The sequence below is a fragment of the Streptomyces spinoverrucosus genome, assembly GCF_006539505.1.
Taxonomy (GTDB): Bacteria; Actinomycetota; Actinomycetes; order Streptomycetales; family Streptomycetaceae; genus Streptomyces; species Streptomyces spinoverrucosus.
In genome coordinates this window covers 1-57,671 of the sequence record NZ_BJND01000045.1, presented here as the reverse complement: position 1 = coordinate 57,671, position 57,671 = coordinate 1, and the positions used below count along the sequence as shown (strand labels likewise).

Sequence of the window (57,671 nt, the reverse complement as noted above, 5' to 3'; positions counted from 1 at the left end):
CGCGACATCGCCCGCGCGCCAGTTCGATGTCACAGAGGCGTTCCAGCACCCTCAGGCGCTCCTCGGTCAGCCGGGGCGCCTCGTCGCGATGGAGCATCTCCGACGAGACGTTCGCCAGCACCGGCCCGTGCCACAGGGCGAGAGCCTCCCTGAGCACGTAGGACTCGGCCTCGGCGTCACCGGCTGAATCCGCCGTGCGGACCAGCTCTCGGAAGCGGACGAGGTCGAGGGTCTCGTGGTCCATCCGCATGCGGTACCCGCCAGGGACCGCCTCGATCGTGTCGTTCGCTATCCCGTACTTCGCAAAGATCCGCCGCAGCCGCAGGACGCAGCTCTGCAGGGCAGCCCTGGCCGTGGCGGGCGGTTCCGTGTCCCAGACGGCCCGCACCAGATAGTCGGTCGACACGGCCGCGCCGGAGTGGATGAGGAGGGCGGCCAGCAGGCTCGTCGGTTTGGACGGCTGCAGGACGGCGGCATGTTCACCATCGGCAATGCTGAGCAGTCCTAACAACTGGAACCGCATTCTGTTCATCGCTCCGTTTTGTCTGGCGCAGGGGGTTGTTTGACGCGCGACGACTCGACAGGAAAGCACGGAAAGGAATCCGCTCTTGCGGCAACGGCCGTCCGGCCCCTTATGGGGTGCCTTTTAAGTGTGTGCCGTCGGACACCTTAGTGACGAGCCGGAGTCAAGTCGATCCCCTGATCGAAAAAATTGAAAACGTGCCGGATTCATGTCTGTATTCCTCGAGTACCCTGCTTCATCCTTCATGTCCAACCTGTCTCCGCTGGCGCGAACTACCGCAGGCAGGAGTGGGGTTGGGGCGTGGTGGGCGGTCGGCCGTCAGTGGACGTCGCGGATCGGCTGGAAGATGAATCCAGCTCTGCTTTCCTTGATTTGCACTCGCGCCGGCCAATGAAGTCGAGTGAATTTTGTGCCGTCACGGCTTCACCTTTCTGAATGAACGAGTCCCGGTGGAGCCGTTAATTCCTGCCGTCGGGCCGGGATCGGGTACGCGAATTGTGTGCTCGTACCGGGACTCGGTATGGCGGGGTATGGGGCCGTGTCGCTTCCGGTCGACCGCTGTGCGAGGCCGAACGCGCGACCGATCCGATCGGTTGCGCAGTGTCAGCATCAGGCGGACTCTGGATCTGATGAATCGGGCCGGTGAGGGCACCATGAGCCATGCGAGGAAGGCGAGCGGGGACATCGACTTCCGAGGCCCGCTGGACGTTCGGAGGGCTGCCACGTTCGTGGTCGACGGCCAGGACATCGTGATCGGCTGGAGTCCCGCGGCGCAGCAGCTCCTCGGTTACGGCCCGACTGAGATCGTCGGGCAGCCCGTCGGCACATTCCTGAGACCCTCGGCGGCAGCCGACTCCCGAACGGCCGAGCCGCTCGTGGCGAGCCCCGCCGAGGCGCCGGCCCCGTCATTCCCGGACCGTGACCTGCACACCGCCGTGCACCGTGACGGTCACCGACTGCAACTCGTCACCGCGGTCTGTCACCTGGCCGGGCAGGCACAGCGCGTCGTCGTGGTGGCCGACAGTGAAGGGCTCGCGGAATGGGACTCCCGGCTGGCCATGTTGGACGGTCTGGCCACCCAGTCGCCTCTGGGTTTCGCCATCTATGACACCGAGCGCCGTCTGGTGTGGTGCAACGCCGCTTCCGAAGAGGAACTCGGGCGGCCGCTCGCCGAAGTCCGGGGCGGCCCGGCCGATGAGCTGTATCCCAGAGGCAGAGTCGTCACACCGGGTTATCCGGAATCGCTGGATGCGGTCATGCGCCATGTGCTGGAGACCGGGGAGCCGATCCTCGATCTGCACTTTCTCGGAGAGCAGCCCAGCGACCCCGGGAGGGTCCATCTTTGGTCCTGTTCCTATTACCGGTTGCAGGATGCGGACGGCCGAACGCTCGGGGTGTGCGAGGACGCGTTCGACATCTCCGACCGTTACGAGGCCCAGCGGCAACTGAATCTGCTGGTCGAGGCCGGCCGCCGCGTCGGCACCACGCTGGACGTGATCGCCACGGCCGACGAGTTGGCCGCGGTGGTGGTGCCCGAGTTCGCCGCCGCCGTCGAGGTCGACCTCGCTGCGGTGGTCCTGGACGGCGAGGTGCCGGACGCTGCGGGTCCGACGGGGGGCGAGCTGATCCGCGCCTCCTCCTGCTCGGCCTCCCATGCGGCCGCGCCCGAGGGCCCGGCGCACTCCTCCGGGGCGCTGAGACATCACCCGCATCCTGTGGAGTACGCGAGCGGCTCGCCCCAGCACCGCAGCCTCGCCTCGGGCGGGCTCGTGCTCGAGGACGACACCCTGGTCGTGCCGTTGCGCGCCAGTGGCACGGCCCTGGGCCTTGTCACCTTCGTACGCCACAGGGGATCGGCAATCTTCGACCGCGCTGCCGTCGCGGTGGCGGACGAGTTGGCCGCCCGGGCCGCGGTCTCCATCGACAACGCCCGCCGCTACACGCGCGAACGCGCCGCCGCCCTGGCTCTCCAGCGGCAGCTCCTGCCGCAGTATCTGCCGCCGAACTCGGCGGTCGAAGTGGCTCATCGCTACCTGCCCACGGACGCTCTCAGCGGCGTCGGCGGCGACTGGTTCGATGTCATCCCGCTGTCCGGAACGCGTGTCGGGCTCGTGGTGGGAGACGTGGTGGGCCATGGTCTCCACGCGGCGGCCACCATGGGTCGGCTGCGTACGACAGTGCGGGCGCTCGCGCCGATGGACATCCCGCCCGACGAGCTCCTCAAGCGGCTCGACGATCTGGTGGGACAGTCGGCGGAGGTCGCTGCGGACCCCTACGGAGCGGCCGCCGGCAGCGATGACGTGGCCACCGGGGCCACCTGCCTCTACGCGGTCTACGACCCCGTCTCGCGGCGCTGCACGATGGCCCGCGCGGGCCACTTGCCGCCCGCGATCATGGAACCGGGCGGACGCGTCAGCTTCCCGGACCTGCCGGCCGGCCCACCCCTGGGTCTCGGCGGACTGCCCTTCGAGTCCCTCGAGGTCGAACTGTCGGCGGGCAGTCTGCTGGCCCTCTTCACTGACGGGCTGGTCGAGTCGCGCGACCGGGACATCGACAAGGGGCTCGACACGCTTGCGAGAGTCCTCGGCGAGGACTCGAACTCCCTGGAGGATCTCTGCGACCGTGTCATTGCCGAGCTCCTTCCCGGCAGTACGACCACCGATGACACAGCTCTCCTGCTGGTCCGTACCCGCGGGCTCGACAGCCGCAGGGTCGCCGCCTGGAGCCTGCCAGCCGAGCCGGTCGCCGCCGGCCAGGCTCGGGAGCTGGTCACCGGCCAACTGAGTGACTGGGGACTGGACGAACTCGCGTTCACCACCGAGCTGATCGTCAGCGAGCTGGTCACCAATGCCGTGAGGCACGCCAAGGGCCCGCTCCGCCTGCGGCTCATCCGCGACAGCACCCTCGTCTGCGAGGTGGCGGACACGGGGCACACTGCCCCCCACCTGCGCCACAGCGCGGACGACGACGAGGGAGGGCGCGGACTGTTCATCGTGGCCCAGCTCGTCCTGCGGTGGGGGACGCGCTACAGCCGGGACGGCAAGTCCATCTGGACGGAGCAGGCCCTGCCCCCGGGCTGACCGCGTCGTGCCGGGGCCCGGGCCCGCAGTCGGCGCGTCGCGTCAAGAGGTCAGATGAGCAGTGAACCGTAGAGAACCGCACCCACAGCGGCGAAGGCCACGTCGGCCCACTGGGGCCATTGAACGGGTGTCCCTTCCCGCCGCGTGGGCGAGGGGCACTGCGGCCATGGCGGGTCACAGAATGCTGAAGGCGGCGGAGCCGGGAGAGAAATGGCCTGACGCGACGGCGGCGACTGCGTAGCCAACGATTGCCCCTGTTGCTGTGGCCGGGAAGCCCGGGCCGAAGGGATTCCAGGCGACGGAAGCTGTCTCGCGCCGGAGGGCGCGGACACAGAGCGCAATGGAAGTGATCACTGCGGCAGCCGCGGCTGCGGTCCACAGGATTACGGGGACGACCAGGAGGGGGCTGGGCGAGTTCATGGGATCTGTCTCGTGAGCAGGCTGTGGTGGTGCCCGGTCGGACGGCCTCGCGGTGCCGAGGACACCGGCGCGAGACGCGCGACTATCGCAGCTGTCGCGCTGATGCCCGCGGCGGAGGACTCGTTGGTGTGAACGTGTGAGTCTCCACGACCAACGGCGGCTCGGGCGGCAAACGTCGGTGACACCAGGAGCGCCGCGTGTGCTGCCACGATCGCGGGCCCCGACGCGTCCGCACCGCTGATCGCGGGCGGTCTTCTGCTGATGCGGACCCGGCGCCGCCAGATGTGGCCGGCGGTGACGGAAACGCGGTGAGCTCAGCCCACCGGTCGCGAACGAAGTAATACTCCGTCAGATGGAGGCGTCCGCCCTCGCCGGGCAGGTCGGCTGGAGGGCGAAGAATGCCGGGGAGACGAAGAGATGGGGCGCAGGGAGTGGCGACCTTGGTGGCCCTCCACCAGCGAGTTCGGCCAAGTGCGCGAGGACGGACGGCTCGGCCCCGCGCCTCGGCGGTGTCAGTCGACCACTACCTTGCCCGGGACGGCTGCCGAATGTGCGGGCCCGAGACCGAAGTTGTCCTCGACCTCTGCCCTCTCGGCGGCGTCGGGGTACGGGTTCGTGCAGGAGACGCCCGCACTGGAACCTGACATGAGGCTGGTGCAGGGACCGGGCTTGCGGTCCGGCAGGCCCAGGATGTGGCCAAGCTCGTGCGCCGAGATCCGGACCGTGTCGTAGCCCTGGCTGACAGCCTGCCGACCGATGTAGACGGTTCCGTTACCGAGCGAGGTGGTCAAGGCCCGGGGCCAGCCATTGTCGGCCAGTATTCGGATGTTGGCGCGCTGCCCGGCTGCGGCCGGGCGCAGCTCGACGCTGTCCACACTCTCGTTCCAGACAGCGGCGCCTCGGTCCACAGCGGTCCTGAACTCCGCCGACGCACTGGCGTCGTACATGACGACGCGTTCCGCGAGGGCCGGCGCATCGGCGTCCGTTGGCGCGGCGTGTGCCTGACCCGCGGTGACGAGGCCCGCTGCGAAGGTGGCAGCGAGGATGGGGGCGAACGTACGTGCGTGCAAGGTCGTCCTCCTGTGGGGGAAGGTGGGCGTGCTCATGCCACGTTCTGGGGCTCCCTGCCCGTGCTCGGCAAACGCCAATCCCTCAATCGACACGCCCGGCGCTGAGTCGCCGCCTCCGCGGACACGTGCACTGTGGGGCTGTCGAGCTGGGGGAGATGGCGCCGATCGGACCGGCTCCTTCAGCGAGGAGTTGGCCACCGAGCGATGGGACGCAGAAGGTGGTGGAGTGCCGGGCCGCGCCGCCAGGGGCGGGTCGCTGAAGACGGTGTCCGCGCAGAAGGCTCCGTCCGCCACAGGTCCCAGGCCGCCGGCGATCGCGGATGTCATGCCCCGGGGTTTCGCGTACGACGGTGCCGCACGCCCTCAGCGGACTCGGCAAGGTCGACCCGCGGACGCGGGAGCGGATCAGACAGGTCGCCGCGCACCGCGCCGTGCTCCGCTCCACTGTTCCGTGCCGCGTCCGTGCCGCCCTGGAGGTGGGGTGCAACCGGCCGACGTTCTCTGGACGTTGGGCCCACTCCGCGCATCCGGGCAGGTTCAGCAACGCCGGAGATCGCCGCTGCTCGCCGGTACATGGGCTCTCCGCACCAGGACCAGCGCACCCCGAACGGCCATGCATCGTGTCGGCGGCGTTGCAGTCGCATTCCGGAGCCTAGGCTCGAGCCATGTTGTTCGAGCATCGCGGCAAGAGCCCCGAGGTTCCGGAGTCCGCCTACGTCGCCCCCTCTGCAGTTCTCTGTGGTGCGGTCGTCCTGGGGGAAAACACACGCGTTCTGCACGGTGCCGTGCTCACCGCCGAGGACGGTGACGTGCGCACGGGGACAAACGTGGTCGTCATGGAGAACGCCCTGATCCGCGGTCGCGGCCGGCACCCGGCAGTGCTGGGTGACGCAGTGCTGATCGGCCCCCACGCGCACATCAACGGGGCGACCGTCGAAGACGAGGTCTTCGTGGCGACCGGTGTGTCGATGTTCCCCGGTGCCGTGGCCGGGGCGGGCTCCGAACTGCGAATCAACAGCGTGCTGCACGTCAACTCACGGCTGCACCCCGGCACCCTCGTACCCATCGGCTGGGTCGCGGTCGGCGATCCGGCCGAGTTGTTCTCCCCCGACCGGCACGCCGAAATCTGGGAGATCCAACGTGCCCTCGACTTCGAGGGCACCGTCTACGGCGTCCCGGGCGACACCCCGATGCGCAGCATCATGGCCCGCCAGGCGGACTACTACGCGGCTCACGTGAATGACCGGCGCCTCGAGGACTAGGCAGTTTCCTTGGGATCACCGGGCGGACCCCAGCCTTGTCGGCCAGGACCGTCCATCGAGACGCCCCGCCAGTTGCCGTACCTCTCCGTCAGTGGCCCGCTGGGTCCCGCCTAGCGGGCGGGGACGGGGAAGAGCATGCAACTGCTCGTGGCGTGAGCGAGCAGGCGATCTGTGGTATCGAACAGTTCGGCTTGCGCCAGCGCGGTGCGGCGCCCTTGGTTGAGAACGGTGCCGACGGCGCGGACCTTGCCGGTGTCGACGGTGATCGGGCGCAGGAATTTCAGATTCAGGTCGAGCGAGGTGTAGCCCATGCCGGCCGGCAGGACGGACTGCACGGCGCAGCCGGCTGCGGAGTCGAGCAGGGTGGCGTAGACGCCGCCGTGGACACTGCCGATGGGGTTGTAGTGCTCCTCTCCCGGTTCCATCGTGAACACGGCGCGGCCTGACTCGACCTCGTCCAGAGTGAAGTTGAGGGTCGCGGCGATGGGCGGGGCGGGCAGGCGCCCGGCCAGCACGTCCCGGAGGAACTCCAGGCCGCTCGCCCGGCCGACCGCAGCCGCGGACACCTGGGGGTCCCCCCACTCGAACGTGCGTGACCTTGCCATAGGGCGTTCCCTCCCGGGCTGACTTCGATACCTGAAGCTAGTCAGTGGCACATCTGGCTGTCAATGTCGAAGCCAGCCTAGGATGAGCACATGACCTGGCTGGAGACCAGTACCGAAAACTGCACGGTGCAGCGCACCCTTGAACTCGTCGGCGAGAAGTGGTCGCTGCTGGTGCTGCGCGACGCCATGAATGGCGTGCGGCGCTTCGACGACTTCCGCCGCCACATGGGGCTGTCCGAGGCGGTGCTGGCGGATCGGCTGCGCAAGCTGGTCAACGCCGGGATCTTGGAGACCGTTCCGTATCGCGAGCCCGGCAGTCGTACCCGGCACGAGTATCGGCTCACCCCCAAGGGCTGGGACCTGTGGCCCGCGATGATCGCCCTCAAACAGTGGGGAGACCGCTACACCGCGGACCCCGAGGGCCCGCCCCTGGAAGTCGGCCACCGCGACTGCGGCGAATCTGTCGAGGCCGTGATCGTTTGCCGAGGAGGCCACGGCGCGCTCACTCCCCGGCAGGCGTTCACCCGCCCCGGAGCCTCAGCCCGCAGTGCGCGCTGACCCCACGGCCCGGCACGGTGGCAGGCAGCTCATACATACCTGAGCACAATGCTCACGGAGCCGTCAGCAGTTGCGGGGTGGACTCGGACTGGGCGGGCGGCCCGCGCCCTGGACGCACGGACCGGCAGAAATCTCTGGACACGCGCCGCCACCACGTCCGGCCCCGCGGACCACATCGCGACCAGCCCGGGCGCGGTGTACCTGTTCGACGCCCGCGAAGGGCACAGCACCGAGGAGTTCGTTCTTCGCGCCGTCACCCCGGCCTCCGGCGCGGGTCCACGTCCGGACGCCGATGGTGAAGGCGAACAAGGTGTGGATCTTCGACAGGCGCTGTGTGATCGCCCGCCACCCCAGGCTGCCCCGCCCAGCCCCGACCCGCCCCGCCCCGCCCCGCCGCGGCGCTCGCGCAGGCCCGTGCGCAGGAGTGTTCACCAAGACGTACGAGGCGTTCTGCTTGGCGGCCAAGGACAGGGCGGGGGAGCGGGAGGGTACTCGGATGCTGATCGACGTGCTGCTCTCGCACCGCCGGTGACGAGGCGGATGTCGACGGCGGGCACGACGAGCAGAAACACGACGAACAGAAAGGTGACACCGCCTATGGAGATGGGGCGGCCGGCGCCAAGGTGATCTCGCTGCGGGCGTGGGAGCTGCCGCCGGACGTGCGCACGGCGCTGCCGGACATGAGCAAGTACGACCGGCTGCTGCAGCCGGTGACGACGAAGGGCACGAGCGCATGACCTCCACCAAGACCGCCGAGCCCACCGAGGAGCGGGTATTGCCGGCGAGGATCCCGCTGTCAGGTGGTCCTGAGGACGTGCTGATCGGCATCGGTGCAGGGGTCGCCGAAGCCGGCCTGACCGTCCGCCACACCACGACCTCGGCCCTGATGAATGAGCTCGCCGAGGCGGACGCGGACGAACGCCTCTCCGGAATGGGCGCCAAGCCGCTGTCCCAGACCTTCACCGACCCCCGTCCGTGCGCGGCGATCGCCGACCGGCTCACCTTCAAAGGCGCGCCGATCCGGACCCGTACCGACTCCCACCGGCCGAAGGCCACCGAGAACGAGTACTGGACCACCAGGTGATCGTGATGGCGGGCGACAAGGGCAAGGGGGCAAGGCAGCCGAGCCGTCCTGACCTGCTGGCGCGTCTGGACGTCGAGCTGGGCCGGATCGACGAGCAGCTGCGCGCCCTGGCCACCGCCAAGGACCGGATTCAGAGCCTGTTGGACGCGGTGGTGGCCATCACCCGGGAGGTGGAGTTGCCCGGTGTGCTGCACCGCATCGTGACCACCGCCATGGACCTGGTCGGCGCCCGCTACGGGGCACTGGGAGTTCTCGACGAGTCCGGCGAGTATTTGAAGCAGTTCGTCGCCGCCGGTCTCTCCGAGCAGGAACGCGCGGCCCTGGCCGAGGTGGGGTTTCCTCGCGGCCTGGGCGTGCTCGGACACCTGATCCGCCACCCCGAACCTCTGCGGGCCGACGACATCCCCTCCCACCCGGCCTCCGCCGGGTTCCCGCCCGGCCACCCACGCCTGCGCACGCTGCTCGGCGTCGCCGTCAGCGTCCGCGGCGAGATCTACGGCGACCTCTACCTCTCCGAGCGACGCGACGGACGACCCTTCGACCTCCACGACGAGAACATCGTCGTCGCCCTCGCCAGTGCCGCCGGCATCGCGATCGAAAACGTCCGCCTCCTCGAACAGGTTCGTGCCGGATCCGAACAGTTCCAGCGGCGTTTGCTGCCGACGCTGCCCGACATGCGGCCCTTCGGCGCCGCCGCCATCTACCAGCCCGCCGCCGAACCCCACCATTTGGGCGGCGACTGGTACGACGCCATCCTGCTGCCCGACGGCGCGGTGGCGGTCGTCATCGGCGACGTGGTCGGCCACGACCTTCACGCCGCCGCCGCCATGGATGCCGCTGCGCGTCCCAAATCACCGTCGGCGCCACGAGTTGCCCGCCTGCGGTGCGCCCACCGTCCGACAGCCTCTCATGTGACGTACCTCACAGGCCCATATCCGTTGGCCTCAGGTCATGGGGCCGCAGCCCTGCCCGGCGCAGCAGGACGAGGATGGGCATGAACGACCAGGACAGGCCGACGCAGCCGCGCGTGGGTGTAGTGGGGCTCGGGGCCATGGGGCTCGGCATGGCGGGCAGCCTGCGCGGAGCGGGCTACGACGTGGGGGTTCACGATCTGCGTCCGGAGGTGGCCGCGGACTTCGCCCGTGACGGTGGGACGGCGTTCGCCTCGCCCGGCGAGCTGGCGGCCACAGTGGATGTGCTGGTCGGGGTGGTGGTCAACGCGGACCAGGTCGAGGCGGTGCTGTACGGCGCCGACGGTGTGGCGGAGCGGCTGCGTCCCGGAGCCGTCTTCGTGATGTGCTCCACCGTCGATCCCGGCTGGTCCGCCGAGCTCGAAGGGCGCCTGGCCGAGCACGGCGTGCTGTACCTGGACGCGCCCATCTCCGGCGGCGCCGCGCGGGCCGCGACCGGCGAGCTGACCATGATGACATCGGGCTCCGCCGCGGCGTACGCGGTCGCCGACCCGGTGCTCGAGGCGATGAGCAGTACCGTCTACCGTCTCGGCGAGCAGGCAGGACTCGGCTCCAAGGTCAAGATCGTGAACCAGCTGCTCGCGGGCGTGCACATCGCCGCCGCGGCCGAGGCGATGGCTCTGGGCATCAAGGCCGGCGTTCCGGCGGAGGCGCTCTACGAGGTCATCACGCACAGCGCCGGCAACTCCTGGATGTTCGAGAACCGCATGGCGCATGTGCTCGCCGGTGACTACACCCCGCTGTCCGCGGTGGACATCTTCGTCAAGGACCTGGGCCTGGTGCTCGACGCCGCTCGGCCGGAGCGCTTCCCGCTGCCCCTCGCCGCCACCGCGCACCAGATGTTCCTCCAGGCGTCGGCCTCGGGCCTGGGGGCGCAGGACGACAGCGCGGTCATCAAGATCTTCCCGGGCGTCGACCTGCCCGAGCCGGTGGAGGGCTGACATGGGAATCCGACTCGGCTGTATCGCCGACGACTTCACCGGCGCCACCGACCTCGCCAACAACCTGGTGCGCGCGGGCATGCGTGTGGTCCAGCTGATCGACGTACCGTCGGCCGGTCCCGAGGAGGCGGTGGACGCGGACGCCGTGGTCATCGCACTCAAGTCGCGGACCGTCCCTGCCGCCGACGCGGTGGACGCCTCGCTTCGGGCGCTTCAGTGGCTGCGGTCGGCGGGGGCCGAGCAGATCTACTTCAAGTACTGCTCCACCTTCGACTCCACGCCCGCCGGCAACATCGGACCGGTCACCGAAGCCCTGATGGACGCGCTGGGCACCGACTTCACCATCGCGACACCCGCGCTCCCCGACAACGGGCGCACGGTGTTCAAGGGGCATCTCTTCGTCGGCGACGTACTGCTCAGCGAGAGCGGCATGCGCCATCATCCGCTCACGCCGATGACCGACTCCAATCTGGTCTCCGTGCTCGCGGCGCAGACCACGCGGGCGGTCGGGCTCATCGATCACACCGTGGTCGCCGAAGGCGCCGAAGCGATCCGGGGCCGTTCCGACGCCCTGCGCCAGGAGGATGTCGCGGTCGCCGTCGTCGACGCCGTGTCCAACGACGACCTCGTGCGGCTGGGCGCGGCGGTCCGGGGGATGCCCCTGGTGACCGCGGGTTCGGGCCTGGCGATCGGCCTGCCCGCGAACTGGGGGTTCAAGCCGTCCCGTGCCGCGGCGCAGCTTCCGCCGGCCGGCGGTCACGCGGCCGTCGTATCGGGATCGGTGTCCGCTGCCACCAACCGGCAGGTGCTCGAATTCCTGCGCAGCGGACGGCCCGCCTTCAGCCTGGATCCCCTGCGGATCGCGGCAGGCGAGGACGTGGCCGGCCAAGCCCTCGCCTTCGCCGAGGCCCACCTGGCCGACGGGCCGGTCCTCGTCTACTCCACCGAGGAACCGGAGGCCGTACGTACCGTCCAGGGACGGCTCGGGGCCGCTCAGGCCGGTGAGCTTGTCGAGCGGACCCTGGCCCGCGTCGCGACGGGCCTCGTGGAACGCGGTGTACGTCGCCTCGCCGTCGCAGGTGGCGAGACCTCGGGGGCGGTCGTGCGGGCGCTCGGCCTGACCGGGCTGCGGATCGGACCCCAGATCGACCCCGGCGTGCCCTGGTGCGCGGCGCCCCTTCCCGACGGCAGCACGCTCCACATCACGCTCAAGTCCGGCAACTTCGGGAGCCCCGACTTCTTCACCTCCTCGTTCGCCCTCCTGGACGAGGAGACCCGATGACCGACCGCCCGGACGCCACCGCCGTCGAGCACGCCCGCCACGAGATCGTCCGCATGGGCACCAGCCTGTTCGCCCGGGGCTACGTCCACGCCAGCGCCGGCAACATCAGCGCCAAGGTCGGCGACAGCCACCTGATCACGCCCACGGACGCCGCTCTCGGCTTCCTCGAACCCGATCGCCTCGCCCTGGTCGACGCGCGGGGCGAGCAGACAGCCGGCGACCGCGCCAGCAAGACCCTGACGCTCCACCGGCGGATCTACGCGGCCGACCCCACGGCCCGGTACGTCGTCCACACCCACTCCACGCACCTGGTGGCACTCACGCTCGCCGGAGTGTGGAGCCCGGACGACGTACTCCCGCCCATCACGCCGTACTACGTGATGAAGGTCGGGCACGTCCCGCTCATCCCCTACCACCGGCCCGGCGACCCGCGCGTGGCCGACCTGGTGACCGACCGGATCGCCGACCGCGCCGCCGACGGCACGCCGATCAGGGCTGTGCTGCTCGACCGACTGGGCCCCGTCGTCTGGGGCCCCGACGCGTCCACCGCCCTCGCCGTCCTCGAAGAACTCGAGGAGACGGCTCGCCTGTGGCTCCTGACCGACCGTCGCCCCGAGCTGCTCCCCGCCCACGCCGTCGACGAACTGAGGTCCGTGTTCGGCGCCGCGTGGTGACCCGCTTCACCCCTGTCTCCGCCCCTGTCGGAGAATCCCCTGAGCCGCACGAAGGATTCCGCTCATGTCCCTGCCCACCACGGCGGCCGGCGTCCCCGATCTCGCTCAAGAGAACGCCGTCTTCCGCAAGGTCGTCCGCCGCATCGTCCCCTTTCTCATCCTCTGCTACGTCGTCTCGTACCTGGACCGGGTCAACGTCGGCTTCGCCAAGCTGCAGATGTCCGACGACCTCGGGTTCAGCGAGGCGGCGTACGGTCTGGGTGCCGGCCTGTTCTTCATCGGCTACTTCTTCTTCGAGGTCCCGTCGAACCTGATGCTCCAGCGAGTCGGGGCCCGCAGGTGGATCGCCCGGATCATGATCAGCTGGGGCCTGGTCTCGGCGTCGTTCATGTTCGTCACCAACGAGGCCACCTTCTACGTAATGCGTTTCCTGCTCGGCGCCGCGGAGGCGGGCTTCTACCCCGGTGTGATCCTGTACTGCACCTACTGGTTCCCCTCGCAGCGCCGGGCCCGGGTGATCGCGATGTTCATGTCGGCCATCCCGGTGGCCGGGATCTTCGGCAACCCGCTCTCCGGCTGGATCATGGACCGCTTCCAGGGTGTGAACGGCTGGCAGGGCTGGCAGTGGATGTTCCTGCTCGAGGCGATCCCCGCGGTCCTCATCGGCGTGGCCACGCTGTTCTACCTCGACGACGGTGTGCGCAGCGCGAAGTGGCTCAGCGACGAGGAGAAGGCCGTCGTCGAGCGGGCGATCGCCGAGGACTCCGCGCACCAGACGGTGCACGGCAGGGTCTGGGACGCGTTCCGCGAGCCCAAGGTGTGGCTGATGTGCCTCATCTACTTCTGCTTCGTGATGGGCCAGTACGCGCTGACCTTCTGGATGCCCACGTTCGTCGAGTCCACCGGCATTGAGGGGCCGCTCGCGATCGGCGTGCTCAGCGCGGTGCCGTATCTGGCCGCCCTGGTGGCGATGAACCTGTTCGGCCGCTCGGCGGACAGGCGCCGCGAACGCCGCTGGCACCTGGTCGTACCGTCTCTCATGGGCGCCGTCGGATTCTCGCTGGCCGCCGGCTGGTCCGGCTCGACCGCACTGTCGCTCCTGGCCCTGTCCTGCGCCGCCGCCGGGGTGCTGACCTGCGCGCCGCTGTTCTGGTCACTCCCGACCGCGTTCCTGGGCGGCACGGCTGCCGCGGTCGGCCTCGCCGCGATCAACTCGGTGGGCAACCTCGCGGGCTTCGTCAGCCCGTACATGATCGGCGCGCTGAAGGATTCGACCGGCTCGACGTCACTGCCGATGTACGTCCTCGCCCTCAGCCTCGTCCTCGGTGCCGCCGCCGTGCTCACCACCGACAAGCAGACCGTCAACCGCTGACGGACCCCCTGAGGGTCCTCACTGAGGAGAGCCGACATGCCGAGGTTCGCCGCGAACCTGTCCATGATGTACACCGAACACGACTTCCTCGACCGCTTCGCCGCGGCCTCGGCGGACGGCTTCGAGGCCGTCGAGTACCTCTTCCCCTACGCCTTCGACGCCGCCGAGTTGCGCCGTCGGCTCGACGATCACGGCCTGCGGCAGGTGCTGTTCAACGCGCCTCCCGGAGACTGGGACTACGGAGAGCGCGGCATGGCGGCACTGCCCGGACGTGAGGCGGAGCTGCGCTCCGGGATCGACCGGGCGCTGGAGTACGCCGCCGCGCTGGGCTGCCTCCGGCTGCATGTGATGGCCGGGCTCGTACGGCCGGACGCGACCGCGGGGGAGCGGGCCAAGCACCGGGACACCTACCAGGCCAACCTCGCCTGGGCGGCGGCACGGGCGGCCGAGGCCGGCATCGACATCCTGATCGAACCGATCAACGGCCGCGACATGCCCGGATACTTCCTGACCACGCAGGGCGAGGCGCACAGCGTGGTCCAGGAGGTGGGGGCCCCGAATCTGAAGGTGCAGCTCGACCTCTACCACTGTCAGATCGTCGAGGGCGACCTCACCACGACGCTGCGCCGTGACGTGCCGACCGGCCGGGTGGGTCATCTGCAGATCGCCGGCGTGCCCGACCGCCACGAACCCGACCGCGGGGAACTCGACATCCACCACCTGTTCGACGTCGTCGACGAGCTGGGCTTCGACGGGTGGATCGGTTGCGAGTACATCCCCGAGGCCGGCACGAGCGAGGGGCTCGGCTGGCTGAACGACTACCGAAGCAACCGAAGGGACCAGGTATGAGGATCGTCATCACGGGCGGCTTCGGCTTTCTGGGGCGGCAGCTTGCCGCCGCACTGCTGGAGGCCCGGACATTCCGGGGCGCGCCGATCGACCGCCTCGTGCTCGCCGACCGCTTCGTCCCCGCCCAGTCGCCGGAGGCGGACGATCCCCTCGTGGACGTCGTACCGGGCGACCTCAACGACAGTCTCGACGACGTGTTCGCCAAGCCGGTGGATGTACTGATCCACCTCGCCTCCGCAGTCTCGGCCGAGTGCGAGGCCGACTTCGACCTCGGCATGAGCGCCAATCTGGACACCACCCGGGCTCTGCTCGAAGCCGCCCGGACGCAGTCGGCCGCGGGCGGGCCTGTGGTGCGGGTGGTGTTCTCCAGCAGCGTCGCGGTCTACGGTTCCGACCCGATGCTGCCGCTGCCGCAGGTCGTCAGCGAGTCGACCCTGCCCACACCACGGTCGAGCTACGGCACCCAGAAACTCGTCTGCGAGCAGCTCATCGCCGACTACACCCGCCGCGGTTTCGTCGACGGACGTGTCGCCCGTCTGATGACCGTGGCGGTGCGCCCGGGCAAGCCGAACGCCGCCGCCTCCGGCTTTCTGTCCGGCATCATCCGCGAGCCCCTCTCCGGCCTCCCGGCCACCTGCCCGGTCGACCCCGACCTGCGGGTGGCCCTGGCCTCGCCGCGGCGCACGGTGGAGGGCATCCTCCGCGTCGCCGAGGTGGCACGCGGAGCCGGGCCGGGTCGGCTGGACGGTGGCATCCCGGTCAACCTCCCCGCGCTGACCGTCTCGGTCGCCGAGATGCTGGCCACGCTGCGGCGGGTGGCCGGCGACGCCGTGGCCGACCTCGTGACGGTCAGGCCCGATCCCGGAGTCGAGGCGATCGTCGGCTCGTGGCCCGCGGTCTTCGACAACGCGCGCGCCGCGGCGCTGGGGCTGGAGCCCGACCCGAGCTTCGCATCGGTACTGCGGCAGTACATCGAGGACCACGCCCAAGCGGTCGTCATGGACGTCGCGGCTCGCTCGGCCCGGTCGGAACGGTCCGTGCCGATAGACTGAAAACCATGTTTTCCAAGGTGAGCGGACCCGTGCGGCTCGCGGACCAGGTCGCCGCGGTGCTCGCGGACGAGATCGAGTCCGGGCGGCTGGCCGTGGGCGACAAGCTGCCGACCGAGGTGGAACTGGTCAAGCAGCTCGGCGTCAGCCGTACGGTCGTACGCGAGGCCGTCTCGCGGCTGCGCAACGCGGGCCTGGTCGAACCGCGGCAGGGCCGCGGCGTGTTCGTTCTGCCCCGCCGCACCAGGCCGCTCGACCTGGAGGCCGAGGCCGCCGACACCAAGGCCAAGGTGCTGCAGATCGTCGAGGTGCGTCGCCCTATCGAGGGCGAGGCGGCGTACCTCGCGGCCACCCGTGCCACCCCGGACGACCTGGCCCGGATGCGTCGGGCCCTCGACGCGATCGACGCGGCCGTGGCGGTCGGCGGTGACGGCGTGGACGAGGACCTCGCCTTCCACCAGTCCATAGCCGAGTCGACGGGCAACGCCGTGATGGTCTCGACCGTCCGTTACCTGGGTGAGGTGCTGCGCGGCGGCATCCGTGTGACCCGCGCGAACGAGGCGCGGCGGGAGGACTTCATCGAAGCGGTCCGCCAGGAACACCACGCCATCTTCGCCGCCGTCGAGGCGCGCGACGCCGAGGCGGCCCGCGCCGCCGCACGACTCCATCTGAAGCACGCCGCGTTGCGGCTCCAGGACGCCGACGACATGTTCTGGAGCGACAGCCCCGACCTCGACGTGGACCTCGACACGGCACCCTGACCGTACGGCACGCCCTGGGGCGGGCGTGCGTCCACGGCCTTGCAGCTCGGTGCCGTCGACCGTGACGTCGTGCGGGACGCCGACGAAGCCGTGCTGCCGCCCGGGCGCCGGTCTCGGGAGCCCCGCGCCGTAGCCCCTTCGAGACGCAAGCGCAACGCTTGGTCACGCAGATTCAGGACCTCGGCTGGGGCGCGGCCGCGGGGGCGGTCGACTACCGGCCTTCGACCGCGAGGGGCCTACAAGCAGCGCAACACGTCGAACGACACCCTCTAGGCGTCCCGGCGTCGGTCCTGGATCTCAGGGAGTTGCTGGAAGCCGGCTGCCTTGTAGGTAGCTACGGCGCCGGCATTGGAGCTCGGGGTGCAGACGATCGCGCTCGACGATCCCAGCTCCCGGAGTGCGGCCGCCGCAGCGACGGTGATCGCTTTGCCGTAGCCGTGACCGCGATGTTCCCGGCGCACGCCCATCGGCTCGAGCAGCCCGGGCTTCCCCGGACCGGCAGACCACACTGTCACCGCCGCCACGGCGTTGCCCCGGTCGTCATACGCCACCAGACACCGGGCGTCGGCGTACGGCAATCCGGCCGCCATCGCCTGCCAGCGCTCGTCCGTGAACGTCGACCCGTCGAACGATGCCCGGTGTACGGCGGTCCGCACGTGCGCCTGCTCCGGACCGATCACCTTGATCCGCACGCCTGGGTCCTTCACCGGCTCCGTGAGGTCGCGGCGCAGCGGCGTCCACGGCTCGTCGGTGTCCCAGCCGTTGTCGAACAGCAGATCTTGGACCAGTGCGCCCATTGGCGCATCGACGTACACCTTCCCCTCCATCAGTACGCCGCGATCCGGCTCGGTCACGTCCTCAACCAGCTGCTGCGCCAGCTCTTCGTCCCGCTGGGCGTCCGGCGCGATCTTCAGCCGCAACAGCTGGGGACCGTCCAGCAGCCCGACGGCGAGAATTTGTCCTTCCCGGCTCCATGTCCGGACCGCCGCGGCCGTCGCCTCTGCACCGAACCGCCAGAACCAGCCGAGGTCCCCCGGATGCAGCTGCATCGGCGCCCCGTCGTACTGCCACTCCCGCAGTACGCCTACAGCCTCGTGCAACCCGTCGACTCCCGGCTTGCCCAACACAATTGGCATACCCCCGATCACACACCACCGCGCCGACGGTCCGCACCCGGTTTCCACGGCCTGGCGTGGTGGGGATTCGGAGCCCACTGTGTGTGGCTTCAGCCGAACGATCGGGCGAGGAACTCGGCGAATGCCTTCGACTGATTCGAGTCCATGTACGCCTGGCGTCCGCGCATGGCCCGTTCCTCCAGCCACTCGACCCAGCCCGCGGTCCGCAGCTCGGCCACGACCACCTGGCCCCGGGTGAACGTCATACGCTCGCCGTCCGCGCGCACGTACCGGAGTGCTCCAGCTCGGCCCCCCCGGCCACCGGAAGAATCACGCTCACTGGCTGGCCGTCCATAGTGAACATCACGCGCTCGCCCGTCTCCTCGACCAGGGCGACCAGACGCCCGAAGTCCTCAATGCTGCCTTCCATTCAAAGCTGCTCTGCCTGGTGGCCGGCCCCCGGACATCAGGACAGTCCTCCCGCGTCGGAGGGGATGGGCCGCCGCTCGTACCGGAGCGCAACACCCGTGACAATCGCGCCGACCCCCTCCCACAGGCCCACCCCGAGGAGGCCGGACGGAGCACGGCCGCCAACCACCGCCAGGATGAAGACCGCGCAGGTCAGCAGGCGGAAGGGGACGGTCCAGCGGAAGAACGCCTTCCAGTCGGAGAGCGAGGCCAGCACGTAGTACACGCCCATGTTGAGCGCCGCCATGGAGGACGCGGTCAGGAAGACCACGGTGTGGTCCCCCTCCGCGCGCCCGGAGCCGCCCACAGGAGCGAAGCCCATGAGCGCGAGCAGGGCGCCCGGGGCGATCAGCCCTACCGCGCCCAAGGCGGCGGCGAAGACGCCGAATACAGCCATTGTCCAGCCGGACAGGGAGCGGGGCAGTAGCTGCACAAAGTCCTCCGCGGATCAGGGGAGTTGCGCGTGTGCGGGACGGCTGGAGTAGGCGCCCCAAGGCCTTACGACGACAACTGGCTGCTCATCGGCGGCACGGTGATACAACTTCTCAGGGCAGCTGTTCCCGTCATGATGGCTGGGCAACCCGTAGGTGTCGTCGTTCGGCCAGCTCCTCCGCGCTGACCATGGTCAGAACCGGGGCCCCCGGCGGCGTGAACATGGTCACCACCAGCTGCGACTGCGTGTCCGCACGGTTGTTGGCGCGCTGGTAGTGGATCACGTCGCCCCCGGGCTCGAAGAGGATCTCGCCCTGGGCACATAGCCGAAGAGCGGCCCGGGCTGCCGGTGCGGTGGCGCGCCGGGGTCACCGAGTACCAGGTTGCTGATCAGCACCGGACGCGTCCGTCTGCCTGCCGCCCCGCTCCTTGTCGCCCTTGAGACATGTCCCACCTGTGCCACGAGAAACCGGTGACACATCCTCCGGCAGCGGCGGATTTCTTTCCAGCACCTACGGCACCGACAGCCGCATGGACAGCAGGGAACTGCGACGCCAACGCGTCGCGTCCATCGTCGGAGGCTCCGGCGCGGCGTCCGGCGGCAGCCGCAAGGGTGTGGCTCCCGGCGCCGACCTGCTGATCGGCAAGGTGCTGGGCGACGACGGTTTCGGCACCCAGTCGCAGGTGATCGCCGGCATGGAGTGGTCCGTCGCGCGGGGCGCCAAGGTCGTCAACATGTCGCTCGGCTCCGAGACGGCCAGCGCCGGCACGGACCCGCTGAGCCAGACCCTGAACGAACTCTCCGCGTCCAGCGGCACGTTGTTCGTCGTCGCGGCGGGCAACTCGGGCCCCGGCCAGGGCACGATCGGTTCCCCCGGCGCCGCCGACGCGGCACTGACCGTAGGCGCGGTGGACCGGGACGACTCCCTCGCCGGGTTCTCCAGCCGCGGTCCCCGGGTCGGCGACGACACGGTCAAGCCCGACGTGACCGCACCCGGTGTGGGCATCGTGGCCGCTCGCGCCTCGGGCCCCACGATGGGGGAGGCGGTCGACGGCTCCTACGTCGCCGCTTCCGGCACTTCGATGGCGACCCCGCACGTGGCGGGAGCGGCCGCGCTGCTGGCACAGCAGCACCCGGACTGGACGGCGAGCAGGCTGAAGGACGCGCTCACCAGCACGGCACGCACCATCGGCGGGCAGAAGGTCACCGAACAGGGCGCAGGACGCATCGACCTCACCGCGGCCACGCGGACCCCGGTCACCGCCACCGGCACCCTGGCCCTCGGCACCTACGAGGCCGACGACAGCGGTACGTCCACCCGCACGGTGCGCTACACCAACCGCTCCGACGCTCCCGTCACCCTCGGGCTGCGCGCCGAGCTGGCGACCAGCAGTGGCCGCAAGGTCGACGACGGTGCCGTGAGCCCCGGTTCGGCGTCCCTCACTGTCCCGGCGGGCGGCACGGCCGAGCTGCCGCTCACCGTGGATCCCTCCCGTGCCGCGCAGGGTGACTACTACGGCTACCTGACGGCGTCCTCCGCGGATGGAATGGTCTCGGTTCACACGACGTTGAGCCTGGTCGTGCGTGGCCCCGTGCACAAGCTCAAGGTCGTGTCCTACGACCTCACCGGCGAGCGCGTCCACTCCCTTCCGACGATCTGGGGCCCCGACGGGTTCGTGGAGTACACCGACCGCGAGAACGCCGTCGCCGAGGTCGAGGAAGGCACGTACCAGATCGTCTCGGGCGGTGTGGAGCAGGAGAACGGCAAGGAGGTGCTGCGGCACATCGTGCTGCCGCAGGTGCGCGTCACCGAGGACACCACCGCCGTCGTCGACCCCCGGAAGACCACCAAGGTCGAGATCCGCACGCCCCGGCCCGCCGAACAGCGCGGCATCCTGAGCTTCCAGACGTACCGGGAGATCGACGGACACGGCTGGATCGACGGAACCATGTACTTCGACCTCGCCGAGGAGCTGTACGTCAGCCCCACCGCCCAGGTCACCGACGGCACCTTCGAGTTCGCCTCCCGCTGGCAGCTGGTCGCACCTCAGCTCGAAGCCGAGGTCGTCGGCGGTCCGCGGGATCTCGGCGCGTTCTACATGCCGCACTCGCCCCTCTTCGACCGGCGCGGTGAGCGGCTGACCGCGGTGGCCGCCGGCTCTGACCGAGCCGGACTTCCGCCGCGTCCGCGGCAAGCTCGCCGTCGTCACCGACGAAACGGGCGAGGGTGGGGCCGAGTTCATGGAGAAGGCGGCCGACCGTCCGGGTCGGAGCCGGCACGGGAGCCGCGCTGCTGAAGCGGATCGCCGAGCGCACCACCACGGTCACCATCAGCGGCACCGCACGGAGCCCGTACCTGTACGACGTCATGCAGGTGTCCGAGCAGCGCATCCCCGAACGCGTCATCCACACGGTGTCCGAGCGCAACAGCGCCGTCGTCCGCTCCGTGTACGCGGACAACGGCGGCGTGCCGTGGGCGGCGGAGCAGCGTTTCGCCCGCCGGCCCTACCAGGACTTCACCTGGCTTCAGTACACCCGGCGCGTGCCGACCGCCTTCGAACGGACCGAGTACGTCACCTCGGGCGACACCGAGTGGTATCAGGTGGTGCTCCACCAGACCGTGGGGGAGGGGGACATCGACAGGCCGCTGACTGTCGGCCTGCGAGAGGCGCCTCGTGCCTACCGGGCGGGCGAACAGGTCCGCCACACGTGGCAGGGCGCGGTCGTCCGCCCCTCGATCCCGCGCGGCGCGGAGCCCAGCACGCGCAACGGGAACATGCTGCGACTGCGGATACCCGAGTTCACCGACTCCGAGGCGGGTCACTGGTCGCGTCAGATCGTACTCGGCGACGGGATCGGCACGGGGGAGTGGACGTCGCTCGACACGGCGAACGCCGAGTTGTTCCGGGACGGCAAGACGGTCCTCGACCTGGCGGACGCGTGGCGGGACGTCGAAGTCCCCGCCGGCAACGCCGAATACCGGCTGCGCCTGGAGACGACCCGGGAGTCCGACGAGTGGGACCACGCCACCGCGACGGACACGTCCTGGTCGTTCCGCTCCGACTCGACGACGGAGGCGACGCGGCTGCCACTGCTCCAGGTCGACTACGACGTCCCGGTCGACGAGCGCAACGCCGTGGGCCCCGGCCGCACGTACTCGCTGGGCCTGAAGGCGCGCAACCAGATCGGCAAGGTGCTCGACCAGGGCGGCTCGGGCCAGGAGTCCCGGATCATCGCGGGCATGGAATGGGCCGCCCGGGACCAACAGGCCAAGATCGTCAGCATGAGCCTCGGGGGAGGCGGCGACGCCACCGACCCGATGAGCCAGGCGGTGGATCGACTCAGCGCCGAGACCGGTGCGCTGTTCGTCGTCGCGGCGGGCAACGGAGGCCCACGATCCGTCAGCAGCCCCGGTGCCGCGGACTCCGCGCTGACCGTCGGCGCCGTCGACTCCGCGGACCGGCTCGCCGACTTCTCCAGTCAGGGTCCGCGTGACGGCGACTTCGGGCTGAAGCCCGAGATCACCGCACCTGGCGTCGACATCCTCGCGGCCCGTTCCCGCTACCAGCGGGGCGGTCAGGGTCACTACACCACGATGAGCGGTACGTCGATGGCGACGCCGCACGTCGCCGGAACTGCCGCGCTGCTGGCCGCCGTCCACCCCGACTGGACCGGAGCGCAGTTGAAGCAGGCACTGGTCAGCAGTGCCAAGGCCACCCCGTCGTACAGCCCGTACGAGGCGGGCGCGGGACGGCTGGACGCCCCGGCCGCGGTGAACACCTCGGTCTTCGCGACCGCCAGCGCCTTCTCCGGCTTCAGCGCCTGGCCCCACGAGCCGGGAGAGACCGACGTCCGCAAGGTCGTGTACACCAACACCGGCGACGCCCCGGTCACCCTCGACCTGGCCGTCGACTCCGCTGCCCCGGCAGGGCTGTTCGCCCTGTCTGAGGACAAGGTCACCGTACCCGCGCACGGCACCACATCGGTCGAGCTGACCGCCGCCTTGGACCGGCTGCCGGACGACCGGCAGATAAGCGGATGGTCACGGGCAAGGACAGCAGTGGCAAGGTGCGGGCCCGAACCCTGATCGGCGCAGCCAAGGAGGGCCGACGACTCAACCTGTCCGTAGTCGCCAAGGACCGGTCGGGCAATCCGCTCGCCGGCCGCGTCGTCCTCGTCGCCGAGAACCTCTGGACGACGCTCGACCTCGACGAATCCGGCACCGGCTCCGCGCGGCTGCCCGTCGGCACCTACAGCGGATGGCTCATCGCCGACGTGCGCGGGGCCAACGGTCCGCACTCGCGGGCATGGCCGTGCTCGCCTTCAACGACGTCGAACTCGACGAGGACCGCACCGTTGCCCCTGGACGGCCGAAAGGCCCGTCAGATCCTCGCCCCCACGCCGAGACAGACCACCGCGGTCGCGCCGCGACTCGACATAACCAGGATGTTCTCCAACAGCGGGGCCGCGTCGTCCATGCTGCCCAATGCGACCTACGACAGCATCTGGGCACTGCCGACCGGCCGACAGGTCACGGAAGGCCGCTTCGAGTTCGGCGCCCGCTTCCGCCACGAGCAACCGGCGCTGACCATGGGCACGAAGGCGGGCACGTTCGAGGACCTGCTGGTCAAGCGCGCGGCCAAGCCGCTGCCGGCCGGCACCCACACCCTGAGGGCGGTCTTCGTGGACGAGGGCGCGGCCCGGGCCCTCGACCGGAAGCACCTACGCGGCAAGGCGGTGGTCGTCCAGGGCAGCGACACCTCGACGATCGCCGAGCAGGCGAGGGCCGCCGCCGAGGCCGGTGCCCAGTTGCTCGTGGTGGTCCGACGGCATTGGCCGTCTTCAGCCCTGGGACGAGACCCCGTGGGGACCGGAGAGCCCGGACCCGCTGACCGTGGCGACGCTCGACGCCGATCAGGGCGGCGGCCTGATCGACGCGCTGCGGCGGGGCTCCGTCGACCTGAAGGTCACCTCGCACCCCACCACCGACTACGCCTACGATGTCGTCCGCCACTGGGCTGGCGCCGTCCCGGCGGATCCGACCTGGCGGGTGGAGCCGCGCAACCTGAGCCGGGTGGACGTCTCGTTCCGCAACCACCGGCCCGGCACGGCGAACGAGTACCGCTACGACGTCTGGGACGGCTGGTCCGCCGGGAACCAGCTCACCGCTCCCGCCCAGGGAGAGCGGACCGACTGGGTCACCTCCGGGACCGCCTGGGTCGAAGACGCGTTCATCCCCACAGAGACCGGGCAGCACTCGCTCGACGTCCTTCGCTACCCGCACGGCAGGACACACTGAGGTCAGCTGGTTCGGGCCCATCCAGCGCCCCCGGATGGGCCCGGTCGGTTACCAGCCGGTGCGCCACCTCGACACGGTGTACATCCCCGCGCCCGGTTGGGGTGATTCCGGTGCCGGCCATGTCGGGGAAGCACACGGCAACTACGCCGTGGACAACTGGATGTCGCTCTACCAGGGCGACCGGCAACTCAACTGGGGCGACGCCGAGTTCCTGCGCGTTCCGGATCTCCCCGCGGAGCGCTTGCCCTACCGGCTGGACGTCGACAACGAGCGGGGTGAGTGGGCCCACCCATACTCGACGCACACCCTGACGGAGTGGCACTTCACCTCCGCGGCCACCGGAGCCGAGGCGTCCGAGTCCCTGCCGCTGATCCAGCTCGACTACGTCGTGGACACCGACACCGCGGGCCCGGCGGACCGGGGCGCCAAGCTGAAGGTGAACGCATCGCATCTGCCTGCGCGGCGGCCGCAATCGACGAGCTCCGCGTCGAGGTCTCCTACGACGACGGGACGACGTGGCACCGGTCCGACGTGGAGGACCACGGTGACGGATGGCGGACGAGGCTGAAGGCCCCGAAGAGCGCAGACTTCGTCAGCCTCCGGGTTACCGCCCGGGACAGCGCCGGCAACACGGTCTCGCAGACGATCACCCGGGCCTTCGGCCTGCGCTGACGTCACCGGACGTACGCACACGGGCGGGGCCGCACCCGACGGCCCCGCCCACCGGCAGGTCATTCAGGGAGCCGGGGCAGGGACTGTCTGGTGGGAAGGACGACAACTGCGGCCCTGACGCGGCATGTTCGGGGCCCGTGGGATGCCGAGGGATGGCCGCGGTATCGATGAGACCCTTGCGGCGACTGGGAACTGCTGCTTCTATCAGGTTAGGAAACTTTCCTATCCATTACCGCCGATGACCCGAGAAAACGGAGGTCCAGGTGAAACAGAGGCTCAAGCTGTTACGTCCGGCCGCGATGGCAGCCGCACTCGGCGGTGCCCTGCTTCTGACCACCGCCGTCCCGAATGGCCCCGCTCACGCAACCCCCGACCAGCGGTCTGCGACGGCCGGCCAGTCGGCCGCGGCAGACACACCGGTCGGCATCAACGGACAGCTCAAGGTCTGCGGCACCAAGCTCTGCAACAGCCGAGGGAACCCCATCCAGCTGCGCGGAATGAGCACCCACGGCACCCAGTGGTATCCGCACTGTCTGACCAGCGGTTCACTCGACGCCCTGGCCCAGGACTGGAAGGCCGACGTCCTGCGCGTCTCGACCTACGTGCAGGAGGGAGGGTACGAGACGAATCCCCAGCACTTCACCAACCTCGCCAACTCCCTGATCCAGCAGGCGACCGACCGCGGCATGTACGTGATCGTCGACTGGCACATGCTCACCCCCGGTGATCCGCACGCCAACCTGACCAAGGCCCAGCAGTTCTTCACCGACATCGCGCACCGCAACAAGGACAAGAACAACATCCTCTACGAGATCGCCAACGAGCCCAGCGGCGTGAGCTGGTCGCGGATCAAGAGCTACGCGGAACAGATCATCCCGACGATCCGGGCCATCGACTCCGACGCCCCGGTACTGGTCGGCACCCGTGCATGGTCCTCGTTCGGTGTCTCCGAGGGTGCCAACGAGTCCGAGGTCGTGAACAACCCCGTCAGGGCCTCCAACATCATGTACACCTTCCACTTCTACGCCGACTCGCACCGCGACGAGTACCTGGCGACCCTCTCCCGTGCCGCTGACGCGCTTCCCGTCTTCGTCACCGAGTTCGGCACCCAGAACTACGCCGGTGAAGGCGACAACGACTTCACCATGTCGCAGCGTTATCTCGACCTCATGGCGAGCAAGAAGATCAGCTGGGTGAACTGGAACTTCTCCGACGACCACCGCACCGGAGCTGTCTTCAAAACCGGGACCTGCGACAACCCCGGCTCCTGGGTCGGCACAGCACCTCTGAAGCTCGCCGGCGTGTGGATCCGGGACCGCATCAGAACTCCCGACACCTTCCCAGTCGGCTGACTCAGGCAGCGCCCGAGTCGGAGGCCGCCGCACAGGCCGCCGGCAGCGCGCCCGGTGGTCCGGCCACGCAACTGCCGGACCACCGGGCGCGACCGCCGCGTCCGCTCGTCCTGTCGGAAACTACGCCGTGTCGGCCGTTCCGCTCCGCCCTGCTGCCGGACGAAGCCTGATTGAGCGTGCCTCAGGCCGAAGCGCGAACTCGGTCAGGGATGGCCGCCACCTCAGCCGTAGCAGTCTGGAGCGGTGGCCGGTCTCCTGGGGGCGTCGTAGTCGACCCGGAGGCCACCGTGTCAAGGGCCGTCGGTGGCGCATGATGGAGGCGCCCGTCCCCTCAGAAGCGAGGTGCCGCGTGCCGATGAAGCGCAAGACCAGGATTCTCCTGGCGGGCCTGGCCTCCGTGGGCGGCGCCGTCGCCTGCGCGGGTCTGCTGCACAACCGCCGACCTGATCGCAGGGAACGCCTCCACGTCACGGTCTTCAGCGAGCCCGGCTACATGGGCCGCAACGAGAGGCTGACCTGGACCGGCGGCGAGCGCGAAGTCGTCCCGCTCACCCGGGTGCAGCTGCCCCGCATCGGCTCGATCAGGCTGGAGCGGTTCGTGTACCGATTCCAGCCCGAGGTGCGGCTACCGAACATGTACATCCTGTGGCACGCCCTCACCGAGCGCCCGGACCGCACGGACCCCGAGGACGGCCTGGCCGGCTTCATCGCCATGCACCAGCTCGCCGGCATGTTCTCAGTGGGCTATTGGGAAGCTGTCCGCGAGTCCGAGGCGCGGTCGGGAGTGCGGCTCTGGGCCGGGCGCCCCGGCTATCCGCTGCCCGCGCACGATAAGGCGGCTTCGGGCGAGGCGGCCGCTCCCGGCGCCCAGCCCTGGCACGACGTCCTGGCCAACACGCCCGACCTCGGCTCCTGGAGCAGCCGCACTCGCTATCTCGAACTCGGCTACCACCACGGGAGCCGCCCCCGCGGCTGATCGGCCGCCTGCCCGACCGAGTGCACAACGCCGTCCTGATGTTACCGTCCGATCATGCTTCGGGCGGAGGATTGATGGAGAGCATCACAAAGAACCGGCAGCCCGTTGAGGCGGATCCGGCTGCGATCCGGCGCGCAAGTCGTCCTCAAGATCGCGCCGCCGCCGGACGTCGAGGTCATGACCTACGAGCGCGGCGCCATGGCCACCGAACTGGCGGCGCTGCGGCTGATCCGGGAGCACACGAAGGTTCCAGTGCCGGTGGTCGACTTCGCCGATCAGAGCCATGAGGTGTGTGACGCCGACTACTTCTTCATGATGTATGTGGGCGCGGACAACCTCAACGTCATCAGGGACACCCTGGCCGAAACGGAGATCAACGCCTACGACGAGGCGCTCGGCGCGATCACCCGCGAGCTCAACACCATCCCCGGCAGCGCCTTCGGCCCGCTGGCCGGGCCGGGCGAAAGCACGTGGCGCGCGGCCTTCCTGCGGATGGTCGAGGAGCTGCTGGGCGACGGCGAGCGACGCGGCGTCGACCTGCGCCACGGCTACGACGTGATCCGCGAAGTCGTGGCCGCGCACGCCAGTTCGCTGGACGAGGTGACCGAGCCCCGGTTCGTCGAGTGGGACCTGTGGCCCGGCAACTGCATGGTGCGCGACGGCCAGATCGTGGCAATCCTCGACCACGAGCGGGCGTTCTACGGCGATCCGCTGATGGAGTTCGGCTTCACCGGGAGCGAGTCGAGCGCTTACGGGAACGCCACGTTTTTCATCCGCGGCTACGGCCACCGGCCGTTCACCACCGCCGAGCGGACCCGTCGGCGGCTGTACAACCTCCACCTCGCTCTGATCCAGATCATCGAGACGAACTTCCGGGCACACACCGACACCGAGCGGTACGACTGCGCGTGCGAACGACTGCGGGACACCGTGGCCCTGCTGGGCGAGTAAGCACACTGACGGTCTCCTCGATGCCGCGCGGCCTCCATCCGTTCCGAGTCCCCTTCATCCTGTCTGGCGGACCGCCATACAGCTAGACGCCGTTTCTTATGGTGGTTTGAACAGGTGGGGGTCCAGTGCTCGGTTCGTCATACGCGCGCGCTCTGGTCAGCGGGGCATGCGGCGCCCCAGGTCTCGTGCCTTCTCGCGCAGTCCCGCAATCCAGGCTTCGCCTTCTGCCGGGACGGACATCCCTGTGACGGCGGAAACCTGCACGTCTTCGAGCAGAGTGCCCGGGGTGGCTGCGAGCTGTGCCCAGTCCACCCTGATTCCGGCGCGCTCTGCGAGAACCAGCACTGTGGCAGTGAAGCCTTCGGAGAGCGCGAGCACTATGGCGTGGCTCGTTCTTCGGTGCTGTGCCAGCAGGGCGTTGACGAAAGTCTCGAAGGCGGCACGGTCGATCTGGCACTCGTCGTTCTCCATCGGCCCGATGCCCGATGGGAGTCCCAGTTCCGCCTCGAACACCGCTACTTGGCGCTGGAAAATACGGGAAGCGCCATTGGATGGGTTCCACACGGTCTCGTCGGCTATCTCGAAGTACTGGCTCATCGCGGCACCTTTCAGCTGATCAGGGCAGGTCAGCGTATCCAGCCGGATCGTCGCTGTCGTCGGTGTTACGTCCCTGGGCAGGCGCTCGGCGGCAGATGAGGGCTGTGGCTGTGCCGTCGAAGGCCAGAAAGGGCTCGGTGCGGGAACGGCGGGTCAGCCGGGTGAACGGTGCTGGACCAGCCCAAGGTCCGACAGTGGTGGCGTTGCGCAGACAGCCTGCCACCACCGTCGCGTCCCATGCCGCCGCGGCGATGGCGGATCCGTTGGGCGAGGGCAGAACGAGTCGGGGGTGAACGGGCCTGCCGTGCCGCAGTCAGGTGAGGGTGCCACCTCACCTGACTGCGGCGAGCTGAATCAGCAGGTGGCGTTCAAACCGGCCCAGTTGGCGCGGTCGTTGTAGCCGCCGTCGCCGGCGTCTCCTACCACCAGGTCGAGCACCCGGACGCCGGTCAGGTCGATGTCGACCTCGCGGACGTCGTCGCGGGTCAGTACACCGCTGTCGAACAGCACCCGGCCGTCACCGAGCACCTGGAAAGTCGAGGTGCCGCCCTCGGGGCCGACGTTGCGTACCGCATCGTCGATGCCGACGGTCGTGGCCAGCCGGGTGCACCGGTCGCCGAGGTAGTAGCGGACCGAGGAGGGCGAGGCGACCCCGATACCGGTCGGGTGGACCTGGCCGAGCATGCTGATCGGTGACCAGCCACCGACGCTCCGGTCGACCGTCGGGCTCATCCACCCACTGGTGGCGCTGATCCAATCGTGGTGTGACAGGACGACGTCGCCGTCCGGCGCCACCGGTGCCACAACCACCGCCGTGGCCGTCTCGTGCCGCAGCCGTCTCTTGCCGGGCACCTCGTAGGAGGTGGTGGCGGTCAGCGCGGCGTTGCCCGGCGCGGCGGTGGCCGGAAGAGTCATCGTGAAGGCCAAGGTCACGGAGCGGTTGGACTCCAGCAGCTTCGGCGCTTTGCCGAGAGGACGGGCTGTCCAGCCGACGGGCACCGCCAGCTCGACCCGCGGTGCGAAGACCGGCCGCGCACCGTCATTGCGGACGGTGACCTCGACCCGGGCCTGGTCGCCACCGGCGACCACCGGGGCGACCCCGGACGGCACCGTGTCGCCACCGACCTGCGTCACCTGCGGAAGACCGGCGACGACGTGCGGAAGACCGGGCTTGCCCGTCGCCGGGCGGACCCGGAACAGGGCCGCGCCGTGAGCCGGGACGGCGGCACTGATGGTGCCGGCGCTCTCGGTGACCTGGTCGGTCCAGGCGTTCTTCAGGGTGAACCGATCCCCGGACAGCCCGACCGACCGGGCAGTCGTGGTCAGCGTCGTCGGGCTGTCGCCCCGGTTCAGCAGCACCACGGCACGGTCACCGCCTGCCAGACGCTTCACCCAGGTTTCCGTCGTACCGGCGGGGCCGACGCGGACGGCCTGGATGCCGGCGGGGTCCTGGTTGATCGCGAGGACGTCGCGGTCCGCGAGGATGCCGAGCGAGGTCTGGCTGAGCTTACGGACGTCGCTGCCGATCACCAACGGCGCGGCTGCCACCGACCACAGCGTCATCTGGGTACGGAACTCCTCGTCGGTCATCCCCAGTTCAGGCCCGAGGTAGTCCGGGTCGTTGAAGTGCCCCGGCCCGGCGACATCGGGATGCCGCGCATTCGCGTCGTAGTTCCGCAGCACGTCCTTGAACTTGATCTCACCGACGAAACCCACATCCGTGTACGTCCGCCAGGACTGCGCGATCGCCGGAGCGTAGGTCCAGGAGTACGTCGACTGCTGCTCCTCCGGATAGTTGCCCCAGTCCGGGGAGGTCACCGGGTTGCAGAGGTTGAAGAGCATGGGGCGCCCGCTGGCGTTGTTCCGCAACGCCTGCGCGAACTCGGTGTAGACGGTCTTCGGGTCGAGGTCCGCGGCGATCCCGCAGAGGTAGTCCACCTTGACCGCGTCGAACTGCCAGGCGGCGAACTGGTCCGCGTCGCGCTGGTAGTAGCCGTGGCTGCCGAGTCCGCACTTGCCCGGGATGTACGGACCGGCGTCGGTGTAGATGCCGGCCTTCAGGCCCTTGGCGTGGATGTAGTCGACCAGCGGCTTCAGCCCGTTCGGGAACTGGTCCGGGTTGGGCACCAGGTCGCCGGCCGAGCTGCGCGGCGTCGGCGCCGCCCAATTGCCGTCGATCCAGACGTACTCGTAGCCGACGTCGCGCAGGCCGCTGCTGACCAGGAAGTCGGCTGTCGACTTGACCTCGGCCTCGGTCGGATCGCCACCCAGCGCGTAGTAGGTGTTCCAGCCCATGTACGGCGTCGGGCTCAGCACCTGCTGAGGGGCCGCCGTCGTGACGGCGACACTGCCGGACGCGGCGCCGGCGTGGGCGGGTCCGTTCACGACCAGCAAGCCGGCCAGGAGGGCCAGCAGGACGGTGAGATGTCGTTTCACATCAGATCCTTCGCTGTCCGATCAAGCGTGCCGACCCGTCCCGGTCGTGAGTCTCAGATGCCGCTCCATCGCTGAGGATGCGGTGATCGCTCTTCGGACCAGTCAACGCCCGCGCGCCTGCGGTGTTTTGGCCAGAACCTTGCAGGGGTTAGCGGCGCGCGTCAACATTAATTCGTAAATTACGAGTTACTGGCGAGGCAGGTCGACCGCAGCCGTCCTGTCATCCCCGTTCTGGAGCGGCGGTGCCGTTGGGAGAGCCCCGGCACCTCCTCGACGAACGTCCTGCGGGAACAACTCTTCCGGTCACAGAAGTACCGACGCACCCGCAGTCGTACCGTGGCCCGGCGCGAGCCCAACGGCTGGATGGTGGACTGGAAGGTGGAGGCCCGGCTGATGTGTCGTGTGTCCGGTACATGCAGTGGGTGTGTGGAGGTCACGCCCCGCGGAACCTCTTCCTGCGCCAGCCTCCCGCCTGCATCGCGTTTTCCGCACCGGTTTCCGTGCGGACCTGGCGGCGCTGCGCGAGGTGATCGGGCCGGAGCGGCTGCTGAGTGTGGATGCCATCCAGGCGTTCGGTGTGACACGGATGCCGTGGGATGCGGCCGATGTACTGGTTGTGGGCGGCCAGAAGTGGCTGCGGGCAGGCTGGTCGACGGGGTTCGCGGCCCTGTCCGACCGGGCGCTGGGCTGTCTTGAGCCGGTTCTGACCGGCTGGACGGGGTGGAGGAGGCGGGTCTCTTCGACGGAGGGGAACATCCGCCTGCCACGGACGCCGGGCGGTGGTCGATCACTCATCTCAGCCCGGTGGCTGCAGGAGCGTTCGCAGCCGCGCTTGATCTTGTGGAGCGGCACGGCGTCGCGGCGATCGAGACCGCGATCGAAGCCCGGGTCACCGAGCTCGTCGAGGTCGTGGAGCGGGCCGGCGGCCGGGTGCTGTCCCCGGCCGATCCGGCACGGCGGGCGGGCATCCTGTCCTTCGCGCTGCCGGATTACGATCCTCGGGTCGTCGGCGAGGCGTTGCAGGCCGAAGGGGTCACCGCGACGGTGCGCGGCGATTCGCTGAGGCTGTCCCCGCACGCTTCGACCCCGCCGGAGGTGTCCGGGCGTGTCGCCGCGGCGCTGGAGTCCCTGCGGGAGTGACCCGGTGCGGTCCGCTGGATGAGGCCGTCCCCTCTTTGGTGAGCTGGCCCGCAGCGAGCGAGCCGCACGGTTGGTGTGATAGCCCGGCTGGGCGATGACCTGCTGTACCCGCTCGCGGGTCATCGGTGTACGCGCTGGGGTGCGTTGGCGTTGAGCACGTTGAACACCTTTTGGAGGGAGACTCCGGCTGCCTCCGCGACGTCCGTGATCGTGGCGTGCCCTCCCGAGACAGGGCGTCAGCTCCCGGAGCTGAGTGTCACGCTCACTCCCTGGAGGGTCTCGGCCGAGCGGCAGCCGCGCTCGGGGGAGGGCGACGGCCCGCGTTGTGGTGCCCGGGGAGGGCTGCGAAGTGTTCGCGGTGAACGCCGAGCGGCGGGTCTTCCGCGGAGGGCCTTCCGGTGGCGGCAGCGAAGGTGCGCGTGGCGTAACCGGCGCGACGGTGGCGGGAGTTCGATCAGCTGACGCCTTCCGGCAGGGCTATGGTCCCGTGGTAGGGCCCCGTGGTCCGCTCGGTCACCTCCTGTTCGAACCGGATGTGCTGCCCCGCCGCTCACGGCGATCTCGCTCTCGGGGGCGGCGACTCCGGCTGCGTGCAACTGCCGCAGGGTCGGGTCGAGTTCGCGCAGGGCCTTCTGTACGACACTCTTGTCCCGTACGCCGGTCAGCGGGGTGGTCGTCTTGCGGACGCGCAGTTCCACTTGGCCATCCGGGCCGTCCTCCGGCGCGGTGACGGTGACCTCGTCGCCGTATCCCCGGAACGCGTCGAGCGCGGCGAGGGGGTCCTCCACCTTGTCCGCGAACTCCGCGTCGGTGAGGGGCCCGTGTTCCCAGCCGGCCGTGTCCTTCTTGACGTAGACCGTCCCGTCGACGACGTAGATCTCCTCAGGCTTGCTCACGCCCTTCCTGAGGGTGGTGCCGGTGGAGTGCAGCGCCCACTCCTCGCCCGTGGTCCGGTGCAGGGCGGCCGTGTAGGTCGCGGCGTTTTCCTGGCCCTGCAGGACCAGGCCCTCGCGGCCCTTCACTGCGAAGCTCCAACCCTTCTGCCCGGCCATCGCCTCCTCGGCGCGGGCGAGGAACTCGGCGGCGGTGCGGGGCTCGGGCTCGGCGGGGGTGGCCTGCGGGCTTTGGGCGGTGGGCTGTGCGGAGTCGACGGGCTTCCCCTCGTCCGCCGACTCCGCACAGCCGGTCAGCGCGGCGGCGAGGAGCAGCGCCGACGCGGCAATGGTCCGTCTCATGCTGCGGCCCTCCCGGCCCTGCCGTGAAGCGTCGGATGGAAGGTCTGGAGCGAATCTCCGGGTCCGCCGATGTCGAAGTGGTTGCGGACCTTGCCGAGCGGGTTCCGGACCCCGCCCGTCCGGCATCCGTACACCGGCCGGCCGAAGTAGGCACGCCGGCCGGCGTCGAAGTCCGCCCACATCGCACCCGCGCGGCGCACGAATACCTCCCCGACGTGGGCGAAGTCCACAACCCTCAGACTGGCAACGGAGTAGTCCAGCGGCAGCCTGTTGCGGGTGGTGACACGGGCGACGAACCCCGCGGCGCACGGCCGCCTGTCCTTGGCGCACGGGACACGCTCGTCTTCAGCTTCCGGCGCCCCCGACCGATCAAGCGGATGTCGCATCACCAACGTCACGGGTAACGGGCGTGTTCATTCGCACACAGCGACCCGGGCCGCTGGGCCGGGACCGCAGGGTTGGTGCCCGGTTTCCGCCCCGGCGGGCGGCGTCGGCACCGGGGCACCACATCTGCGTGACCTTCCGCACGTGTGAACGGTTACGCCGGTCATGCATGCCTCTACTTCGGGCAGACCGGCTGCCGTAGGCGCCGTCATGTCACTCCTCCTTGTTCTCGTCGCGGTCCTGAGCGGACCCCTGGCCACTGCCGGCAGTCACGCGTCGCCCGCGGCGGATCCCGACACGATCCGGGAATGGAACACGATCGCCACCGACACGATCGGCACCAACCTCGGCGCTACTCGCCCCTCGGGCCAGGTGGTTATCTGGCACGGCTTCGTCTCGGCTGCCGTCTACAACGCGGTGGTGGGCATCCGGGGCGACTACGCCCCCTACAAGTGGCGGGTGCGCGGTCCGTCCACGGCGTCGCCCGAGGCGGCCGCCGTGGCCGCGGCCCACCGGGTGCTGGTCACCTATTTCCCCGCCTCCCAGGCGCCGCTTGATGCCGCCTACGCCGAATCCCTGGCCAGGATTCCCGAGGGCAGCGCCAAGACGCAGGGCGTCGCCTTCGGGGAGCGGGCCGCGGCACATCTCATCGAGCTGCGTGAAGGCGACGGCCGGGATGCACGGGTGCGGTTCACGGCCCCGCCCGCGCCCGGCGTCTGGCGGCCCACCCCACCCGGCCACCAGACCTTCATCGATCCCTGGCTGGGCAGGCTGCGCCCGATGCTGCTCACTTCCCCGGCCCAGTTCCGTCCTGGGGTCCCGCCCGCACTGTCCTCGCCCCGCTATGCCCGGGACGTGAACGAGGTGAGGGCCATGGGCGCGAGGACCGGCTCGTCCCGCACCGCGTTGCAGACCGAGACCGCCCTGTTCTTCGGGGGCAATCTGGCGGTGCAGATCCAGGCCGCGCTGCGGGACTACACGGCTCGGCACCGCCTGGGCATCGCTGAGACGGCACGGCTGTTCGCCGCGGCGAACACCTCGGCCACCGACGCCGTCGTCGCCGCCTGGGACGCCAAACTCCACTACGGACGCTGGCGGCCGATCACCGCCATCCAGCTGGCCGAAACCGACGGCAACCCCGCGACCCCGGCTGACCCGCAGTGGCAGCCGCTGCTCGTCACGCCACCGCACCCCGACTACCTCAGCGGCCACGCCGCCGTCACCGGCGCCGTGACTCAGACCCTGAGCGGACTGCTCGGCACCAGGCGCCTGGACCTCACCTTCTTCTCCGAGGCCACCGGCACCACACGCCACTACGCATACGCCGACCGGCTCAACGATGACATGATCAACGCCCGCGTCTGGGCCGGGATCCACTTCCGCTCCGCGGATGTGGCCGGGTGTCAGGCCGGCAGCCGTATCGGCGTCTGGGCCGTCGCCCACTACTTCCACCCGCTGCGTTCTTCGCACACCCAGGCCGCGCCGGCGGCACGGCCCGTGTGCCCGAAGAACGGTACGCGCTGATGGCCTGACACCCCCCCCGTGCCGGGCCCGCCGTGTGCCGGTCGATCGGCGACTGTGCGCTTTTGCGGTTCTCCTCCGTCCGGCCCGCAGTGGTCTGCTCCGATCACGGGTGGCGATCGCCGGTACCTCAGGCGAAGGCCGGCTCGTTCAGCAGGACGCCTTCGAGCAACAGCGTCTGCCATCCGGTTCAAGCAGCAGTCGGCCCGGAGTTTCGGTGCGGGGGTTCCGGAGGGCCCGGCCTCTGCGAGCCCGGCCGTCCGGGGGATCGAGGCTGCCGGGCTCGCCCGTCTGAGCGAACCCGGTCGGCCGGGCGCGCCATCCTCGCCGGGTGTGCGGACACAAAGAACTCAGATCTGGTTCAGGCCCCCGTCGACGTACAGGCTCGAACCGGTGATGAAGCTGCTCTGCTCGGAGGCGAGGAAGGCCACGGCGGCGGCGATCTCCTCCGGGCGCCCGAGCCGGCCCAGCGGCACCTGGGTCGCCAGTTGCTGCCTGAGGCCGGTGGCCTGCTCCGGGTCAGGGGCGAGTCCCGACAGGCCAGGGGTGTCGGTCGGGCCGGGCGTGATGGTGTTGACCCGGATACCGCGTCCCTTGAGTTCGTTGGCCCAGGTCCGGGCGAATGATCGGGTGGCGGCCTTGGTTGCTGCGTACACGCCGAACGCCTCCGCGCCGACATCCACGTTGGTGGAGCCGTTCAAGATCACCGAGGCGCCGTCGTTGAGCAGGGGCAGCGCCTTCTGGACGGTGAACAGCGTGCCTCGGGCGTTGATACCGAAGAGGGTGTCGAAGTGCTCTTCGGTGACCTGCTCAAGCGTCATGAACTCGGCGACGGAGGCGTTCGCGAACAGTACGTCGAGGCCCCGTCCCCGGCTGCGGATCGTCTCGTAGAGGCGGTCCAGGTCGGCCAGGTTCGAGATGTCGCCGATCACCGCGGTGGCCGCTGAACCGATTACTTTGACGGCCGCGTCGAGTTCGGTCATGCGTCGGCCGGTGATGAATACGTGTGCGCCCTCGGCCGCCAGCCGTACGGCACTGGCCAGGCCGATTCCGCTGCCGCCGCCGGTGACGAGAGCGGTCTTGCCCTCAAGCAGTCCCATGTGGATAACCTCCTCCGACTTCCGCACCGATCGATGCAGAAGTCGAACGGTAGCACTTCTGTATCGATCGATGCGGAAGAGGTAGGCTGCGGGGGTGGGAACCAAACAGAGCGGCCCGATCGGCCGTCCGCGAGGATTCGACGCCGACGAAGCTCTTGAGCGCGCCATGCTGGTTTTCTGGGAGCACGGCTATGAGGGGGCCAGCCTGGCCGGCCTGACCGAGGCGATGGGCATCTCCACCACCAGCATGTACGCGGCCTTCGGCAACAAGGAGGAACTGTTCCGCAAGGCCCTGGAGCGCTACACCGAAGGCCCCGGCGGATACCTGACCCGGGCCCTTGAGGAGCCGACCGCCCTCGGTGTCGCCACCGCGATCCTGGCCGGCACGGTCCGAACCACCACCCGCCCGACACGTCCCCACGGGTGCCTGGGCGTCCAGGGCGCCCTGGCCACAAGCGACCCGGGGCGTGGCGTCCGTGACCTTCTCGCCGCATGGCGCAACAACGGCTGCTCCTGCGTGCGAGAGCGGTTCCAGCGAGCCGTCGACGAAGGCGAACTGCCTCCCGAGACCGATCCGGGGCTACTGGCCCGCTACGTCACGACCTTGGCATTCGGCATCGCCGTGCAGGCCGTGAGCGGTGTCGCCCGCGATGAACTCCAGGAGATGGCCGACGCCGCCCTGCGCAACTGGCCGCTCACCTGAGAACCACCCGGCATTCGCAGGCATCACAGTCTCCGGTTGTGAAGGCAGCGTTTTGCGGGAGACCGCGTACGCCCTGCCGTCCGACCCGACGTGAGTGACTCCCCGTCAGGTCTGTGTGGTTGACCCCGCTGCGGTTTCGGCAGTGGACGGTGACGGTGCTCGTCATGCAGGCCGACGCATAATTCTGGGGCCCGCTGGTGTTCGGCGGGACCGACGACTTGACGTCGACGCGATGACCGCCGCCTTCGGCACCGCCGACGTGACGGCAAGAAGCCGGGCAGCGGGCCCGGCATGCCCGGACCGTGGTCGACCCGGTCCGGCGTTTCATCTGCTGCGGGGCGGACTGCCCGCGTCGTACGTTCGCCGAGCCGTTCCGTCGGGGCTCGCACTCGCCGGACGGACCGGCGCCCGGCCGGCGGGCCAACTGGGCCTGCGTGCAGAGCGGATGACCTTGCTGCGCCGGGTCATGGCACTGCCGGACCCGCAGCCCAGCATCTCACCAGCACTCAGTACCGTCCGCCCCCCGCGCAGACCACATGCTCGCTGCGGCGCGGCGCCCATCGGAGCGCGCCCTCGGTATCGACCACGAAGGTGAACGGCTCGGCCAACTCTTCGACGCTGCGGGCGACTGGGTGATACCCCACAGCCCTGAAGGCGCCGTCCTGGCCGTGCCAGCCGTTGTCGCCATGTTCCGGGGGCGTACGTTTGATCACGGGCGAGCTGGACGCCGGCACCCATCAGGGGCCGCCCGCGAACCCCGGAGTGTGGCGGGACAACTACACCATCGGGGACGTCGACGTGCTGTCACGTCCGGCGATGTCCCGGAAGGCCGGCATGCCGAGGTCGACGGACCGGCCTCGGCGTGTCTGGTCGGCCCCCGATTTGGGTGCCCTGATCGTGATGGCCGGTTCCTACGGCATCGAGACCCTCGGGCACCTTCACGCCGACCACGCCGGGTAATGGCCATCTTCTGCGCGGACACCCTGCAGACGGGGTCGGCGCCGCCTCGCCCCAACTGGTCCGGTAGGCACGCTGCGACGTGGCCTGTCCGCCGCCGACCCGGTGAGCCTGTGCGCCAATGACGTCATGGCGGGTTCCGATCTCAGTTGGGCGACCGACTGACACCACGCAGAGCCGCCCGTCTCCGCGGCCCCAACCGGGCAGCTCCTTCAACGCTTATGAGCCTGAACCGAGTTCGCCTCGACCACCCGGGGCCGGGGCGAACCCGACGGCCAATACTCCGTCGCCGCCGTGCTGACCGCAGCCCCGAACAATGCGCGGACCCCGACGGCCGATGCCCGCCGGGGTCCCCGCTTTGTCTGGCTGTACTGCCCTTCAGGGTCAGTTCTTGACCGGCCACTCCAGCGGGTCGGCGGTGAAGCCCTGGCTCAGTTCGACGGCGGCGGCCTTCTGGCCCTCGGAGATCAGGAAGACCTTGCAGATCTTCTCCGACTGTCCCGCGCTCAGCTGCTTCTCGGTGTCCGGCGCCGGGCAGTTCGGCCACTTGGCCTGGCCCATGAGGACGATGACGGCCTGCGTACGCTCGCCCTTGTCCGTCTTGAGGATCAGGTCGTCGTCCATGTCGCCGACTGTCATGGCCTTGCCGCTGGTGTGGGTGAGGGTGGCCGACACGTACACGGGAACCTTGGAGCTGTCGCTCTCATCCAGCTGCAGTCCGGACTTGTCCAGGTCGGCCTTCGTTCCGGTCTCCACCTTCGTGGGCGTCACCGTGAACGTGCTGCCCTTGTACTTCTGCATGGTGGATTCCTGCGGCGGGCTGGCCTCGCCCAGGCGGTAGGTCGACTTGCTGTCCGAGGCTTTGTCCCCGGCCGCCCGGGCCTCGGAGCCGTTCTTGTCCTTCCCTGTCCCAGAGTCGCCGCAACCGCTCAGTGCCACATCTGCGTATTCCCCACTTTCCCCGTTGATCGTTCCCCTGGCCTGTCGGGCAGCGCGGCCCGCCACAGCCAGGAATCTTTCCGGCGCCCCATCCTGCCAGAGCCGAACCGTTTGCTCGGTTGCGGGGGTTACTCACCGCCGGAACGGGTGAAGACTACGAACCAGGACAGTTCAAGGAGTTGTCCCGCGCGTGGTGAGGTGACACCGATGTGCAGGACAGGGCGTGGGTACTGGACCGGAGAACCGGGGTGCCACGCTCAGCGTCCGCGTCGGCTTCAGCCGTAGACGGCCTTCGCCCAGCCCTGGGCGACCGTCTCCCTCGCCCTGTCCAGTTGCTCGTCCGTCGGGAACTGGGGTGTTCCCTCGACCGTCGGCAGTCGCGCGGCGGCCGCCTCGTCGAGGGTGCCGTCCTTCTTCATGGCGTCCATGAGCACCGGGCGGGCGAAGCCGACGAGCCGGAGGTTCTGGCCCTCCGCGCTGAAGAGGTACTCCTGCCACAGGCGGGCAGCTGCCGGGTGCGGGGCGTTCTTGTTGATCGCCAGCGCGTAGTACTGGGCGAAATGGCCGTCGAAGGGGATCGCGACCTGCCAGTTCACGCCCTTGCTGCGGAGCTGGTCGGCGTAGCCGAGGTTGACGTAGTCCCAGTTGATGCTGATGGGCGTACGCCCGTCCTCGACCGCTGCCGCGCTGGGCTCGGCGGCGTTGAGGTTACCGCTCGCCTTGAGCTCGGCGAAGAAGTCGATACCGGGCCGGATGTCGTCGAACGACCCGTTGTTCGCCAGCGCGGCCGCGTAGACGCTGGCGAAGGCGGTACCCGAGCGGGTCGGGTCGCCCTCGATCGCGACTTTGCCCCGGTAGTCGGAGCGCAGCAAATCGGCGAAGGTCTTGGGACAGGGCTTGATGCGGTTGGCGTCGCAGCCGATCGAGATGTATCCGCCGTAGTTGTTGTACCAGCGGGCTCGCGGGTCCTTCTGATTGTCGGGAATCGAGCCGTACGCGGCGACCTCGTACGGAGCCAGTAGGTTCTGCCTTGCTGCGGCCCGCCCGAACGTATCGCCCATGTCGAGCACGTCGGGTGCATTCGGCCGGTTCCCCCGCTTCTTCACGGCGTCGATCTCGTCCTCGCTGTGGCCCTCCGGAATGTCGACCGTGACCTTGATCCCGTACTTCTTCTCGAAGCCGTCGATCAGGCCGCCGTAATTGGCCCAGGCACGCGGAATCGCGATCGCGTTGAGCCTGCCCTCCCGTTTCGCTGCGGCGGTCAGCGTGCTCATGCCGCCCGCGTTCTCGGCCGAGGTCGCCACCGCCGGCTTCTGGGGCGTGGCAATCGGTGCGTCCCCACAGGCGCTCAGGCCCACAAGGGCGAGGCAGCCGCAGACGGCCGCAGCTCGGGCACGGCGTGTGGTCACGACGACTCCGAAGGTGGGGTGTGGAACCGAGGGTTATCACCGAGGACGTTTGGTTGGTGCGGGGCGGATTGGGTCACTGGAGTGGTCGACGGTGCCGTCGTACTGTGCTTCGGCGCGAGCCGCCGCCGGCGTCGTGCCAGGGCTGCGCCGCGTCGTCGTGGACTTCCGGAAGCTGTCGACGCCCGCGGTCCGACCGCCGCCGGCAGCACCACGGGGGTCCGAAGTGGCGGGCCCTCGGCTGTGCCTTCCGTACTCCTTGGGTCTATTACGTCGGTGAAGCGGCAGTCGAGGCCAGAGTACCCGGCCGCCTCGACGGCAGAATCCCGCCTGAGGAAGCCTGCGAGCAGCGCCTTTCCACGGTAGAGCCGCTGGGGCCCGTACCTGTGCGGCGCGACGGGTGACGCGCGCAGGTCGTGCGGTGTGCGCGATGCCCTCATGGCGCTGTGTCCTCCCATAGGCCGGGCATGATCTCGCCGAGGTGCTCCGCCGTCGGCGGGACGCCGTCCTGGAGGGATCGCTCGGCCCAGATGACTTTGCCGCGGGGCGTGTAGCGAGTGCCCCAGCGCTCGGTGAGCTGGGCGACCAGGAAGAGTCCGCGGCCACCCTCGTCGGTGACGTTCGCCCGGCGAAGCCGGGGCGCGGTGCTGCTGCCGTCGGAGACCTCGAAGATCAGGGTGCCCGCGGTGAAGCCGCTGATCGGCTCCGTGCGGAGCAGCCGGACGGCGATGGGCTCGGTGCCGTAGCGGATGGCGTTGGTGATCAGCTCGCTGAGGACGAGTTCGGCGGTGAAGGCGATTTGCTCCAGGCCCCACTCCGCCAGCCGACGGGCACAGGCGGTGCGCGTTGCGGCCACCGCCGCCGGGTCACGGGGCACCGGCCACTCGGCGACCTGCGCGGGGCAGAGCCGACGGGCGCGGGCCACCAGCAGTGCGACGTCATCCCTGGGCTGTTTCGGCAGCATGGCCTCCATCACCACCGCGCACGTGGCCTCCGGAGTGCGATCGGGCCCGGTGAGAGCAGCACGCAGGTCCGCCAGGCCGGCGTCCAAGTCGCGGTTGCGGTCCTCGACAAGGCCGTCGGTGAAGAGCACCAGACGGGAGCCCTCGGGCACGGTCAGCTCGGCGCTTTCGAAGGGCAGGCCGGTGCTCAGCCCCAGGGGCGGGGAGACGGGCATCTGGAGGAGGTCCACGGTCCCATCGGGATAGACCAGCACGGGTCCCGGATGGCCCGCGGTGGCGACGGCCAGCTCCCCGGAGGCAGGGTCGTAGACGGCGTACAGGCATGTTGCGCCGGTGATCCCCTGCGCGACCTCCTCGGTGGCGGACTCCTCGGGATCGATCTGGGCCACCAGTTCGTCGAGTTTGCTCAACAACTCCTCGGGAGGCATGTCCAGGCCGGAGAAGTTGTGAACGGCGGTGCGCAGCCTGCCCATGGTCGCCGCGGCGTGCAGGCCGTGGCCCACGACATCACCCACCACGAGCGCCACCCGGGTGCCGGACAGCGGAATGACGTCGAACCAGTCCCCACCCACCCCAGCCCGGGCCGGCAGGTAACGGCAGGCGACATCGAAGGCGGTCTGTTCGGGCAACCCGCGTGGCAGCAGGCTGCGTTGCAGAGCGGCGGCCATGGTGTGTTCGCGGGTGTAGCGGCGGGCGTTGTCGATGCACGCCGCGGTCCGGGCAGCCAGCTCCTCGGCGAAGGACACATCCTCGTCTTCGAACGGCGGGGAGACGCTCGCCCTGCAGAAGACCGCCACTCCCAGTACCACCCCGCCGGCCCGCAGCGGTACGACGAGCAGGGAGTGGATGCCGTGGTCGAGGATTCGCCGGGCACATTCGGGGTCCTGGGCGCGCCGGCCGTCGAAGGAGCCCAGGTCCCTCACCAAGACCGGCCGGCCGTCGGCCAACCCGGACGAGACGGGGTGGGCGGCGGCGAACCGGGTCAGCTCGCCGACTGGATGGACGAGATGGTCCTCGTCCAGACCCGCGACCGCGGTACGCCGCATCTCGACGGTCGCACCGGAGGGCTCCTCGCCGTGCAGGACCGGGTCCAGCAGCTCGACCGTGACGACGTCGGCGAACCGGGGCACCGCCACCTCCGCCAGTTCCTCGGCGGTGCGCCTCACATCGAGCGTGGTGCCGATCCGCATCCCGGCGTCATGGAGCAGGTTCAACCGTTCGCGCGTCACCTCGACCGTGCCGGACAGAGCCCGCAGCTCGGTGGTGTCCCGTAGCGTCACCACGCTGCCGGCCGGTCCGCGAGGTGCAGTGAGCCGCTTGTTGACCGCCAGTAGCCGGTCGGCCGCCAGGTACACCGCGTCGGTGGCCGGGCGGTCGTCCGAGGTCAGCAGCCCGGCGAGGTCCTGCGCCAGGCCCAGATCGGTGATGTGGCGGCCATCCGCGTCAGCCGGCAGGTCCAGCAGCCGCCGTGCCTCGTCGTTGGCCAGCAGCAGTCGGCCGTCGCCAGTGATGATCAGCACCCCTTCCCGTACGGCGTGCAGGACCGCGTCGTGGTGCTCGTACATCCGGGTCATGTGAGCCGGGCCCAGGCCGTGGGTCTGCCGCCGCAACCGCCGGCTCACCAGGCCCGACCCGGCGGCGGCAATGGCAAGGGCCCCACCGGCGCCGCCGAGCAGGACCGGCAGCTGCTGTTTCACCATGTGCTCCACCTTCTCGACGGTGACGGGAGCGGAGACGATGGCGACAACCGAGCCGTCGGCATCCCTGACGGGGACCGCCGAGATCACGGAGAGTCCCAGAGACCCCTGGAAGGTACTGGTGAAGGCCTTGCCGCCCGCCGCCTCCGCGTAGGGCCCGATGACGTGTTTCCCGATCTGATCCGGGTCGGGGTGAGTGAGGGTGATTCCGTCCAGCCGGTACACGATGACGGCATCGACGCCCGCGGCCTTCCGGGCCGCCTCGGCGTGCGGCTGCAGCGCCGCAGTCGGGTCCGGGCTGTTCAGCGCCGCCACGATCGTCGGGGAGTTCGCGAACGCCTGTGCTGCGGCGCGGGTTCTGCTCTGGGCTTCCTGCATGCTGTCGCGTTGAGCCTGCAACACGAGGGCCACCAACGCGGCGGCGACGAGCAGCACCACGACCGCCAGCTGCAGGAGGAAGACCTGCCCGGCGATGCTGCCCACACTCAGCAGGGAGCGCAGGTCCCTCGACGGGCGAGGATGCCGGCCGGGCCTTTGGGTCCGTCTGGACCTGTCAGGCCTGTGCCGAGATTGTCTCGGAACCCCACACACATACCTTTTCTATCGCTTTTGGCGGCCGGCCACCGGGTGACCGGGGTGGGCCGGGCCGTCGCAGGGGGTACCGGCGAGTCGCGCCGACTCGCCGACCAGGAATCTTCGATCCAGCTGACCAGAACAGCATCCTCGATGACGCCGAAGCCGTCTGGCGCAGCCGCGCCCGCTCGCGGAAGCAATGAGTGACGGAGCCGCCCGCCGTTGTCACCGTGGCGGGCGGCTGGTGTCTGGTGTGCAGAGATCAGGGTCGGCTGCGGAGCACTGTAAGGCGTCCTGGGCCGCTGGACGACACCGGCTCGGCCGGCGGCGGGATTCGAACCCGCGTTACCCGCTTGAGAGGCGAAGTATCCGCTGCCTGCGCACCTGCACGGCCAGAACAGTAGCGCTGCTGCCGGGGTGGTTGCACGCGGTTTCCGTCACGGTGGCGGTGGCGGAAGCGCTTCAAGGTCATCGATTGGCGGTACCGAGGAGACGACCGCGCCGAACTGGATTGTGGCGCCGACGAAAGGACATCAGGATCGGCGCACGGATGATCAACGCGCGCGTGGAGACCGTCCACGAACAGCCCGCCTTCCGCAACTCCTTCACCACCAGGTACCGGACCAGGTCCTTCCTCGCGATCACTCTGTCCCGTGCCGACGAACCTTGGCCGTGTGCCACCGATTCCTCATGCGGTCTGTCAAGCCGCGAGGGCACTGGGCGGGGTGAGCTCGTAGCACCGCCCGTCGCACAGGAGGGCCCAGAGGACGTTGACGCGGCGGCGGGCGAGGGCGAGGACGGCCTGGGTGTGGCGTTTAACCACGGCGCGTTTGCGGTCGTGGAACTGACGCGACTCGTCGCAGTGCCGGATGCTGAACAACGCCGATGTGTAGAAGACCCGTTGGAGGCGGCGGTTGTATCGCTACGGGCGCCGCAGGTTGCCGTTGATCTTCCCGGAATTGCGGGGCACCGGGGCGACGCCGCCGAAGCCGGCGAGACGGTCAGCGGTGCCGAAGACCGTCATGTCGCCGCCGGTGGCGGCCAGGAACTCGGCGCCGAGGATGACGCCCAGGCACGGGCATGCTGGTGATCACCTCGAAGGCGTGGTGGTCGCGAAACCGGGCTTCGATGTCCTTGTCGAGATCGGCGACCTGCTGGTTGAGGGCCAGCACCTCCTTCGCCAGCGTGTGCACCAGCTCGGTGGCCAGCTTCTCGCCGGGCAGGCTGGTGTGCTGCCGTTCGGCGGCCTGGACGGCAATCTCGGCGAGCCGGTCCGGGCGGACAACGCGGCGGTTGCGCAGCCAGGTCTCCAGCCGCTTGGCGCCGGTCCGCGGGCGGCCGCCGGGGTCTGGTAGCCGGTCAGCAAAGTGAGCGGGCCCGGTGTTGGTGAGGTCCAGCGCCCGTTCCAGGCCAGGGAAGACGCTGGTGAGCTGGGCGCGCAACCGGTTGACGGTGCGGATGCGGTCGGCGACCAGGTCCATGCGCCGACCCGTGAGGATCTTGAGGTCGGTGACGGTGTCGTCGCCGGTGCGTAAGGGGTGCAGGTCGCGGCGAGCGCGGATCTGATCGGCGATGACGGCGGCGTCCTTGGCATCGGTCTTGCCCTCGCCGCGGTAGCTCTCGGAGGCGCGGTGGATGGCCCGGCCGGAGATGTAGTGCACCGGCTGGCCATGGTTGAGGAGGATCGCGATGGCCAGGGCGGCTCCGCCGTCGGCCAGGTCGATGCCCCAGGTCACCTGGTCGCCCAGGGCCAGGACGTCGGCCAGGAGTTCGAGCAGTTCGGGCTCGTCGTTGGCGACGCGACGTGACAGCAGCCGACGGCCGCTCTCATCGATCACGACACAGTGGTGATGATTCCTGCCTGCATCGATGGGTGGGTGAACCATACGAAGGGCTCACCGCCTCCCGCAGAACAACGTAGGGAAGTTTGAGTGGCCTTGGGTCGCTCCAGCGAGCGAGCGGGGCGCACGGTCATTCCAAGGTGCGGCGAGAAGCCGGACGGCGCGAGCGTGGTCTTCGGGTTGAAGACGTTGCTGACCAGTCCTGTGCGCCACGCGTTGCCGGACGGGGCCGGGAAGTTCGCCACCGCGGTCACCGAACGGCTGTGTCAGCTCCAGGCACGCTTGGACACCCAGGAAGCCGAGGTAGGCGGCATCGGCGAGCTTGACGACCCTGTAGGCCGTGGCCGACGCGGCCAGGCCGATCACGGTGAGTGCGCCCCATACGAGCAGACCCGCCGTGATACCGCCGACCGTGCGCAGGCCGTCTTTCTGGAAGCGCCCGAACGATCGAACTTCGGTGGCACGAGAGGAACAGCGACCAGCTTCCGATGGCAATGATCAGGCTTCGCCGGCACAGGACACGCGCGCCAAGAACGCCGCTGCGCCTCACCCGGCGCAATGCCCGCCAGCCCACGCGACGTACCTTGGCGCCCGAGCGAGGCGCCCAGGTTCTGCGACAACACCGCGAGCTCGGTCTGAGCCTGCGTGGGCCCGGTCGCCTTTCGGGCTGATCCTTTCGCAGGTGCGACGCCGGCGGTCATCAGTACGCGTTGCGGCGGCGCAGCCTGAGGGGGCGGCCGTCCGGGTCGACGAGGAGGCGATGCAGGGGCGTGCACAGTGTCCTGGTCGGACGTGACAGGCTCGGCGGGCGATACGTGCGCAGGCGGCCGGGGGGTTTGGGGCCGGGGCGGCCGTTGTCGTACCAGGAGTCCAGTGCGGCGGCGCTCGCCGCGAAGGCGTTGAAGGCGGTCACGGGGTCGCAGAGCGGGTCGGATGCGTGCGGATCACCGGGTGTTGCAATGTCCAGGTGCTCTCGCGAGAGCTCCAGGCGCAGGTTTCTGGCGTAGCTGCGTGCGCCGTCCCCGAGTCCGCCGGGGTCGCCTGGCTCACGTGGGTCTGTGCTCTCGTCGAGGACTGCACAGCTGAGTTCGGAGTCGTGGGTCCAGGAGCGGAGGTTGATGTTGTCGGATCCGACCGAGGTCCACACGTCGTCGATCACACACACCTTGGCATGCACGTACACCGGTGTCCCTGCGTGGTTCTCCAGCCCGTACACCGCGACGCGCCCACCACCGGCGCGGCGCAGCCTGTCCAGGGCGGTGATCCGGCCGATCAGGTTGATCGGCAGAGTGAGTCGGCCGGCCTGTTCGGGGAGGGAGGGGATGACCGCGATCAGGCGGAGGCCGGGGTTGGCGGTCAGTGCCTCGGCGAAGCATTCCATCACGTGCGGGGACCACAGGTACTGGTCCTCCAGGTAGATCAGGGCTCGTGCCCGCCGCAGCGCCTTGCGGTAGCCGCGGGCGATACTGCGCTCGCCGTCGGGGGCGAAGTCGTAACCGCGCAGCAGCCGGTTCGGGTAGGTGCGCAGGAGCTGGACGGTGCATGTACCGCGGGGCCGCGGGTCGGGCGCCTGCGGCGGCAGCGGGTCTGCGTCAGTGTCTTGGTGGTGTACGAGTTCTCGCAGGCGGACGAGCGGGCTGCGGGTGAGCGGCGCCGGGTCCTCCCAGCGTTCGCGGAAGACGGCTTCGATGTCGCCGACGGCCGGTCCGCGTATCGCGAGCTGGATGTCGTGCCACGGTGGGTGCCGTCCGTACGCGGCGGCGATGGGCTGTGACTGCGGGTCGCCACTGTGTGCTGCGTCGTCGTGGCGGTTGTGGCACAGGTCGATGCCGCCGACGAACGCAATGTCGAGCTCGGGGCGGTCTGGATGCCGGAGCACCACGAACTTCTGGTGGTGCGAGCCACCGGGGCGCACCCTCATGTCGAGCAGGCACTCGCCGCCGGCCGCTTCGACCTCCTCGCCGAGGTAGCGGTTCTCGGCCTCACTGAACTGGAATCGGTCCAGGTGGGAGCGCCAGACCAGCCCTTTGACGATCACACCACGCTCGGCCGCCTCGCACAGGACGGTGCCGACTTCGCTGCCGGGACCGTTGAGGCGCTCGTCGGGGTCACCGCGCCAGTCGGTGAACAGGAGCAGGTCTCCGGCGCGCTGCGTGCGGATCGCGCTGAGGAGTTCCCGGAAGTACCTCGCACCGTGGATCAGGGGCCGCACCGTGTTTCCGTGCGACCAGGCCGCTCGATCCGGTCGGCGGCTGTCCAGACGTGTCGCGCTGTTGCCGCGTTCGCTCGAGGTCAGCAGCCAGTCGGTGAGTTCCACAGCCAGGTCCTCCAGCTCAACACGTGTACCCCGTTTGCCTCTACCTCAGACGTTCACGGCCTTGGCACCCGGTGTCATCGCAGGCCTGCTCGCCAGGGTGGGCCGCCGCCCGCAGCGGCCGAGCCCCGCCCGGGCGCCTTCGCCGCGCCTCCTTCCTCTGGCACGCACCGCCGGGCACGTCGTGTCGGGCCGGGGCGGCGTGCGGGTTACCGTCGGCGGCATGAGCGGTGATCGGACAGGGTGGCGCCAGTGTTTGCTCAGCGGTGCGGTGTTTGCCGTGTGCATGACTGGCACCACACTGCCGACCCCCCTCTATCCCCTCTACCAGGAGAAGTTCGGCTTCTCCGAGCTGACGGTGACCGTGGTGTACGCCGTGTACGCCTTCGGGGTCATCGGCGTGCTGCTGCTCGCGGGCAACGCCTCGGACGCTGTCGGCAGGCGGCCGGTGCTGCTGTGGGGACTGGGGTTCGCGGCGGCGAGCGCCGTCTGCTTCCTGTGCGCCACCGGGCTGGGCTGGCTGTATGCGGGGCGGCTGCTGTCGGGGCTGTCCGCCGGCCTGTTCACCGGGGCCGCCACGGCGTATGTGATGGAGCTGGCACCGGATGGCGGCGCCTCGCGGGCCACGTTCGTGGCGACGGCCGCCAATATGGGCGGGCTGGGCTGCGGTCCGCTGCTCGCCGGGGTGCTCGCGCAATACGCTCCCTGGCCGCTGTACCTCCCGTTCGCCGTGCATCTCGCACTCGTGGCCGGCTCGGTCGCCGGCCTGCTGCGAATTCGGGAGACCGTGCGGGAGCGGCGGCCGCTTGGCGCGGTACGGCCGCAGCGGCCCACCCTGCCCGCGCAGGTGCGGGCGGTGTTCGGGCCCGCGGCGATCGCCTCGTTCGTGGGGTTCGCACTCTTCGGGGTGTTCACGTCGGTCAGCCCGGCGTTCCTGGAGCTCTCCTTGAACGTGGACAACCACGCCGTGAGCGGGCTGGTCGTCGCGCTGGCGTTCTTCGCCTCGACCGCCGGTCAACTTGCGGTCGGCCGGGTGGGGGAGGGGCGCTCCCTGCCACTGGGCTGCGCCGGGCTGCTCGCCGGACTGGCGCTGCTCGCGGGGGCGCTACGGTGGGACCTGCTGTCGCTGGTGGTGCTCAGCGCGCTTGTCGGCGGGGGCGGGCAGGGCCTGGCGTTTCGCGGGGCGCTGTCCACGGTGGCCGAGGCATCGCCCGAGGACCGGCGTGCGGCGGTGATCTCGACGCTGTTCGTGGTGGCGTACGCGGGTATCTCGGTGCCGGTGATCGGGGTAGGGCTGCTGACGGGGCCGATCGGCCTGGAGGGCGCAGGGCTGGTGTTCATCGCGTGCATGGCCGTGCTGGTCTCGACGGCCGGCGTCTACCTGTTGCGGCAACCGGCGCGGTCGCGAACGTGAACGCGTACGCGCCACTGCCGGTTGCATACGGGCGAAGACCTCGTCCAAGAACTCCTGACAAAACGAGATGAACGATGCCCTCAGGTCGGGCGAGGGTCGCTCCGTTACTCGCCGACGAAAGGGCAGGGGTGGTCCGCCGGGCTCGAGGCGGAGATCGTCGTCAAGACATCCTTCGTGTCCGGTCGTATCGACCGGCGCTGTACCTGGTGATTCGCACCCCCACTGAAGATCGCGGAGCCCTGTCGCACGGGGACGGTAAGTGATTTTCTGTGGCGCGGCATGAGTGATCGGCTCGGTGAATCACTGAGGTAGGCGGCAAGCCCAACGGGCTAGCGGCGCAAGCAGGTTGGCGCAGGGTCGCTGATGCACCTGGATGGAGAGGACCTTCGCCCATGTCCCCTGCCGACGGGAGGCACGTGTGAGCCACGACGACACCCAGGAGGACTCCACCCCAGGAGTATGGCCCGGGGCTGCCCCAGGACATGTACGCCCCGCTGGACCTGCCGCTGCACTTCGAGGCCTTCTACCTCTGCCACCAGGAAGCCTGCGAGGCACGCGCAGGCCGGGGACGAGGGTGGCGGCAGCCCATCCGGGGGTGCCGGTTGTGCAGGCGGCCGCTGAGGTGTCAGCGACACGGGCGCGCCAGCGCGTGAACACGCACTCCTCGGTCCCGCGTGAACCCCGAAGGATGTTGATGTGCTGCAGGGAGACTCCCTGTCCGGCTCACCCGCACGGCCGGTAAGTCACACAGGGCTGCGCGCCACCGTCGGCGCGCAAAAGCCCCGGCTGGACGGGGAAGGCCAGCCGGGGCCGTAAGGCGGTGACGCGCGGAGGGCGGTCGCCTCTCGGCGGAAGGCTCCATGGGGCTTCAGCCGGACGATCGTCCCCATGGGCTGTAGGTGAGGCCCGGGGACACTGTCCCCTCCGCGAGCCACGTGTATGTGAACGGGCACCGGTCTCGGGTTGTTCCCGCACAGCCCGCGCTGCTGGTGTGAGCTGGCGAACACTCCTTGACGGAGGCCTAGTTGAGGTAGTCGGCGACCAGGGCGGCGAATTCATCGGGGGTGGCCAGGCGGATACCGAGATCCTCGGCCTTGGCTCGCTTGGACCCCGCGCCGTCTCCGGCGACGACGAGGGTGGTCTTCTTGGAGACGCTGGAGGACGAGCGACCGCCGGCTTGTTCGATGAGCTCGTTCATCTGGTTGCGGCTGAGCTTCTCCAGGGGGCCGGCCATCGCGCCCGTGACGACCACGGTCATCCCGGCCAGTGGTCCACCCGCACGCTCGGTGTTCCCGTCGCCGGTGTCGCCGTCGGACGAGGTAGGTGCGGTGGCGCCGGGTTCCGTCATGTTCACCCCGGCGGCGGCGAGTTTGTCGATCAGCGGGACGAGTTCGGCAAGCTCGGCGACGATCGAAGGGGCCTTCTCGATGCCGATGCCCTCGACCTGCTGCATCGATTCCGCGTCCGCCGCGCAGATGTTCTCCATGGTGGCGAATTGCCTCGCGATACGGCGAGACATGGAGCGGCCGGTGCCGCGGACCCCGAGCGCGCACAGTACCCGCGACAGCGGCTGGCCCTTGGCCCCGGCGATGGCGGCGAGGAGGTTGTCGGTGCTGGTTGCACCCATTCGCTCCAGGCTCATCAGCTGCTCGCGGGTCAGGGTGAACAGGTCGGCGAGATCGGCGACGAGGCCGGCATCGACGAGCTGGACGACGCGGGTGTGGCCGAGGCCTTCGATGTCGAGCTGGTCGCGGCCGGCTGCGTAGGACAGGGCGGCCACAAGGTGGCAGTTGCGTCCGTTCGCACAGCGCCAGCGCTGCTCGCTGGTGTCGATGCCGGCCCCGCAGCGCGGACACGCCTCGGGGAAGGTGATGGGCTGTTCGTCGCCGGTGCGCAGGTGGGCGACCGGGGCTTCGATGCGGGGAATGACGTCGCCGGCCCGGTGCACCATGACGTGGTCGCCCAGACGCAGGTCGCGGCGGGTGATGTCGGCCGGATTGTGGAGGGTGGCATACGTGATGGTGGCGCCGTCGATCTCGACCGGTTCCAAGACGGCGCGCGGGGCGATGATGCCGGTGCGGCCGACGTTCCACTCCACCTCGAGCAGCCGGGTTGTCTTCTCGACGGCCGGCAGCTTGTAGGCGATCGCCCAACGCGGAGCGCGCGAACCCGATCCTGCCGTCTGCTGGTCGGCGGCCAGGTCGGCCTTGATGACGATCCCGTCGATCCCGAACGGCAGCTCGGCCCGCAGGGCGGCGATCTCCTGCACGCGGGCCAGCACCTGCTCGGCGGTGTCGGCGGTGATGCCGGGTACCGCGGTGGTGGCGGTGGTGTTCACCCCGTACGCGGCGGCCTGCGCCATCAGCTCGCTGTGGGCGAGTTCGCCCAGCCGCGCGGCGAGCGCCGTCTCGGTGTCGGGCAGGAGCAGGCCGTAGCCGAAGAACGTCATCGGCACGGTGTAGGCACGCTCCTTGGCGCGCAGGGTGCCCGCCGCAGCGCCGCGCGGGTTGGCGAACGGCTGCCCGCCGTGCGCGGCGCGCACCTCGTTGGCGTGCTCGAACTGAGCGGTCGTCATCAGGACTTCGCCCCGGACCTCCACGGTGACCGGCTCGGCGAGTTCGTCCGGCAGGCCCTCGATGGTGCCAATTGCGTGCGAGACATTCTCCCCGGCCGTCCCGTCCCCGCGCGTGATCAGCTGTCTCAGGCGACCGCTGTCGTAACGGGCGGCGACCGCGAGCCCATCCAGCTTCGGCTCGACGCTGAACCGCTCGACCTCATGGCCGACGCGCCGGGCCAGGGAGGCGGTCCAGGCGGTGAGTTCCTCCGGCAAGAACACGTTGTCCAGACTCAGCATCGCCACCGTGTGCGGGACATCGCCCTCCACGGCGCCGCTGGCGACCTTCCCCGTCGGAGAGTCGGGCAGCACCTGATCAGGGTGTTCGGCCTCCCACGCGGCGATGCCTCGCACCAGCCGGTCGTAGGCATCATCGTCCAATGCCGACGTCCCACCCGCGTAGTAGGCGGCCGACGCCTTCAACGCGTCCTCGACCGCCTGCGTGTAAGCGGCGGCATCCATGATCACAGCTGCAGGTGTTGTCATGCCCGTCATCCTGCCTGCCACCACTGACATTGCCCGATACAGCGGGACGGGCGCATGCACTCGCAAGCGAGTAGGTAGCGCGTCACGTATACCGTGGGGGATACTGCAGGCATGGCTGAAACCACTGTCAAGGTCGACACGAGCACCAGGGACACCCTGCAGGGCCTCGCCGCTGCCGAAGGCCTGTCCGTGAAGGCTTACCTCGCCAAGGTGGCTGGGGAGAAGGAACAAGAGCGAGCCCTGCAGACGGCGACCGCCGCTTTCCGCCGCGTGATCAGCGAGCCCGGCGTCATGGACGCATTCGATGCCGAGTTCGGCGGGCTGCCGCCCGTCGCGCACAACCCCGGCACCTCGCGGGCGGCCTGACCTGTGCCTCCCGTCGTGTACGTCGACTACCGGTGGTTGCTCGAGCGCCAGGAAGAGATCCTCCGGGACGACCTGACCGTCAACGACTTCTCTGTGCTCGTCGGCATGGCCCAGCGCCACCGGGTCGACCCGCCCCGGCATGATCAGCACCATCCCGACGCCTTCTGGCGGGCTGCGGTCTTGCTGGAGGAGTGCGTGCTGCTGCGGCCGCTCCCTGCCCGCAATGAGGTCTACGGATACGGCGTCGCCATCGCCTACCTGGAGGCCTCCGGAGAACGCGTGGACACGAAGTTTGAGCTCTGGCGGGAACTGATCTACGACATCCGGGGCCTGCGGATGGACTCGTACGGCATCGCCGAGCGGCTGCGTTCCTGGCGCCAGGCCTGACCCTGACCGACGCTGCGTATTCCACGGAGAAGCGACGGTTGCTCGCTCGGCGGCCCCGACCACACGTTGCGCAGCCTGCGCAGCCCACCCAAGTAGCCGAGCCCAACTCCGGCGACGTTGCCCGACTACCGTGACGGACAGGGTCAGGGAAACGCTCGGTGTCCGTGAGGAGTTCGCTCGCCCCCGAGCAGGCCCGCGCCCCCAATCGCGGCTTCCGCCATCCGTGACCGCGGGCCCTCCGGCGGATACCGGCCGTCACGCCGATGCCTGTCGGCGGGCATGTCCGGAAGAACCCCTCGTGCACGCGGCTGTCCCTGGGCGTCGTTGTTCTTATGCGTGCGAAACAGGCCCAACCAGGTGCCCTTGAGCAGCTGCTTGGGGAGGTAGTCGGACTCGACCTCGATCGGGCCGCCGACCACGGCCGCCAGGTACGCGCTGACCTGCTCAGCGACACGCAGCGCCAGGCCCACCAGGCCAGGATCCGTGAGTACCAGGGCGCCCTCAACGAACTCGACTTCCACGGCGGCAAGGAAGATCGAGGTCGCCGGCACCGCGATGTGTGTCACCGCCGAGCCTATGTCGACGGAGAAGGTCGGCAGGGCGGTGGATACGACGGTCACGGTGGAGGCGGACCGGGCAGGCGCGAGGTTCACCGGCACGACGTCACCCATCAGCGGGGTGTTCCAGACCTCGATCATCGAGTGCTTGACGGAGGCGATCTGGAAGAACTGCGCTGTGAACTCCTTGATGGCCTCGACGGTCACGATGGGGTCGTCGGCGTTGAACTGCAGCGTCGTGTTCGGTTCGACGAGGTAGTTGTCGGCGACGCGAGCGGCGTCCCGGGAGTCGACGGAGTCGTAGTACTCTTGACGATCCGGAGGAGTTCGGTGACGGTATCGCGGTCTTCGTGCTCATTGCTGGTCGACCTTGCCCTTGTTGCGGTGGGCCTCGATCTCGGCGGACCGAAGGTCAGGTGCAGCGCACCGCTGCCGAGAACATCGCGCTCATCCCGGGCACTGCCTCGCCGGAGCACCTGCGGGAGAACATCGCCGCTGCGAGCCTGGTGCTGCCGGACGAGGCGGTCGCCGACCTGGACGGAATCGCTGGCTGACCGGCCTGGCCCGATACATACCCGGGCACATAGGGCGGTCGCAGGGACAGCCACCGGGGAGACGAACCGGGGCCCGTGGCACGGAGGCGGCGGCTACGTAGGCCAGGTCCTCGGCGCTGCAGATCGACAGGTCGGTGCCCTTGGGGAAACACAGCCGGAGCAGGCCGTCGGTGTTCTCGTTGGAGCCGCGCCGCGATGGGCTGGCCGGGTCGCAGAAATAGATCGGGATGTCGGTGGCTGTCCGCGTACTCGTCTGAGTGGCCCTGGCGAGATTCCGTGAAGCTGGGGTGTGCACCGTGCGCCGGTGACGCTCCGTCACCCGTAACCGCGTCGAAGCAGGGCCATGAGGATGACGCGGTGGCGGAGTAGCGGGACTTCCGCGCGGCCGGCCAAGATCCGTTTCTGGAGCTTCAAATCGGTGATGCGCCCTTTGTTTACGCCGGAGTTGAACGGCGTGATGATGCCCTGAACGACTGCGGGCAGCATGGCGGCGAACTGACGCACCAGGGCGTTGGGTGCGGTCCATTCCGGGCAGTGCTCGAGCAGCCGCCCGAGTGCCTCGGTGGTGTGCAGGTCGCGCCGGGATGGTGCGGTGGTGATCCAGCGGGCGACCTGGCGGGGTGCTTGATCCACTGGTAGTGGCCGCAGTAGCCCTTGGCGACGATCTCCGTGGAGCACCGTTGCGGTGTGCTCGCCCTCCTCCCAGCGTTGCCGCAGGTACTCCAGGTACGAGTCGAGACTGGTGGGCCGATGGAGCCGGTTGCGGCGTACGCATTCCCGCCAGGTGGCTGCTCGGGCGTATTTGCGCACGGTGCGCCGGTTCAAGCCCAGCTCGCGGGCTGCGGCGTTGAGCGAGCGACCGGTGTCGGTCACCGCGTGCACCGCCTCGAACAGCCGCTTCGCGTGGCGGCGGGCTGGGGTGTCGGCCTGGTCGGACGGCCCCGCTGGGTTCGCTGGTGGCGGTGCCGGCTCGGGCTCTGGTACTGCGGCGGGTAGGCAGCCGCGGTGGGCGGCGGCGATATCCCCCCTGCCACAGGCGAAGTCGTCCACGCCCAGAACCCGCGGGCTCGCCCTTGGCGGATGCGGCAAGCGCATCAAGTGGAACAGCACGCTTGTGCGCGACAACGGCACCTTCAGGATCTGCAGGAGCCGGGCATCGCCACGGCCGATGAGTAGCACGCCGGCCATCTCAACCAAGTGCTACAGCAGCGGGCTGCGGCGCTGGTAGCGCGCCGTCAGCCCCTCGACCTGCTCGGCAAACGTCCGCCGACCGTAGCTCGGGCTGTCACAGAACAACCGCCGTACCGACAGCTCGATCAGTACCGGGCGCCCACCAGCAGCGACATCGGCGAGCGTGCGGCAAGAGCGACTGTGCTGCATCGAGGTGCGGAGACATGATCCGTAAGAAGTCATCACACTCGCTGACAGCGCCGCTACCTGTGACGGAGCGTCACCGGCGCACGGTAGCACACGCCAGCTTCACGGAAATCTTGCCAGGGCCACGTTCACGTGTACGCCGACAACGGTTGCGGCAGTGGCCGCTCGACAGCGAAGTATTCGCTCACCGGCCGCGGACGGGACCCGATCCGGCACCGCTCGTCCTCCTCATCCCACTGCTCGATCATCGCGTTCAGCTGGGCGAGGGAGGCAACCCCTGGGGCGGGGACCATGTGGTTGCGGCGGAACCAGCCGATCTGCCCCTCGACTCCGCCCTTCTCATGGGCGCCCTCGATGGCCGGCAGGCAATACGCGGCATCGATGCGTAGTGTGACCGGAACACGGTCCATCGCTCGTTCTCCGCGCGAGATCGCGAGCCGAGCACTCGGGAGACCGCGGAGCGGAGGTTGTCGTAACGGACGTTGCCCGTCGGGACACCTCTAATGGGCGGGTCTCGATGTCAAGCCACCGCTCGTTGTCCTGGGCCCTCTGTCTCGTCTCAGCCGATCTGTTCCCGTTGGTGCTGTTGTAGGTGGGGGCGGCAAGCGATCGTCTCTATGACGGCCCACGATCGGGGCGACATCACTCCATCGACTCCAGTATGCGGTCGAGTGTCCGGCGCCCCATTCTGCTCATCGTCGGATTACTCTCGACGTAGTACCAGACAACACCCATCGCCTGTTCGAACGCCCATGCCTTGCCGCGCTCCTACTCCAGATCGTCACAGACCAGTGTCCGCCGGAGCACTTCCCGCGGGCCTGGCTGCAACAGGTGCCAGGCACTGACCAGATCCAGCGCGGGGTCGGCCGGGCCGAAGCCGCCGGTGTCGAGTACGCCGCTGAGCCGGTCTCCCGTGACCAGTACATTGCCGGGAATCAAGTCACCATGGCTCATCACGTCGGCACCCGTGCGTGGCAACTCCCGAAAATGGCTCCACACCTGGCGCAGCCGGGGCACGTCGAGCAGCCCTTACTCTCCTCGAAGCACTTCGCCATCCAATCGTCGTGGTGAGCGAGAACGCCGCCACGACTTTCGCCGCTGAAAAGCCGCCCCCGCGTCTCGGCGTCCCGCAGGGCTGCGATGAAGGCCGCAAGGTCCTCGGCAAAAGCGTCCGACCCACTCGGGTCGGCATCAGAGGCGACCGTTCCCGGCAGCCATGTCTGGACCGACCACGGCATGGGGTAACCCGCTCCAGGCTTTCCCAAGGCGAGGGGTTCCGGGGCGGGGAACCGAGACACCTGTGCCAGCTCCGCGCTCGCCTGGGCTTCCTGTTCCAGAACCGCCAGCGCCTCGGCAGCATCGGCCAGACGCAGTGGGAAACGCGCCGAGAGGTCGTTGCCGACGCGGAGGATGGCGTTGACCGTCCCGGTCGACGACACAAGTTGGATCGCCTTGCCGCTCCACTGAGGGAACTGTTCTTGGATCAAGGTCGCAACGATGTCGGTGGTCACGTCCACTTGGTCATCGTGCATGGTCATTCTCGCAGGCCCTTTCCCCCCACTAGTCCAATTCGAAACGCCGGAAGCAGACCAGATCAACTGAGAGGACAGCCAGTATTCATACGCCAGGGTCCAGATCAACTGAGATTTGCGACCACCCAGGTGTCTCCACCGTTCTGGTCGCCCCAGCTCACAGCCGCGGCTTCGGACCAGATCACTTGAGACGGGACACCCTCGACGTACGAGCCCGCAGTGGGCGGTGGACTTCGAGCAGCTGCCGGAAGACTGTATGACGCCCTTGGCGACCACGCTCGCGCGATCGACCACGTTGGATCCACCGCGGTGCCGGGTCTGGCCGCGAAGGACTGCGCGGACACCCAGGTGCGCGTCGCTGTGATCGACGAGGTCCAGCAGGTTGGGCTGCTTGCCGCCATCGGCTTCCGCTGCCGCCCCGAACCGTGGAACCGCGCTTGGCTCTCGGGCGGGCAGGAGTGCCGCAAGCTGGTGTTCGCGCCGCCGGCCGGTGCGCGACGGTGCAACGGCCATCGGCGTGAGGAGGACGGCCCGAACGCCCGCTTCGCCCCCTATTCCGTGACTACCTGCGCGCCGATGAAGCGGCTCGCCGAGCGTGGGGTGCGTTCAAGAAGCGCCTGCCCCTCAGCGTGCCGGGCCTGCTGGAGTATGGGCAGATCAAGGCCCAGCCACGGAAGTTCTGATGATGGCAGCCGAACGCTGGGCAGCTGAAACCGGCTGGCAGCCAACTTCGGGCAGCATCGCGAGGTCTCGCCTTGTCTGAGCAGAGCTTCAGGCTCCCGCATCTTCGCCGGCACCGCCGAGTTGACCGA

General features: G+C 69.4%; 49 protein-coding genes and 5 pseudogenes (1 of these 54 running past the window's edge). 28 read left to right on the top strand and 26 right to left on the bottom strand.

Annotated features, from left to right (window positions below):
• Positions 1 to 532: the start of an AfsR/SARP family transcriptional regulator gene (locus SSP24_RS28255; RefSeq protein ID WP_308439652.1), read on the bottom strand. It extends 1,364 nt beyond the left edge of the window; only the first 532 of its 1,896 coding nucleotides appear in the window; the start codon lies at positions 530 to 532; its stop codon lies off the left edge, out of view.
• A gap of 644 nt (positions 533 to 1,176) precedes the next feature.
• On the opposite strand from SSP24_RS28255, the gene SSP24_RS28250 reads away from it, so the two are divergent.
• Positions 1,177 to 3,603, top strand: coding sequence for a SpoIIE family protein phosphatase (locus tag SSP24_RS28250; RefSeq protein WP_141312532.1), 2,427 nt, complete (start codon positions 1,177 to 1,179; stop codon positions 3,601 to 3,603).
• 932 nt (positions 3,604 to 4,535) lie between these two features.
• Here the strand turns inward: SSP24_RS28250 and SSP24_RS28245 are convergent.
• The gene (locus tag SSP24_RS28245; RefSeq protein ID WP_373306795.1) at positions 4,536 to 5,093 is read right to left on the bottom strand and encodes a snapalysin family zinc-dependent metalloprotease; all 558 of its coding nucleotides are present in this window, start codon (positions 5,091 to 5,093) and stop codon (positions 4,536 to 4,538) included.
• A 665-nt stretch (positions 5,094 to 5,758) separates the two neighbouring features.
• Here SSP24_RS28245 and SSP24_RS28235 point away from each other — a divergent pair.
• Positions 5,759 to 6,355 carry a gamma carbonic anhydrase family protein gene (locus SSP24_RS28235; protein ID WP_141312530.1) on the top strand — a complete coding sequence of 199 codons (597 nt, stop codon included), beginning with the start codon at positions 5,759 to 5,761 and terminating at the stop codon, positions 6,353 to 6,355.
• 110 nt (positions 6,356 to 6,465) lie between these two features.
• Here the strand turns inward: SSP24_RS28235 and SSP24_RS28230 are convergent, their stop codons facing one another.
• Positions 6,466 to 6,960 (bottom strand): PaaI family thioesterase, encoded by a 495-nt coding sequence (locus tag SSP24_RS28230; RefSeq protein WP_141312529.1) that lies wholly within the window; start codon positions 6,958 to 6,960, stop codon positions 6,466 to 6,468.
• Between the two features lie 90 nt (positions 6,961 to 7,050).
• Here SSP24_RS28230 and SSP24_RS28225 point away from each other — a divergent pair, with 90 nt between their 5' ends.
• From SSP24_RS28225 to SSP24_RS28180, 10 genes and pseudogenes are all read left to right on the top strand, one after another.
• Positions 7,051 to 7,518 (top strand): winged helix-turn-helix transcriptional regulator, encoded by a 468-nt coding sequence (locus SSP24_RS28225; RefSeq protein ID WP_141312528.1) that lies wholly within the window; start codon positions 7,051 to 7,053, stop codon positions 7,516 to 7,518.
• A 733-nt stretch (positions 7,519 to 8,251) separates the two neighbouring features.
• Entirely contained in the window at positions 8,252 to 8,602 is a 351-nt protein-coding gene (locus SSP24_RS45150; RefSeq protein ID WP_141312527.1) for an ATP-binding protein, read from the top strand.
• 5 nt (positions 8,603 to 8,607) lie between these two features.
• Positions 8,608 to 9,432: pseudogene (locus SSP24_RS28215) on the top strand (GAF domain-containing protein); the annotation flags it as partial.
• 164 nt (positions 9,433 to 9,596) lie between these two features.
• The gene (ltnD, locus tag SSP24_RS28210) at positions 9,597 to 10,514 is read left to right on the top strand and encodes an L-threonate dehydrogenase (RefSeq protein ID WP_141312526.1); all 918 of its coding nucleotides are present in this window, start codon (positions 9,597 to 9,599) and stop codon (positions 10,512 to 10,514) included.
• Position 10,515: 1 nt separating this feature from the next.
• Positions 10,516 to 11,796 carry a 3-oxo-tetronate kinase gene (gene otnK, locus SSP24_RS28205; RefSeq protein WP_141312525.1) on the top strand — a complete coding sequence of 427 codons (1,281 nt, stop codon included), beginning with the start codon at positions 10,516 to 10,518 and terminating at the stop codon, positions 11,794 to 11,796.
• On the top strand, positions 11,793 to 12,470 hold the full coding sequence (locus SSP24_RS28200) for a class II aldolase/adducin family protein (protein ID WP_141312524.1): 678 nt from the start codon (positions 11,793 to 11,795) through the stop codon (positions 12,468 to 12,470). Before otnK ends, SSP24_RS28200 begins: the two co-directional genes overlap by 4 nt.
• Before the next feature lie 64 nt (positions 12,471 to 12,534).
• A complete protein-coding gene (locus tag SSP24_RS28195) occupies positions 12,535 to 13,842 on the top strand; it encodes an MFS transporter (protein WP_141312523.1) in 1,308 nt (435 codons plus the stop codon).
• 36 nt (positions 13,843 to 13,878) lie between these two features.
• A complete protein-coding gene (gene otnI, locus SSP24_RS28190) occupies positions 13,879 to 14,691 on the top strand; it encodes a 2-oxo-tetronate isomerase (protein ID WP_141312522.1) in 813 nt (270 codons plus the stop codon).
• Entirely contained in the window at positions 14,688 to 15,743 is a 1,056-nt protein-coding gene (gene denD, locus SSP24_RS28185; RefSeq protein WP_141312521.1) for a D-erythronate dehydrogenase, read from the top strand. Before otnI ends, denD begins: the two co-directional genes overlap by 4 nt.
• A gap of 5 nt (positions 15,744 to 15,748) precedes the next feature.
• Positions 15,749 to 16,501, top strand: a complete 753-nt coding sequence (locus SSP24_RS28180) for a FadR/GntR family transcriptional regulator (RefSeq protein WP_141312520.1) — start codon at positions 15,749 to 15,751, stop codon at positions 16,499 to 16,501.
• 269 nt (positions 16,502 to 16,770) lie between these two features.
• Here SSP24_RS28180 and SSP24_RS28175 read toward each other — a convergent pair whose 3' ends face one another.
• From SSP24_RS28175 to SSP24_RS44360, 5 genes are all read right to left on the bottom strand, one after another.
• A complete protein-coding gene (locus SSP24_RS28175) occupies positions 16,771 to 17,637 on the bottom strand; it encodes a GNAT family N-acetyltransferase (RefSeq protein WP_141312519.1) in 867 nt (288 codons plus the stop codon).
• A gap of 89 nt (positions 17,638 to 17,726) precedes the next feature.
• Positions 17,727 to 17,882 carry a hypothetical protein gene (locus SSP24_RS44370; protein ID WP_229866135.1) on the bottom strand — a complete coding sequence of 52 codons (156 nt, stop codon included), beginning with the start codon at positions 17,880 to 17,882 and terminating at the stop codon, positions 17,727 to 17,729.
• Positions 17,879 to 18,046 carry a hypothetical protein gene (locus SSP24_RS44365; protein ID WP_229866137.1) on the bottom strand — a complete coding sequence of 56 codons (168 nt, stop codon included), beginning with the start codon at positions 18,044 to 18,046 and terminating at the stop codon, positions 17,879 to 17,881. The genes SSP24_RS44370 and SSP24_RS44365 overlap by 4 nt, the downstream gene beginning before the upstream one ends.
• A 36-nt stretch (positions 18,047 to 18,082) precedes the next feature.
• Complete coding sequence (locus SSP24_RS28165) at positions 18,083 to 18,481, bottom strand: hypothetical protein (protein ID WP_174864731.1); 399 nt, start codon at positions 18,479 to 18,481, stop codon at positions 18,083 to 18,085.
• 166 nt (positions 18,482 to 18,647) lie between these two features.
• Positions 18,648 to 18,800: a hypothetical protein gene (locus SSP24_RS44360; RefSeq protein WP_167529732.1), complete on the bottom strand. Its 153-nt coding sequence runs from the start codon at positions 18,798 to 18,800 to the stop codon at positions 18,648 to 18,650.
• Positions 18,801 to 19,047: 247 nt separating this feature from the next.
• Between SSP24_RS44360 and SSP24_RS45640 the strand changes: the two genes are divergently transcribed.
• The 7 genes from SSP24_RS45640 (at position 19,048) to SSP24_RS28135 (ending at position 27,767) form a co-directional block, all read left to right on the top strand.
• A complete protein-coding gene (locus SSP24_RS45640) occupies positions 19,048 to 20,814 on the top strand; it encodes a S8 family serine peptidase (protein ID WP_229866139.1) in 1,767 nt (588 codons plus the stop codon).
• Positions 20,745 to 22,604, top strand: coding sequence for a S8 family serine peptidase (locus SSP24_RS45635; RefSeq protein ID WP_229866142.1), 1,860 nt, complete (start codon positions 20,745 to 20,747; stop codon positions 22,602 to 22,604). The genes SSP24_RS45640 and SSP24_RS45635 overlap by 70 nt, the downstream gene beginning before the upstream one ends.
• 807 nt (positions 22,605 to 23,411) lie before the next feature.
• Positions 23,412 to 23,816 (top strand): hypothetical protein, encoded by a 405-nt coding sequence (locus SSP24_RS28155; protein WP_141312517.1) that lies wholly within the window; start codon positions 23,412 to 23,414, stop codon positions 23,814 to 23,816.
• Between the two features lie 34 nt (positions 23,817 to 23,850).
• Positions 23,851 to 24,384, top strand: coding sequence for a hypothetical protein (locus SSP24_RS28150; RefSeq protein ID WP_141312516.1), 534 nt, complete (start codon positions 23,851 to 23,853; stop codon positions 24,382 to 24,384).
• Positions 24,385 to 24,787: 403 nt separating this feature from the next.
• Positions 24,788 to 25,840 (top strand): glycoside hydrolase family 5 protein, encoded by a 1,053-nt coding sequence (locus SSP24_RS28145; RefSeq protein ID WP_141312551.1) that lies wholly within the window; start codon positions 24,788 to 24,790, stop codon positions 25,838 to 25,840.
• A 355-nt stretch (positions 25,841 to 26,195) separates the two neighbouring features.
• Positions 26,196 to 26,816: a hypothetical protein gene (locus SSP24_RS28140; protein ID WP_141312515.1), complete on the top strand. Its 621-nt coding sequence runs from the start codon at positions 26,196 to 26,198 to the stop codon at positions 26,814 to 26,816.
• A 105-nt stretch (positions 26,817 to 26,921) separates the two neighbouring features.
• Complete coding sequence (locus SSP24_RS28135) at positions 26,922 to 27,767, top strand: phosphotransferase family protein (RefSeq protein ID WP_229866144.1); 846 nt, start codon at positions 26,922 to 26,924, stop codon at positions 27,765 to 27,767.
• A gap of 156 nt (positions 27,768 to 27,923) precedes the next feature.
• On the opposite strand, the gene SSP24_RS28130 is transcribed toward SSP24_RS28135, so the two are convergent.
• Entirely contained in the window at positions 27,924 to 28,364 is a 441-nt protein-coding gene (locus SSP24_RS28130; RefSeq protein WP_141312514.1) for a DUF6086 family protein, read from the bottom strand.
• A gap of 354 nt (positions 28,365 to 28,718) precedes the next feature.
• Entirely contained in the window at positions 28,719 to 30,800 is a 2,082-nt protein-coding gene (locus SSP24_RS28125; protein ID WP_141312513.1) for an NPCBM/NEW2 domain-containing protein, read from the bottom strand.
• 804 nt (positions 30,801 to 31,604) lie between these two features.
• On the opposite strand from SSP24_RS28125, the gene SSP24_RS44345 reads away from it, so the two are divergent.
• A complete protein-coding gene (locus tag SSP24_RS44345; RefSeq protein WP_229866150.1) occupies positions 31,605 to 31,940 on the top strand; it encodes an aminotransferase class V-fold PLP-dependent enzyme in 336 nt (111 codons plus the stop codon).
• 236 nt (positions 31,941 to 32,176) lie between these two features.
• Here SSP24_RS44345 and SSP24_RS28110 read toward each other — a convergent pair whose 3' ends face one another.
• Together SSP24_RS28110 and SSP24_RS45145 are read right to left on the bottom strand one after the other, a co-directional pair.
• The gene (locus SSP24_RS28110) at positions 32,177 to 33,175 is read right to left on the bottom strand and encodes a hypothetical protein (RefSeq protein WP_141312512.1); all 999 of its coding nucleotides are present in this window, start codon (positions 33,173 to 33,175) and stop codon (positions 32,177 to 32,179) included.
• Positions 33,172 to 33,405 carry a hypothetical protein gene (locus SSP24_RS45145; RefSeq protein WP_308794536.1) on the bottom strand — a complete coding sequence of 78 codons (234 nt, stop codon included), beginning with the start codon at positions 33,403 to 33,405 and terminating at the stop codon, positions 33,172 to 33,174. Before SSP24_RS45145 ends, SSP24_RS28110 begins: the two co-directional genes overlap by 4 nt.
• Before the next feature lie 364 nt (positions 33,406 to 33,769).
• Here SSP24_RS45145 and SSP24_RS28100 point away from each other — a divergent pair, with 364 nt between their 5' ends.
• Complete coding sequence (locus SSP24_RS28100) at positions 33,770 to 35,083, top strand: vanadium-dependent haloperoxidase (protein WP_229866151.1); 1,314 nt, start codon at positions 33,770 to 33,772, stop codon at positions 35,081 to 35,083.
• A gap of 347 nt (positions 35,084 to 35,430) precedes the next feature.
• On the opposite strand, the gene SSP24_RS28095 is transcribed toward SSP24_RS28100, so the two are convergent.
• Positions 35,431 to 36,180: an SDR family oxidoreductase gene (locus SSP24_RS28095; RefSeq protein ID WP_141312509.1), complete on the bottom strand. Its 750-nt coding sequence runs from the start codon at positions 36,178 to 36,180 to the stop codon at positions 35,431 to 35,433.
• 94 nt (positions 36,181 to 36,274) lie between these two features.
• On the opposite strand from SSP24_RS28095, the gene SSP24_RS28090 reads away from it, so the two are divergent.
• Positions 36,275 to 36,883 carry a TetR/AcrR family transcriptional regulator gene (locus tag SSP24_RS28090; protein ID WP_141312508.1) on the top strand — a complete coding sequence of 203 codons (609 nt, stop codon included), beginning with the start codon at positions 36,275 to 36,277 and terminating at the stop codon, positions 36,881 to 36,883.
• A 705-nt stretch (positions 36,884 to 37,588) separates the two neighbouring features.
• Positions 37,589 to 37,843 carry a hypothetical protein gene (locus tag SSP24_RS28080; protein ID WP_141312507.1) on the top strand — a complete coding sequence of 85 codons (255 nt, stop codon included), beginning with the start codon at positions 37,589 to 37,591 and terminating at the stop codon, positions 37,841 to 37,843.
• A gap of 381 nt (positions 37,844 to 38,224) precedes the next feature.
• Here SSP24_RS28080 and SSP24_RS28075 read toward each other — a convergent pair whose 3' ends face one another.
• From SSP24_RS28075 to SSP24_RS28045, 5 genes and pseudogenes are all read right to left on the bottom strand, one after another.
• A complete protein-coding gene (locus SSP24_RS28075) occupies positions 38,225 to 38,779 on the bottom strand; it encodes a hypothetical protein (protein ID WP_229866152.1) in 555 nt (184 codons plus the stop codon).
• A gap of 275 nt (positions 38,780 to 39,054) precedes the next feature.
• Positions 39,055 to 40,188: an ABC transporter substrate-binding protein gene (locus SSP24_RS28070; protein WP_141312506.1), complete on the bottom strand. Its 1,134-nt coding sequence runs from the start codon at positions 40,186 to 40,188 to the stop codon at positions 39,055 to 39,057.
• Positions 40,189 to 40,621: 433 nt separating this feature from the next.
• The gene (locus SSP24_RS28065; RefSeq protein ID WP_373306796.1) at positions 40,622 to 43,336 is read right to left on the bottom strand and encodes a SpoIIE family protein phosphatase; all 2,715 of its coding nucleotides are present in this window, start codon (positions 43,334 to 43,336) and stop codon (positions 40,622 to 40,624) included.
• 781 nt (positions 43,337 to 44,117) lie between these two features.
• A pseudogene (locus tag SSP24_RS28055) lies at positions 44,118 to 45,303 on the bottom strand (IS110 family RNA-guided transposase).
• Positions 45,304 to 45,958: 655 nt separating this feature from the next.
• Positions 45,959 to 47,575, bottom strand: a complete 1,617-nt coding sequence (locus tag SSP24_RS28045; protein ID WP_141312504.1) for a phospholipase D family protein — start codon at positions 47,573 to 47,575, stop codon at positions 45,959 to 45,961.
• A gap of 220 nt (positions 47,576 to 47,795) precedes the next feature.
• Here SSP24_RS28045 and SSP24_RS28040 point away from each other — a divergent pair, with 220 nt between their 5' ends.
• Positions 47,796 to 48,986 carry an MFS transporter gene (locus tag SSP24_RS28040; protein ID WP_141312503.1) on the top strand — a complete coding sequence of 397 codons (1,191 nt, stop codon included), beginning with the start codon at positions 47,796 to 47,798 and terminating at the stop codon, positions 48,984 to 48,986.
• A gap of 1,021 nt (positions 48,987 to 50,007) precedes the next feature.
• On the opposite strand, the gene ligA is transcribed toward SSP24_RS28040, so the two are convergent.
• Positions 50,008 to 52,086, bottom strand: a complete 2,079-nt coding sequence (gene ligA, locus SSP24_RS28030; protein ID WP_141312502.1) for an NAD-dependent DNA ligase LigA — start codon at positions 52,084 to 52,086, stop codon at positions 50,008 to 50,010.
• A 111-nt stretch (positions 52,087 to 52,197) separates the two neighbouring features.
• Here ligA and SSP24_RS28025 point away from each other — a divergent pair, with 111 nt between their 5' ends.
• Positions 52,198 to 52,452 carry an antitoxin MazE7 gene (locus SSP24_RS28025; protein ID WP_141312501.1) on the top strand — a complete coding sequence of 85 codons (255 nt, stop codon included), beginning with the start codon at positions 52,198 to 52,200 and terminating at the stop codon, positions 52,450 to 52,452.
• A gap of 3 nt (positions 52,453 to 52,455) precedes the next feature.
• Positions 52,456 to 52,839, top strand: coding sequence for a toxin Doc (locus SSP24_RS28020; protein ID WP_141312500.1), 384 nt, complete (start codon positions 52,456 to 52,458; stop codon positions 52,837 to 52,839).
• Positions 52,840 to 52,982: 143 nt separating this feature from the next.
• On the opposite strand, the gene SSP24_RS28015 is transcribed toward SSP24_RS28020, so the two are convergent.
• Positions 52,983 to 53,603, bottom strand: coding sequence for a hypothetical protein (locus tag SSP24_RS28015; RefSeq protein WP_141312499.1), 621 nt, complete (start codon positions 53,601 to 53,603; stop codon positions 52,983 to 52,985).
• Positions 53,604 to 53,812: 209 nt separating this feature from the next.
• On the opposite strand from SSP24_RS28015, the gene SSP24_RS28010 reads away from it, so the two are divergent.
• Positions 53,813 to 53,950, top strand: a complete 138-nt coding sequence (locus SSP24_RS28010; protein ID WP_373306797.1) for a hypothetical protein — start codon at positions 53,813 to 53,815, stop codon at positions 53,948 to 53,950.
• Between the two features lie 103 nt (positions 53,951 to 54,053).
• Here the strand turns inward: SSP24_RS28010 and SSP24_RS28005 are convergent.
• The 5 genes and pseudogenes from SSP24_RS28005 to SSP24_RS27985 all read right to left on the bottom strand — a co-directional run.
• Positions 54,054 to 54,179: pseudogene (locus SSP24_RS28005) on the bottom strand (IS30 family transposase); the annotation flags it as partial.
• An 86-nt stretch (positions 54,180 to 54,265) separates the two neighbouring features.
• Positions 54,266 to 55,147 carry a hypothetical protein gene (locus SSP24_RS28000; protein ID WP_218037110.1) on the bottom strand — a complete coding sequence of 294 codons (882 nt, stop codon included), beginning with the start codon at positions 55,145 to 55,147 and terminating at the stop codon, positions 54,266 to 54,268.
• Between the two features lie 3 nt (positions 55,148 to 55,150).
• Complete coding sequence (locus tag SSP24_RS27995; RefSeq protein ID WP_141312498.1) at positions 55,151 to 55,330, bottom strand: hypothetical protein; 180 nt, start codon at positions 55,328 to 55,330, stop codon at positions 55,151 to 55,153.
• 125 nt (positions 55,331 to 55,455) lie between these two features.
• Positions 55,456 to 55,737 (bottom strand): hypothetical protein, encoded by a 282-nt coding sequence (locus tag SSP24_RS27990; protein WP_229866154.1) that lies wholly within the window; start codon positions 55,735 to 55,737, stop codon positions 55,456 to 55,458.
• A 232-nt stretch (positions 55,738 to 55,969) separates the two neighbouring features.
• Positions 55,970 to 56,865: pseudogene (locus tag SSP24_RS27985) on the bottom strand (aminoglycoside phosphotransferase family protein).
• A gap of 213 nt (positions 56,866 to 57,078) precedes the next feature.
• Between SSP24_RS27985 and SSP24_RS44340 the strand changes: the two are divergent.
• Positions 57,079 to 57,258, top strand: a pseudogene (locus tag SSP24_RS44340) (GrpB family protein); the annotation flags it as partial.
• A gap of 152 nt (positions 57,259 to 57,410) precedes the next feature.
• On the opposite strand, the gene SSP24_RS44335 reads toward SSP24_RS44340, so the two are convergent.
• Positions 57,411 to 57,671: hypothetical protein (locus tag SSP24_RS44335; RefSeq protein ID WP_244951801.1), on the bottom strand; the 261-nt coding region annotated here is incomplete at its 5' end.

Bases quoted from the DNA above. Each gene is read 5' to 3' on its own strand.
- SSP24_RS28250 (WP_141312532.1), top strand. From the start codon at position 1,177: ATGAGCCATGCGAGGAAGGCGAGCGGGGACATCGACTTCCGAGGCCCG.
- SSP24_RS28235 (WP_141312530.1), top strand. From the start codon at position 5,759: ATGTTGTTCGAGCATCGCGGCAAGAGCCCCGAGGTTCCGGAGTCCGCC.
- SSP24_RS28230 (WP_141312529.1), bottom strand. From the start codon at position 6,960: ATGGCAAGGTCACGCACGTTCGAGTGGGGGGACCCCCAGGTGTCCGCG.
- SSP24_RS28225 (WP_141312528.1), top strand. From the start codon at position 7,051: ATGACCTGGCTGGAGACCAGTACCGAAAACTGCACGGTGCAGCGCACC.
- SSP24_RS45150 (WP_141312527.1), top strand. From the start codon at position 8,252: ATGACCTCCACCAAGACCGCCGAGCCCACCGAGGAGCGGGTATTGCCG.
- ltnD (WP_141312526.1), top strand. From the start codon at position 9,597: ATGAACGACCAGGACAGGCCGACGCAGCCGCGCGTGGGTGTAGTGGGG.
- otnK (WP_141312525.1), top strand. From the start codon at position 10,516: ATGGGAATCCGACTCGGCTGTATCGCCGACGACTTCACCGGCGCCACC.
- SSP24_RS28200 (WP_141312524.1), top strand. From the start codon at position 11,793: ATGACCGACCGCCCGGACGCCACCGCCGTCGAGCACGCCCGCCACGAG.
- SSP24_RS28195 (WP_141312523.1), top strand. From the start codon at position 12,535: ATGTCCCTGCCCACCACGGCGGCCGGCGTCCCCGATCTCGCTCAAGAG.
- otnI (WP_141312522.1), top strand. From the start codon at position 13,879: ATGCCGAGGTTCGCCGCGAACCTGTCCATGATGTACACCGAACACGAC.
- denD (WP_141312521.1), top strand. From the start codon at position 14,688: ATGAGGATCGTCATCACGGGCGGCTTCGGCTTTCTGGGGCGGCAGCTT.
- SSP24_RS28180 (WP_141312520.1), top strand. From the start codon at position 15,749: ATGTTTTCCAAGGTGAGCGGACCCGTGCGGCTCGCGGACCAGGTCGCC.
- SSP24_RS28175 (WP_141312519.1), bottom strand. From the start codon at position 17,637: ATGCCAATTGTGTTGGGCAAGCCGGGAGTCGACGGGTTGCACGAGGCT.
- SSP24_RS44370 (WP_229866135.1), bottom strand. From the start codon at position 17,882: ATGACGTTCACCCGGGGCCAGGTGGTCGTGGCCGAGCTGCGGACCGCG.
- SSP24_RS44365 (WP_229866137.1), bottom strand. From the start codon at position 18,046: ATGGAAGGCAGCATTGAGGACTTCGGGCGTCTGGTCGCCCTGGTCGAG.
- SSP24_RS28165 (WP_174864731.1), bottom strand. From the start codon at position 18,481: ATGGCTGTATTCGGCGTCTTCGCCGCCGCCTTGGGCGCGGTAGGGCTG.
- SSP24_RS45640 (WP_229866139.1), top strand. From the start codon at position 19,048: ATGGACAGCAGGGAACTGCGACGCCAACGCGTCGCGTCCATCGTCGGA.
- SSP24_RS28150 (WP_141312516.1), top strand. From the start codon at position 23,851: ATGGGCCCGGTCGGTTACCAGCCGGTGCGCCACCTCGACACGGTGTAC.
- SSP24_RS28145 (WP_141312551.1), top strand. From the start codon at position 24,788: ATGGCAGCCGCACTCGGCGGTGCCCTGCTTCTGACCACCGCCGTCCCG.
- SSP24_RS28140 (WP_141312515.1), top strand. From the start codon at position 26,196: ATGAAGCGCAAGACCAGGATTCTCCTGGCGGGCCTGGCCTCCGTGGGC.
- SSP24_RS28130 (WP_141312514.1), bottom strand. From the start codon at position 28,364: ATGAGCCAGTACTTCGAGATAGCCGACGAGACCGTGTGGAACCCATCC.
- SSP24_RS28110 (WP_141312512.1), bottom strand. From the start codon at position 33,175: ATGAGACGGACCATTGCCGCGTCGGCGCTGCTCCTCGCCGCCGCGCTG.
- SSP24_RS28100 (WP_229866151.1), top strand. From the start codon at position 33,770: ATGTCACTCCTCCTTGTTCTCGTCGCGGTCCTGAGCGGACCCCTGGCC.
- SSP24_RS28095 (WP_141312509.1), bottom strand. From the start codon at position 36,180: ATGGGACTGCTTGAGGGCAAGACCGCTCTCGTCACCGGCGGCGGCAGC.
- SSP24_RS28040 (WP_141312503.1), top strand. From the start codon at position 47,796: ATGAGCGGTGATCGGACAGGGTGGCGCCAGTGTTTGCTCAGCGGTGCG.
- ligA (WP_141312502.1), bottom strand. From the start codon at position 52,086: ATGACAACACCTGCAGCTGTGATCATGGATGCCGCCGCTTACACGCAG.
- SSP24_RS28025 (WP_141312501.1), top strand. From the start codon at position 52,198: ATGGCTGAAACCACTGTCAAGGTCGACACGAGCACCAGGGACACCCTG.
- SSP24_RS27995 (WP_141312498.1), bottom strand. From the start codon at position 55,330: ATGCAGCACAGTCGCTCTTGCCGCACGCTCGCCGATGTCGCTGCTGGT.
- SSP24_RS27990 (WP_229866154.1), bottom strand. From the start codon at position 55,737: ATGGACCGTGTTCCGGTCACACTACGCATCGATGCCGCGTATTGCCTG.